At 50.8% G+C, this 57,671-nt stretch carries 48 protein-coding genes and 3 tRNA genes (1 of these 51 only partly in view); 30 read left to right on the top strand and 21 right to left on the bottom strand.

All coding sequences use genetic code 11. The features are described from left to right. From yqeJ to G434_RS14350, 4 genes are all read right to left on the bottom strand, one after another. Positions 1-201: the 5' end (the start) of a protein YqeJ gene (yqeJ, locus tag G434_RS14335; RefSeq protein ID WP_000568330.1), read on the bottom strand. 282 nt of this gene lie to the left of the window's left edge; the window shows 201 of its 483 coding nt (coding positions 1-201); it begins with the start codon at positions 199-201; its stop codon lies off the left edge, out of view. After that, the gene (locus G434_RS14340; RefSeq protein ID WP_001305806.1) at positions 194-1,003 is read right to left on the bottom strand and encodes a winged helix-turn-helix domain-containing protein; all 810 of its coding nucleotides are present in this window, start codon (positions 1,001-1,003) and stop codon (positions 194-196) included. The genes yqeJ and G434_RS14340 overlap by 8 nt, the downstream gene beginning before the upstream one ends. A 333-nt stretch (positions 1,004-1,336) precedes the next feature. Continuing rightward, entirely contained in the window at positions 1,337-1,969 is a 633-nt protein-coding gene (locus G434_RS14345; protein ID WP_001305805.1) for a helix-turn-helix transcriptional regulator, read from the bottom strand. A gap of 459 nt (positions 1,970-2,428) precedes the next feature. Continuing rightward, a complete protein-coding gene (locus G434_RS14350) occupies positions 2,429-3,658 on the bottom strand; it encodes an amino acid permease (RefSeq protein WP_000065942.1) in 1,230 nt (409 codons plus the stop codon). Between the two features lie 255 nt (positions 3,659-3,913). Here G434_RS14350 and G434_RS14355 point away from each other — a divergent pair, with 255 nt between their 5' ends. From G434_RS14355 to ygeA, 5 genes are all read left to right on the top strand, one after another. Next, complete coding sequence (locus G434_RS14355; protein ID WP_000656042.1) at positions 3,914-5,095, top strand: acetyl-CoA C-acetyltransferase; 1,182 nt, start codon at positions 3,914-3,916, stop codon at positions 5,093-5,095. A 287-nt stretch (positions 5,096-5,382) separates the two neighbouring features. After that, complete coding sequence (gene kduI / locus G434_RS14360; protein WP_000383248.1) at positions 5,383-6,219, top strand: 5-dehydro-4-deoxy-D-glucuronate isomerase; 837 nt, start codon at positions 5,383-5,385, stop codon at positions 6,217-6,219. A 29-nt stretch (positions 6,220-6,248) separates the two neighbouring features. Then, entirely contained in the window at positions 6,249-7,010 is a 762-nt protein-coding gene (gene kduD / locus G434_RS14365; protein WP_000603526.1) for a 2-dehydro-3-deoxy-D-gluconate 5-dehydrogenase KduD, read from the top strand. A 314-nt stretch (positions 7,011-7,324) separates the two neighbouring features. Then, entirely contained in the window at positions 7,325-8,743 is a 1,419-nt protein-coding gene (araE, locus tag G434_RS14370) for an arabinose-proton symporter AraE (protein WP_000256438.1), read from the top strand. A 128-nt stretch (positions 8,744-8,871) separates the two neighbouring features. Next, a complete protein-coding gene (ygeA, locus tag G434_RS14375) occupies positions 8,872-9,564 on the top strand; it encodes an amino acid racemase (protein WP_000848654.1) in 693 nt (230 codons plus the stop codon). Here the strand turns inward: ygeA and lysR are convergent. After that, a complete protein-coding gene (gene lysR, locus G434_RS14380) occupies positions 9,551-10,486 on the bottom strand; it encodes a DNA-binding transcriptional regulator LysR (protein WP_000741816.1) in 936 nt (311 codons plus the stop codon). The two genes, ygeA and lysR, sit on opposite strands and share 14 nt — an antisense overlap. 121 nt (positions 10,487-10,607) lie before the next feature. Here lysR and lysA point away from each other — a divergent pair, with 121 nt between their 5' ends. Next, positions 10,608-11,870 carry a diaminopimelate decarboxylase gene (lysA, locus tag G434_RS14385; protein ID WP_001120720.1) on the top strand — a complete coding sequence of 421 codons (1,263 nt, stop codon included), beginning with the start codon at positions 10,608-10,610 and terminating at the stop codon, positions 11,868-11,870. Between the two features lie 6 nt (positions 11,871-11,876). On the opposite strand, the gene galR is transcribed toward lysA, so the two are convergent. Next, on the bottom strand, positions 11,877-12,908 hold the full coding sequence (gene galR / locus G434_RS14390) for an HTH-type transcriptional regulator GalR (protein WP_000201063.1): 1,032 nt from the start codon (positions 12,906-12,908) through the stop codon (positions 11,877-11,879). 585 nt (positions 12,909-13,493) lie between these two features. Here galR and aas point away from each other — a divergent pair. After that, the gene (gene aas / locus G434_RS14395) at positions 13,494-15,653 is read left to right on the top strand and encodes a bifunctional acyl-ACP--phospholipid O-acyltransferase/long-chain-fatty-acid--ACP ligase (protein ID WP_000899035.1); all 2,160 of its coding nucleotides are present in this window, start codon (positions 13,494-13,496) and stop codon (positions 15,651-15,653) included. Next, positions 15,646-16,839, top strand: a complete 1,194-nt coding sequence (lplT, locus tag G434_RS14400; protein ID WP_000004609.1) for a lysophospholipid transporter LplT — start codon at positions 15,646-15,648, stop codon at positions 16,837-16,839. The genes aas and lplT overlap by 8 nt, the downstream gene beginning before the upstream one ends. A 31-nt stretch (positions 16,840-16,870) precedes the next feature. On the opposite strand, the gene G434_RS14405 is transcribed toward lplT, so the two are convergent. The 4 genes from G434_RS14405 to mutH form a co-directional block, all read right to left on the bottom strand. Next, positions 16,871-17,911 (bottom strand): NADP(H)-dependent aldo-keto reductase, encoded by a 1,041-nt coding sequence (locus tag G434_RS14405; protein WP_001199299.1) that lies wholly within the window; start codon positions 17,909-17,911, stop codon positions 16,871-16,873. 107 nt (positions 17,912-18,018) lie between these two features. Then, a complete protein-coding gene (gene ygdR / locus G434_RS14410) occupies positions 18,019-18,237 on the bottom strand; it encodes a lipoprotein YgdR (protein WP_000758655.1) in 219 nt (72 codons plus the stop codon). A 137-nt stretch (positions 18,238-18,374) separates the two neighbouring features. Beyond that, a complete protein-coding gene (locus tag G434_RS14415; RefSeq protein WP_000895624.1) occupies positions 18,375-19,088 on the bottom strand; it encodes a TerC family protein in 714 nt (237 codons plus the stop codon). 68 nt (positions 19,089-19,156) lie between these two features. Next, positions 19,157-19,846, bottom strand: a complete 690-nt coding sequence (mutH, locus tag G434_RS14420) for a DNA mismatch repair endonuclease MutH (protein ID WP_000082197.1) — start codon at positions 19,844-19,846, stop codon at positions 19,157-19,159. A gap of 185 nt (positions 19,847-20,031) precedes the next feature. Between mutH and ygdT the strand changes: the two genes are divergently transcribed. The 13 genes from ygdT to recD all read left to right on the top strand — a co-directional run bounded on the left by ygdT (position 20,032) and on the right by recD (position 38,874). Then, positions 20,032-20,178: a protein YgdT gene (gene ygdT, locus G434_RS30940; protein ID WP_001305801.1), complete on the top strand. Its 147-nt coding sequence runs from the start codon at positions 20,032-20,034 to the stop codon at positions 20,176-20,178. A gap of 352 nt (positions 20,179-20,530) precedes the next feature. Further along, positions 20,531-21,061, top strand: coding sequence for an RNA pyrophosphohydrolase (rppH, locus tag G434_RS14425; protein WP_000564489.1), 531 nt, complete (start codon positions 20,531-20,533; stop codon positions 21,059-21,061). 12 nt (positions 21,062-21,073) lie between these two features. Beyond that, entirely contained in the window at positions 21,074-23,320 is a 2,247-nt protein-coding gene (gene ptsP / locus G434_RS14430) for a phosphoenolpyruvate--protein phosphotransferase (protein ID WP_000957927.1), read from the top strand. A 150-nt stretch (positions 23,321-23,470) separates the two neighbouring features. Beyond that, positions 23,471-24,346 carry a prolipoprotein diacylglyceryl transferase gene (gene lgt / locus G434_RS14435; protein WP_000204658.1) on the top strand — a complete coding sequence of 292 codons (876 nt, stop codon included), beginning with the start codon at positions 23,471-23,473 and terminating at the stop codon, positions 24,344-24,346. A 6-nt stretch (positions 24,347-24,352) separates the two neighbouring features. Continuing rightward, positions 24,353-25,147 (top strand): thymidylate synthase, encoded by a 795-nt coding sequence (gene thyA, locus G434_RS14440; RefSeq protein WP_000816232.1) that lies wholly within the window; start codon positions 24,353-24,355, stop codon positions 25,145-25,147. A 184-nt stretch (positions 25,148-25,331) separates the two neighbouring features. Continuing rightward, entirely contained in the window at positions 25,332-25,802 is a 471-nt protein-coding gene (locus tag G434_RS14445) for a prepilin peptidase-dependent protein (RefSeq protein ID WP_000857045.1), read from the top strand. Beyond that, the gene (locus tag G434_RS14450) at positions 25,793-26,356 is read left to right on the top strand and encodes a prepilin peptidase-dependent protein (RefSeq protein WP_001144285.1); all 564 of its coding nucleotides are present in this window, start codon (positions 25,793-25,795) and stop codon (positions 26,354-26,356) included. The genes G434_RS14445 and G434_RS14450 overlap by 10 nt, the downstream gene beginning before the upstream one ends. Continuing rightward, on the top strand, positions 26,353-26,760 hold the full coding sequence (locus tag G434_RS14455; RefSeq protein WP_001078373.1) for a DUF2509 family protein: 408 nt from the start codon (positions 26,353-26,355) through the stop codon (positions 26,758-26,760). Before G434_RS14450 ends, G434_RS14455 begins: the two co-directional genes overlap by 4 nt. Continuing rightward, complete coding sequence (locus tag G434_RS14460) at positions 26,745-27,068, top strand: prepilin-type N-terminal cleavage/methylation domain-containing protein (protein WP_001276460.1); 324 nt, start codon at positions 26,745-26,747, stop codon at positions 27,066-27,068. The genes G434_RS14455 and G434_RS14460 overlap by 16 nt, the downstream gene beginning before the upstream one ends. Before the next feature lie 12 nt (positions 27,069-27,080). Then, positions 27,081-30,449 carry an exodeoxyribonuclease V subunit gamma gene (gene recC / locus G434_RS14465; protein ID WP_000946849.1) on the top strand — a complete coding sequence of 1,123 codons (3,369 nt, stop codon included), beginning with the start codon at positions 27,081-27,083 and terminating at the stop codon, positions 30,447-30,449. A gap of 175 nt (positions 30,450-30,624) precedes the next feature. Further along, complete coding sequence (gene ptrA, locus G434_RS14470; protein WP_001141227.1) at positions 30,625-33,513, top strand: pitrilysin; 2,889 nt, start codon at positions 30,625-30,627, stop codon at positions 33,511-33,513. Next, positions 33,506-37,048 carry an exodeoxyribonuclease V subunit beta gene (gene recB, locus G434_RS14475; RefSeq protein WP_001322794.1) on the top strand — a complete coding sequence of 1,181 codons (3,543 nt, stop codon included), beginning with the start codon at positions 33,506-33,508 and terminating at the stop codon, positions 37,046-37,048. Before ptrA ends, recB begins: the two co-directional genes overlap by 8 nt. Next, on the top strand, positions 37,048-38,874 hold the full coding sequence (gene recD / locus G434_RS14480) for an exodeoxyribonuclease V subunit alpha (RefSeq protein ID WP_000775991.1): 1,827 nt from the start codon (positions 37,048-37,050) through the stop codon (positions 38,872-38,874). The genes recB and recD overlap by 1 nt, the downstream gene beginning before the upstream one ends. Positions 38,875-38,935: 61 nt before the next feature. Here recD and argA read toward each other — a convergent pair whose 3' ends face one another. After that, positions 38,936-40,267 carry an amino-acid N-acetyltransferase gene (gene argA, locus G434_RS14485; RefSeq protein ID WP_000237947.1) on the bottom strand — a complete coding sequence of 444 codons (1,332 nt, stop codon included), beginning with the start codon at positions 40,265-40,267 and terminating at the stop codon, positions 38,936-38,938. A gap of 231 nt (positions 40,268-40,498) precedes the next feature. Between argA and amiC the strand changes: the two genes are divergently transcribed. After that, positions 40,499-41,752 carry an N-acetylmuramoyl-L-alanine amidase AmiC gene (gene amiC, locus G434_RS14490; RefSeq protein ID WP_000016907.1) on the top strand — a complete coding sequence of 418 codons (1,254 nt, stop codon included), beginning with the start codon at positions 40,499-40,501 and terminating at the stop codon, positions 41,750-41,752. A gap of 74 nt (positions 41,753-41,826) precedes the next feature. Here the strand turns inward: amiC and G434_RS14495 are convergent. The 3 genes from G434_RS14495 to G434_RS14505 all read right to left on the bottom strand — a co-directional run bounded on the left by G434_RS14495 (position 41,827) and on the right by G434_RS14505 (position 42,123). Further along, positions 41,827-41,903 (bottom strand) — tRNA-Met (locus tag G434_RS14495). 33 nt (positions 41,904-41,936) lie between these two features. Beyond that, positions 41,937-42,013 (bottom strand) — tRNA-Met (locus G434_RS14500). 33 nt (positions 42,014-42,046) lie between these two features. After that, positions 42,047-42,123: transfer RNA gene (locus G434_RS14505), tRNA-Met, on the bottom strand. 208 nt (positions 42,124-42,331) lie between these two features. Between G434_RS14505 and mltA the strand changes: the two genes are divergently transcribed. Together mltA and tcdA are read left to right on the top strand one after the other, a co-directional pair. Continuing rightward, on the top strand, positions 42,332-43,429 hold the full coding sequence (gene mltA / locus G434_RS14510; RefSeq protein ID WP_000678646.1) for a murein transglycosylase A: 1,098 nt from the start codon (positions 42,332-42,334) through the stop codon (positions 43,427-43,429). A gap of 238 nt (positions 43,430-43,667) precedes the next feature. Further along, positions 43,668-44,474, top strand: a complete 807-nt coding sequence (gene tcdA / locus G434_RS14515) for a tRNA cyclic N6-threonylcarbamoyladenosine(37) synthase TcdA (protein WP_000117726.1) — start codon at positions 43,668-43,670, stop codon at positions 44,472-44,474. A 50-nt stretch (positions 44,475-44,524) separates the two neighbouring features. Here the strand turns inward: tcdA and csdE are convergent, their stop codons facing one another. Together csdE and csdA are read right to left on the bottom strand one after the other, a co-directional pair. Beyond that, positions 44,525-44,968 carry a cysteine desulfurase sulfur acceptor subunit CsdE gene (csdE, locus tag G434_RS14520; RefSeq protein WP_000184262.1) on the bottom strand — a complete coding sequence of 148 codons (444 nt, stop codon included), beginning with the start codon at positions 44,966-44,968 and terminating at the stop codon, positions 44,525-44,527. Further along, entirely contained in the window at positions 44,968-46,173 is a 1,206-nt protein-coding gene (gene csdA, locus G434_RS14525; RefSeq protein WP_001309703.1) for a cysteine desulfurase CsdA, read from the bottom strand. Before csdA ends, csdE begins: the two co-directional genes overlap by 1 nt. 191 nt (positions 46,174-46,364) lie before the next feature. Between csdA and G434_RS14530 the strand changes: the two genes are divergently transcribed. The 4 genes from G434_RS14530 (at position 46,365) to rlmM (ending at position 49,368) form a co-directional block, all read left to right on the top strand. Then, positions 46,365-46,592: a YgdI/YgdR family lipoprotein gene (locus G434_RS14530; protein WP_000750398.1), complete on the top strand. Its 228-nt coding sequence runs from the start codon at positions 46,365-46,367 to the stop codon at positions 46,590-46,592. A 351-nt stretch (positions 46,593-46,943) separates the two neighbouring features. Beyond that, the gene (gene gcvA, locus G434_RS14535; protein ID WP_000044401.1) at positions 46,944-47,861 is read left to right on the top strand and encodes a glycine cleavage system transcriptional regulator GcvA; all 918 of its coding nucleotides are present in this window, start codon (positions 46,944-46,946) and stop codon (positions 47,859-47,861) included. An 18-nt stretch (positions 47,862-47,879) separates the two neighbouring features. Then, entirely contained in the window at positions 47,880-48,275 is a 396-nt protein-coding gene (locus G434_RS14540; RefSeq protein ID WP_000203905.1) for a DUF423 domain-containing protein, read from the top strand. Continuing rightward, a complete protein-coding gene (gene rlmM / locus G434_RS14545; RefSeq protein WP_001045520.1) occupies positions 48,268-49,368 on the top strand; it encodes a 23S rRNA (cytidine(2498)-2'-O)-methyltransferase RlmM in 1,101 nt (366 codons plus the stop codon). Before G434_RS14540 ends, rlmM begins: the two co-directional genes overlap by 8 nt. A gap of 43 nt (positions 49,369-49,411) precedes the next feature. Here the strand turns inward: rlmM and fucR are convergent, their stop codons facing one another. The 5 genes from fucR to fucP all read right to left on the bottom strand — a co-directional run bounded on the left by fucR (position 49,412) and on the right by fucP (position 55,276). Next, positions 49,412-50,143, bottom strand: a complete 732-nt coding sequence (gene fucR, locus G434_RS14550) for an L-fucose operon activator (protein ID WP_000642344.1) — start codon at positions 50,141-50,143, stop codon at positions 49,412-49,414. A 57-nt stretch (positions 50,144-50,200) separates the two neighbouring features. Beyond that, positions 50,201-50,623 (bottom strand): L-fucose mutarotase, encoded by a 423-nt coding sequence (fucU, locus tag G434_RS14555; RefSeq protein WP_000920840.1) that lies wholly within the window; start codon positions 50,621-50,623, stop codon positions 50,201-50,203. A 1-nt stretch (position 50,624) separates the two neighbouring features. After that, the gene (gene fucK, locus G434_RS14560; RefSeq protein ID WP_000808352.1) at positions 50,625-52,043 is read right to left on the bottom strand and encodes an L-fuculokinase; all 1,419 of its coding nucleotides are present in this window, start codon (positions 52,041-52,043) and stop codon (positions 50,625-50,627) included. Positions 52,044-52,151: 108 nt separating this feature from the next. Beyond that, on the bottom strand, positions 52,152-53,927 hold the full coding sequence (fucI, locus tag G434_RS14565) for an L-fucose isomerase (RefSeq protein WP_000724167.1): 1,776 nt from the start codon (positions 53,925-53,927) through the stop codon (positions 52,152-52,154). Positions 53,928-53,959: 32 nt separating this feature from the next. Further along, on the bottom strand, positions 53,960-55,276 hold the full coding sequence (gene fucP / locus G434_RS14570) for an L-fucose:H+ symporter permease (RefSeq protein ID WP_000528603.1): 1,317 nt from the start codon (positions 55,274-55,276) through the stop codon (positions 53,960-53,962). Positions 55,277-55,822: 546 nt separating this feature from the next. Between fucP and fucA the strand changes: the two genes are divergently transcribed. Next, complete coding sequence (gene fucA, locus G434_RS14575) at positions 55,823-56,470, top strand: L-fuculose-phosphate aldolase (protein ID WP_000440775.1); 648 nt, start codon at positions 55,823-55,825, stop codon at positions 56,468-56,470. 27 nt (positions 56,471-56,497) lie between these two features. Then, the gene (fucO, locus tag G434_RS14580) at positions 56,498-57,646 is read left to right on the top strand and encodes a lactaldehyde reductase (protein ID WP_000013588.1); all 1,149 of its coding nucleotides are present in this window, start codon (positions 56,498-56,500) and stop codon (positions 57,644-57,646) included. Positions 57,647-57,671: the final 25 nt, after the last annotated feature.

Below are 57,671 nucleotides of genomic sequence, written 5' to 3'. Positions count from 1 at the left end.
AACAGTTCCTGTTTTATTTTTTTTGTTATACATAAAGTCGATGGTAAGATTTGCTCGCCCCTTGTCATTAAAAATTACCCAATTTGCAGTGCATGTTTCATTATATATCATTTTTTCTGCAGTATAAGAGTAAACAATGAAGAGAATAAACCCACTGATAAAAACTAAAATAAATAATAAGTTTTTTTTATAATCAATCACGATTAACCTCACGGTAAGACAGGGTTAAACAGCCTGCCACTTCATGTTGGTTATAGTTTTTATTGCATGCCATAACAATCATCCCTGGTGAGGATTTTGCAAGAGGGAAGTATAACCACGGATATTTTTTACAGTTAATCCCCGAATCCAGTATCCGTGTCTTATATTTATCGAACTCTTTCAACCCATCAATTGTATCTTCTGTCACATTAAAATGGCAGCCATTAATTTCCGCAACAGTCTTGTAATCCTTGAAGAATGGCTTCGGTTGATTATTATTCCATAGCCAATGTGCAGAATATACGCCTATAGCAAATATGCTCAACATAATTAGATAACTTTTTATATGTTTGAGGATTTTGTTATTGAAATTGTTTGCGCCACTAATGCTCTCTTTGTACCCCGCATTACCTTTTACGGCAGGTGGGGCATTGTGTGTATGTGCGTCTGTTGAAGAGTTTATTGCATGATTTTGTATGTTAATGTCATTATGAATCTTGAATCCTCTTCTCGGCACGGTTGCAATAAGCGAGTGGGTGGTATCACCAACAGCGCGAAATCCGCGTCTGATAATGGATATGTTCTGATATAACGTGTTAGTTGGCACACGCATACCTTCTTCTTCCCAGACTCTGGTGAAAAAATCTTGTTGTGCAACCACATCAGGAAAAGCTTCAAGTAGAAGTGATAAACAACGACTGGCTGGCGTTGTCAGAACGACGTTAAGATCGGCGTTATGTACCGATATTAATTTTCGGTGCTCAGGCCAGAACTCGATATTATCGTTAATAATCCAGTACATACGTCAATAGACACTAAATCAATCGAAATGGAAATCACATAGTTTGCTAAGTATATTGGTATTTACGGCATAAATATATATTAATTTTATATTTATCATAATGATTGAAATGAGGCTTTAATGTCGCAACCTAAAACTTTACGTAAATTAACATGATTAACATTTATGCCACTATTGTTTGTAAATTCATATTTCGTAATGCTTCTGAATTTTTCGTGTGATGGTTTTAAATACCATGTTGTTTACTCTTGGGGTTACTGCTTATTTGTAAAATACGGGCATTTCAATAGATGCCCGTATAAGCAGAGTATGATTCTGGCAGATTATTGAGTATCAATGTTGGACCGAATGTGAACGAATAAATAACTCGTTTATTTTACCACCCATTCTCTTTTCGATTCGTTGCTTGTACGCGTAGATGCTACGGATATCCATATCCAGAACTTCAGCAATCTGATATGGATTATAACCAGAAACCATATACCCCATTATGGTGAATTCCATCTGAGTTAATGTGTTCCCTCTGGTAAATGATAAATAACGACCAATAAATAGTTGTCTGATCTTTTCGTTGGCAACATCAAGACCATCATCATTATATATGACAGCAGATATTGCAGAGTTGTGTTTTCGCCAGTAGTTAGCTAACGATTGCATATTTCGGTCGCTGACTAAAACAATCCCCATGTCAGTACTTGCAAGATAGTCAATCCAGTCTTTTTCAAGGAATAGACGTAAAAAACTTACTGAAAAATCGACAAAAATATATCCGCTTAATCTCGCATTGTGGTTTTTTGTTAAAATACCTTCCACCACACCACGATTAAAATATGAACTTTCTTCGGGCCACATACAAAAACACGAGTTTGCGCAATACTGCAAACGCGGTGACTCTTCTGGCATTATTTGGCAATGCATTGAGCAACTATTGCATGTAAGACTTTTATAACGACTACAAAGCCCCATGTTAAGAACCTCCCTATCCGTATATAATTGCATAATTTCATTGGTTATTGATGATGTCAATACACCATGATTTTGTAAATTTGCTGGGAAAAATTGCGATTAATCTGAATTTGCTATAATTCTGAGTAAAGCATTTAAAAATGCATTTCTCGTTATTAAATATGATTATGTTTCACTGATTTAATCTTACCTGGTTGATGGTGGTTCAGATAACTATCTCATGGTATGAGAATATCTATATCGCAAATTGTTTTTGAATGACCAGAAGATATCTTGCGAATCTAAGTTATGCATCTTAAATAGTCTTATTTAAGATGTTCAGATCTCTTTGTGTGTTTAACTAACTGATAATACTAGGATATGACGAGAGAAGTGATAGAGCGGAATTATAACAAATGAACATTATGAAAACTGGAATGGTTCAAAATTGTAGCAATTTTGAACCATTCACAATGGATATTAGCTAAAGAACATTACCGATACGCACAAGATACCCACGATCAGCGTAATCAGATTTCCGATGGAACGCCAGGGTTTAAGCGCCGGGATGAGATACGTTGACAGCGTAGGCATGATGAAAAGTATCATGGCAATGAGCGGGCCGCTGATCGCGTAAATCATCGAAATCGCGTTCGGGTTAATGCAACAAACAATGAAGGTAATCAGCGATACCAACATAATTGATAGTGCGCGGTTAAATGCCCGACTTTTCTTTACACCAACCTGCTGTAGTGTTGTTTTGACGACCTCTGTGGCACCTTCAATAACGCCAAAGTACGTACCCAGGAATGATTTCGACATCGCAACTACTGCGACAATAATCCCGGAAATTGACAACCATGCTGGGGCGTTCGGCAGCATAGAAAGCGCCGATAAAATGGTAACCCCTTCTTCTTTAGCCGCTTCAATATACGAAGGTGGAATAGAAAGCAGGCAGCTAAAGACAAAGAACAGTACACTTATGCAGATGATGAGATAAGCGACTTTCATAATTTTTTTGCATTTATCCATAGCATGTTCGCCATATTTTTCACGTCTGTCTATGGCAAACGTAGAAATAATGGGCGTATGGCTAAAGGCGAAAACCATCACGGGAATCGATATCCATATCTGGTGAAGGGTATTCTGATTGAACTCTATCTGGGTAGTTAATAGATCAGGTTGCCAACTACCGACCAGGTAAATAGAAAGAAATAAGAAATAGGCAATCAATGGGAATACCAAAAATCCCATTACCCGAATAGTGGCATGGCGTCCCATCAGAAAAATGAGATTCAGGATTAATACAACACCCAGACTCACCAACATACGGATGCGAAGATCAATAACCATATGCTTTGCCAGCTGTTCCGTAAGTGAGTTGGTAATTGCCACGGCATATATCAACACGACGACAAAAAAGGCGATGAAGTACAGCGTGGTAATCAGATTACCAATCTTCTTGCCATAGTAGTGTGTTACCGCGCCCGTTATCCCTTCACCTGCTGATGTTTTTGATGAGAGGATGAACTGGCATAAGGCTTTATGTGGCCAATATGTTAAAGGCCAGGCGACCAGAGCAGTAATAAACAGGACCACAGCCCCTGCCGAACCTAACTGAATAGGAAGGAAGAGCGTGCCTGCACCAACGGCTGTGCCGTAGAGCGCGAAACTCCACAGAGTTTCTTCTTTTGACCAAATATTAGACATTATCTGAACGTATCATCTACAAATTAAACAAATTGGAGGGCAATTTACCATAAACCAGGTTAAGTATGGGAGATTAACGCCCTTTCTACCTCTCTATTGGTGGGTTAGTGGTTGCAAACCTTACGTGCCAGTTATGTCTCTGACTGCTGGTCAGGCGTATTCCCTTTGTGATAAAAATCACTTTTTTTTAAACAATTAAGATAACTGTAATTAACAATCATTTACTATTGCACTGTTAATTGGTGCGAGGTTGTGATGAAAGACGTTGTGATTGTCGGGGCGTTACGGACACCTATCGGCTGCTTTCGTGGTGCGTTAGCGGGTCATTCCGCCGTGGAACTTGGCAGCCTGGTCGTGAAAGCATTAATAGAACGTACCGGTGTTTCTGAATATGCGGTGGATGAAGTGATTCTTGGTCAGGTGTTGACTGCAGGGGCAGGGCAGAATCCGGCAAGGCAATCGGCTATTAAAGGTGGTCTTCCTAACAGCGTTTCTGCAATCACGATTAATGACGTTTGCGGTTCCGGGCTTAAAGCACTGCATCTGGCTACTCAGGCGATACAGTGTGGCGAGGCTGATATTGTCATCGCCGGTGGTCAGGAAAACATGAGTCGCGCACCACATGTTCTGACTGATAGCCGCACCGGTGCACAGCTTGGCAATAGCCAGTTGGTTGATAGTCTTGTGCACGATGGGTTGTGGGATGCCTTCAATGATTATCATATTGGTGTCACCGCCGAAAATCTGGCTCGCGAATATGGCATCAGCCGTCAGTTGCAGGATGCTTACGCACTTAGCTCGCAACAAAAAGCGCGAGCGGCGATTGACGCCGGACGATTTAAAGATGAGATCGTCCCGGTAATGACCCAAAGTAACGGTCAGACGTTGGTTGTAGATACCGATGAACAGCCACGCACTGACGCCAGTGCAGAAGGCTTAGCCCGTTTAAATCCTTCATTTGATAGTCTCGGCTCTGTGACAGCGGGTAATGCATCATCCATAAACGATGGCGCAGCTGCAGTAATGATGATGAGCGAAGCCAAAGCACGAGCGTTGAATTTACCCGTGCTGGCCCGCATCCGCGCATTTGCCAGCGTTGGTGTAGATCCGGCATTGATGGGAATTGCGCCGGTGTATGCGACCCGCCGTTGCCTGGAGCGTGTTGGCTGGCAGTTGGCTGATGTCGATCTTATCGAGGCTAATGAAGCGTTTGCTGCACAGGCGCTTTCGGTTGGCAAGATGCTTGAATGGGATGAGCGTCGGGTCAATGTCAATGGTGGCGCGATCGCACTCGGTCACCCAATAGGCGCTTCCGGTTGCCGAATCCTCGTTTCTCTGGTTCATGAAATGGTGAAACGTAATGCCCGCAAAGGACTGGCTACGCTTTGTATCGGCGGGGGCCAGGGCGTGGCATTGACCATTGAACGTGACGAATAGCTCTGCATTTCCTCCTTACCGATAAATATCAGCCGTCATCAATCTGTTGAATAATGGTGGCTGGCGAGTCGACATACATTTTCAGGGCTCCCTGATTTTTCCATTTTCATGACATATTCGTGATCGACACTGCACTTTTTTCAGTCCTTAACTTAAAAAATGAAACATTGTTTTATTTTTAATTGAAAACCCTATCCCCTGGGCATATCATCCCCTTATAGAGAAAACGAAACAGCGTTTCACTATCGTTTTCTATTTTCACGCTTCACTGATTATCGGAGGTTGATGTGGACGTAAGACAGAGCATCCACAGTGCGCATGCAAAAACGCTGGATACCCAGGGGCTGCGCAATGAATTTTTGGTTGAAAAGGTATTTGTCGCCGATGAGTACACCATGGTTTACAGCCACATTGACCGTATAATTGTTGGCGGCATTATGCCGGTAACTAAAACGGTTTCCGTTGGCGGGGAAGTTGGTAAACAACTCGGCGTAAGCTATTTCCTGGAACGTCGCGAGTTAGGTGTTATCAATATTGGCGGTGCCGGTACGATTACCGTCGATGGTCAATGCTATGAAATCGGTCACCGCGACGCCCTGTATGTTGGTAAAGGCGCAAAAGAAGTTGTCTTTGCCAGTATTGATACCGCTACTCCGGCGAAGTTTTATTACAATTGCGCACCTGCGCATACGACGTATCCCACCAAAAAAGTCACACCGGACGAAGTATCTCCAGTCACGTTAGGCGATAACCTCACCAGTAACCGTCGCACGATTAACAAATATTTTGTCCCGGATGTACTGGAAACCTGCCAATTGAGTATGGGGCTGACGGAGCTGGCTCCGGGTAACTTGTGGAACACCATGCCGTGTCACACCCACGAGCGCCGGATGGAAGTTTATTTCTATTTCAATATGGATGATGACGCCTGCGTTTTCCACATGATGGGGCAGCCGCAAGAAACGCGTCATATTGTGATGCATAACGAGCAGGCGGTGATCTCCCCGAGCTGGTCGATCCATTCCGGTGTCGGAACCAAAGCTTATACCTTTATCTGGGGCATGGTCGGTGAAAACCAGGTCTTTGATGATATGGACCATGTGGCCGTTAAAGATTTGCGCTAGTTGTGGGCATAAACGAATAAGGTATTGTTATGATTTTAAGTGCATTTTCTCTCGAAGGTAAAGTTGCGGTCGTCACTGGTTGTGATACTGGACTGGGTCAGGGGATGGCGTTGGGGCTGGCGCAAGCGGGCTGTGACATTGTGGGCATTAACATCGTCGAACCGACTGAAACCATCAAGCAGGTCACGGCGCTGGGGCGTCGTTTTTTAAGCCTGACCGCCGATCTGCGAAAGATTGATGGCATTCCTGGACTGCTGGATCGCGCGGTAGCGGAGTTTGGTCATATTGATATCCTGGTGAATAACGCCGGATTGATTCGGCGCGAAGATGCTCTCGAGTTCAGCGAAAAAGACTGGGACGATGTCATGAACCTGAATATCAAGAGCGTATTCTTCATGTCTCAGGCTGCGGCGAAACACTTTATCGCGCAAGGCAATGGCGGCAAGATTATCAATATCGCGTCAATGCTCTCCTTCCAGGGCGGGATCCGTGTGCCTTCTTATACCGCATCAAAAAGCGGCGTGATGGGCGTGACGCGATTGATGGCGAATGAATGGGCTAAACACAACATTAATGTTAATGCGATAGCTCCGGGTTACATGGCGACCAACAATACTCAACAACTACGGGCAGATGAACAACGTAGCGCGGAAATTCTCGACCGTATTCCAGCTGGCCGTTGGGGACTGCCGAGTGACCTGATGGGGCCGGTAGTGTTTCTTGCCTCCAGTGCTTCAGATTATGTGAATGGTTATACCATTGCCGTGGATGGCGGTTGGCTGGCTCGTTAATCCATTCTTCTTACTTTTATGACCCTGCCGCATGGCAGGGTTTTTTATACCTGTAGATCATCATAATCCATATCATGGTTATGAAATAATCCATATCAATTATCAATTAATGAACTTTATGAATTTTATCTGCTTTAAAATTAGGTGGTTAATAATAATCTCAATAATTCAACTTAATTTGAAAATTGGAATATCCATCACATAACGACATGTCGCAGCAATTTAATCCATATTTATGCTATTTCCGACCTGACACCTGTGTGAATTGTTCACGTATTTTTTCACTATGTCTTACTCTCTGCTGGCAGGAAAAAATGGTTACTATCAATACGGAATCTGCTTTAACGCCACGTTCTTTGCGGGATACGCGGCGTATGAATATGTTTGTTTCGGTAGCTGCTGCGGTCGCAGGATTGTTATTTGGTCTTGATATCGGCGTAATCGCCGGAGCCTTGCCGTTCATTACCGATCACTTTGTGCTGACCAGCCGTTTGCAGGAATGGGTGGTCAGTAGCATGATGCTCGGCGCAGCAATTGGTGCGCTGTTTAATGGTTGGCTGTCGTTCCGCCTGGGGCGTAAATACAGCCTGATGGCGGGGGCCATCCTGTTTGTGCTCGGCTCGATAGGGTCCGCTTTTGCGACCAGCGTAGAGATGTTAATCGCCGCTCGTGTGGTGCTGGGCATTGCTGTCGGGATCGCGTCTTACACCGCTCCTCTGTATCTTTCTGAAATGGCAAGTGAAAACGTTCGCGGTAAGATGATCAGTATGTACCAGTTGATGGTCACACTCGGCATCGTGCTGGCGTTTTTATCCGATACAGCGTTCAGTTATAGCGGTAACTGGCGCGCAATGTTGGGGGTTCTTGCTTTACCAGCAGTCCTGCTGATTATTCTGGTGGTCTTCCTGCCAAATAGCCCGCGCTGGCTGGCGGAAAAGGGGCGTCATATTGAGGCGGAAGAAGTGTTGCGTATGCTGCGCGATACGTCGGAAAAAGCGCGAGAAGAACTCAACGAAATTCGTGAAAGCCTGAAGTTAAAACAGGGCGGTTGGGCACTGTTTAAGATCAACCGTAACGTCCGTCGTGCTGTGTTTCTCGGTATGTTGTTGCAGGCGATGCAGCAGTTTACCGGTATGAACATCATCATGTACTACGCGCCGCGTATCTTCAAAATGGCGGGCTTTACGACCACAGAACAACAGATGATTGCGACTCTGGTCGTGGGGCTGACCTTTATGTTCGCCACCTTCATTGCGGTTTTTACGGTAGATAAAGCAGGGCGTAAACCGGCTCTGAAAATTGGTTTCAGCGTGATGGCGTTAGGCACTCTGGTGCTGGGCTATTGCCTGATGCAGTTTGATAACGGTACGGCTTCCAGTGGCTTGTCCTGGCTCTCTGTTGGCATGACGATGATGTGTATTGCCGGTTATGCGATGAGCGCCGCGCCAGTGGTGTGGATCTTGTGCTCTGAAATTCAGCCGCTGAAATGCCGCGATTTCGGTATTACCTGTTCGACCACCACGAACTGGGTGTCGAATATGATTATCGGCGCGACCTTCCTGACGCTGCTCGACAGCATTGGCGCTGCCGGTACGTTCTGGCTCTACACTGCGCTGAACATTGCGTTTGTGGGCATCACTTTCTGGCTCATTCCGGAAACCAAAAATGTCACCCTGGAACATATCGAACGCAAACTGATGGCAGGCGAGAAGTTGAGAAATATCGGCGTCTGATTTCACGGGCCGGATGTGCTGTACATCCGGCCCTTTTTTCGTTAATAGAGATTGGGCACCTGGCCGTTGAGGCGTTTGTCTCGTTCCTTATTCAGCCTTGTTGCGGTAACACACATCAGGAGAGAGGAATGAAAACAATTGGTTTGCTGGGAGGAATGAGCTGGGAATCCACCATTCCTTACTATCGTCTGATAAATGAAGGCATTAAACAGCGGCTTGGTGGGCTTCACTCTGCGCAAGTGCTGCTACATAGCGTCGATTTTCATGAAATAGAAGAGTGCCAGCGTCGCGGTGAGTGGGACAAAACCGGGGATATTCTGGCTGAGGCGGCGCTTGGCTTACAGCGGGCGGGCGCAGAAGGTATTGTGTTATGTACCAATACGATGCACAAAGTGGCGGATGCCATTGAGTCTCGTTGCTCTCTGCCTTTCTTACACATAGCGGATGCCACTGGACGTGCAATTACCGGGGCAGGAATGACTCGTGTGGCGCTGCTGGGTACACGTTACACCATGGAACAGGATTTTTATCGCGGGCGGCTGACGGAACAATTTTCCATCAACTGTCTTATTCCTGAAGCGGATGAACGGGCGAAAATTAATCAGATTATTTTTGAAGAACTGTGTCTGGGGCAATTTACCGAAGCGTCACGCGCTTATTATGCGCAAGTGATTGCTCGCCTTGCAGAACAGGGCGCACAGGGCGTCATTTTTGGCTGCACAGAAATTGGTTTACTGGTGCCAGAAGAGCGCAGTGTTTTGCCTGTGTTTGATACCGCGGCGATCCATGCCGAGGATGCTGTCGCTTTTATGCTGTCGTAGCTGACGACAAAATCGCGTCAAGAGAAGTGACCAGTTTCGGTAAACCCGCTTGTAAATGCTCACTAAACGCCTGCACCAGCGCTGATGACGGGCGGTGCAGGGGGCGGATCAGGCTGACGGTGAATGGAACCGCAATGCTGAACCGCCGCACCACTAAACCGCTTGCCGCATAATCCAGTGCGGTGAGTGGGTTAACTACCGAAACGCCTACCCCCGCCCGTACCATTGCGCAGACTGACGCGGCGCTGTGGGTTTCTACGATCATGCGTCGTTTAACCTGATGTTCAGTAAACAATTGATCCAGCAACTGGCGATAGCTGTCAGTACGGGAAAGGCTGATGTAGTTCTCACTGTGAAAATCTTCTGGCGTTAATATCTCTTTTGCCGCCAGCGGATGACCCGGAGGTAACACACACACTTCATCTAAAGAGAGTAATTCGGTACGTTCTGTTCCCGCAGGCGTATGGAGCGTCTCAGTGAGTCCTAAATCATGACGCTGGGCCGAGAGCCACTCTTCAAGTAGCGGTGATTCCTGGGGCACGATATTTAAGCTGACATCGGGATAACGTGCCAGAAAGGGTTGCAGGAGCTGCGGTAAAAAAGATTGCGAAAAGACCGGCAGGCAGGCAATAGACAGTTCTCCCTGGCGAAACTCGCGCAGACTTTCTGCGGCGCTGACAATGCGATCCAGTCCGTACCAGGATCGTTGCACTTCTTCAAACAGACGCAGTCCTTGCACGGTAGGATGCAATCGTCCACGTACGCGCTCAAACAATTTCAGCCCGATCACCTTCTCAAAGCGCGCCAGTTCGCGGCTGACAGTTGGCTGTGAGGTGTGTAGCAGGTGTGCCGCCTCAGTCAGGCTTCCGGCGGTCATTACCGCATGAAAAATTTCAATATGACGTAAGTTAACGGCGGCCATTAGCGCTCTCTCGCAATCCGGTAATCCATATCATTTTTGCATAGACTCAACATAAATCGATATTTTTTATTCTTTTTATGATGTGGCGTAATCATAAAAAAGCACTTATCTGGAGTTTGTTATGCCACATTCACTGTTCAGCACTGATACCGATCTCACCGCCGAAAATCTGCTGCGTTTGCCCGCAGAATTTGGCTGCCCGGTGTGGGTCTACGATGCGCAAATTATTCGTCGGCAGATTGCAGCGCTGAAACAGTTTGATGTGGTGCGCTTCGCACAGAAAGCCTGTTCCAATATTCATATTTTGCGCTTAATGCGTGAGCAGGGCGTGAAAGTGGATTCCGTCTCGTTAGGCGAAATAGAGCGTGCGTTGGCGGCGGGTTACAATCCGCAAACGCACCCCGATGATATTGTTTTTACGGCAGATGTTATCGATCAGGCGACGCTTGAACGCGTCAGTGAATTGCAAATTCCGGTGAATGCGGGTTCTGTTGATATGCTCGACCAACTGGGTCAGGTTTCGCCAGGGCATCGGGTATGGCTGCGTGTTAATCCGGGGTTTGGTCACGGGCATAGCCAAAAAACCAATACTGGTGGCGAAAACAGCAAGCACGGTATCTGGTACACCGATCTGCCCGCCGCACTGGACGTGATACAACGTCATCATCTACAGCTGGTCGGCATTCACATGCACATTGGTTCTGGCGTTGATTATGCCCATCTGGAACAGGTATGTGGTGCTATGGTGCGTCAGGTCCTCGAATTCGGTCAGGATTTACAGGCTATTTCTGCAGGCGGTGGGCTTTCTATTCCTTATCAACAGGGTGAAGAGGCGGTTGATACCGAACATTATTATGGTCTGTGGAATGCCGCGCGTGAGCAAATCGCCCGCCATTTGGGCCATCCTGTGAAACTGGAAATTGAACCGGGTCGCTTTCTGGTAGCGCAGGCTGGCGTATTAATTACTCAAGTGCGGAGCGTCAAACAAATGGGTAGCCGCCACTTTGTGCTGGTTGATGCCGGGTTCAACGATCTGATGCGCCCGGCAATGTACGGTAGTTACCACCATATCAGTGCCCTGGCAGCTGATGGTCGTTCTCTGGAACACGCACCAACGGTGGAAACCGTCGTCGCCGGGCCATTATGTGAATCGGGCGATGTCTTTACCCAGCAGGAAGGGGGAAATGTTGAAACCCGCGCCTTGCCGGAAGTGAAGGCAGGGGATTATCTGGTACTGCATGATACGGGGGCATATGGCGCGTCAATGTCATCCAACTACAATAGCCGTCCGCTGTTACCAGAAGTTCTGTTTGATAATGGTCAGGCGCGGTTGATTCGCCGTCGCCAGACCATCGAAGAATTACTGGCGCTGGAATTGCTTTAACTGCGGTTAGTCGCTGGTTGCATGATGACTTGCCTCCAGCGACGGAGTTGACACTGAATGACGACGTACCAGCGTCGGACTAAAGACATTAGTGATTTCCGGGAGAGGGCGATTATCCGCCAGCGCCAAAGCCAGTTCGGCAGCCTGGGTCGCCATCGTCACGATTGGGTAACGCACGGTGGTCAGACGCGGGCGCACATAGCGTGACACCAGCACATCATCAAAGCCAATTAACGAAATCTCACCCGGTACATCAATACCATTATCATTGAGAACGCCCATCGCACCCGCCGCCATTGAATCGTTATAACAGGCTACCGCAGTGAAATTCCTTCCTCGTCCCAAAAGCTCGGTCATTGCCTGTTCGCCGCCGCTTTCGTCTGGTTCGCCAAATGTCACCAGCCGGTCATTGGCCGCAATACCACTTTCAGCAAGGGCATCGTAATACCCTTGCAGACGATCTTCGGCGTCAGAAATAGAGTGGTTAGAGCACAGATAACCAATGCGGGTATGACCTTGCTGAATTAAATGACGCGTTGCCAGCCAGGCACCGTAACGATCGTCCAGAGCAATACAACGGTTTTCAAAGCCAGGCAGGATACGGTTGATCAGCACCATACCGGGCATTTGTTTCATTAATGAGGCTAAATCGGCATCCGGGATCATTTTGGCATGGACAACCAGCGCAGCACAGCGATGGCGGATCAGTTGCTCAATGGCCTGACGCTCTTTTTGTTCGTTGTGGTAACCGTTGCCAATCAATAAAAAATTACCAGTGTGATAAGCCACCTGTTCGACCGCTTTCACCATTGCACCGAAAAACGGATCGGAAACATCACCAACGACCAGACCGACCGTTTCAGTGGTCTGCTGCGCCAGCGCACGGGCGTTGGCGTTCGGGTGATAGCTAAGAGACTCCATTGCGCTATGCACAGCCAGCCGGGAAGCTTCGCTGGCTTTGGGTGAATTATTAATGACGCGGGAAACGGTGGCGACTGAAACGCCTGCCAGTCGGGCTACATCCTTTATGGTCGCCATGAAAATACCTTAGTGGGTAAACGCTTACATTGTTTCAGTGTTACGGAAAACGCCCGTTGGTTCAAGGGGCGGCGTGTTTTCATCGTGGGAATGTGAGCCAAACGCAAATAAGTAAGACAAAAAAAGAGATTGCAAACCTTTGGTTACACTTTGCGAAACGCTGTTGCGATTGACCGCTGGTGGCGTTTGGCTTCAGGTTGCTAAAGTGGTGATCCCAGAGGTATTGATAGGTGAAGTCAACTTCGGGTTGAGCACATGAATTACACCAGCCTGCGCAGATGCGCAGGTTTTTTTTTGCCGGTCATCAATCTGTAACAGTAACCGACAATTTACACACCTCGTTGCATTTCCCTTCATTCCTTTGCGTTTTCTCACTGGCGAAGAGTCGTCGTGCAGACCACAATCAAGATCCCAGAGGTATTGATTGGTGAGATTATTCGGTACGCTCTTCGTACCCTGTCTCTTGCACCAACCTGCGCGGATGCGCAGGTTTTTTTTCGCACCTAATTTACTGTCGCTCGCGTTCTTTATCTCGTGTAATCTCCCTCCATTCGCTTTTACTGAATCAGAGCAAAGGGAGTTGGAATGCTTTTTAGCTTTTTTCGAAATTTGTGCCGTGTTTTGTATCGCGTTCGCGTTACGGGTGACACCCAGGCACTGAAGGGCGAGCGCGTTCTAATCACGCCTAATCACGTCTCTTTTATTGATGGCATACTGCTGGCATTGTTTTTACCCGTACGTCCGGTATTTGCCGTTTACACCTCAATAAGCCAACAGTGGTATATGCGTTGGCTGAAATCATTTATCGACTTTGTTCCTCTCGACCCGACGCAACCTATGGCGATTAAACATCTGGTACGTCTGGTGGAACAGGGCCGACCAGTGGTGATTTTCCCTGAAGGACGAATCACCACCACAGGCTCGCTGATGAAAATCTACGATGGTGCGGGTTTTGTCGCGGCGAAGTCTGGTGCAACGGTTATTCCTGTGCGTATTGAAGGGGCGGAACTTACGCACTTCAGCCGCCTGAAAGGTCTGGTTAAACGTCGCTTGTTCCCGCAAATTACTCTGCATATTTTGCCACCAACGCAGGTGGAGATGCCGGATGCGCCGCGTGCCCGTGACCGTCGCAAAATCGCTGGCGAAATGCTGCATCAAATAATGATGGAAGCGCGTATGGCGGTGCGCCCGCGTGAAACGCTGTACGAATCTTTACTGAGCGCAATGTACCGCTTCGGAGCCGGGAAGAAATGTGTTGAAGACGTCAACTTTACCCCAGACTCCTATCGCAAATTGCTTACTAAAACGCTGTTTGTTGGACGCATCCTTGAAAAATACAGTATTGAAGGCGAACGCATCGGCTTAATGCTGCCCAATGCAGGCATCAGTGCGGCAGTGATTTTTGGGGCCATCGCCCGTCGTCGCATTCCTGCAATGATGAACTACACCGCTGGGGTAAAAGGGCTGACCAGCGCCATTACGGCAGCTGAAATCAAAACCATCTTCACTTCCCGCCAGTTTCTCGATAAAGGCAAACTCTGGCATCTGCCGGAGCAACTTACTCAGGTGCGCTGGGTCTATCTGGAAGATTTAAAAGCAGATGTCACCACTGCCGACAAAGTGTGGATCTTCTCTCATTTGCTGATGCCGCGTCTGGCACAGGTAAAACAGCAGCCGGAAGAAGAGGCGCTGATCCTTTTTACCTCCGGTTCTGAAGGCCATCCGAAAGGCGTCGTCCATAGCCATAAAAGCATTCTGGCGAATGTCGAGCAGATTAAAACGATTGCCGACTTCACCACCAACGATCGCTTTATGTCGGCGTTACCGCTGTTTCACTCCTTTGGGCTGACGGTAGGCCTGTTTACGCCACTGCTCACAGGTGCAGAAGTGTTCCTTTATCCAAGCCCGCTGCATTACCGCATTGTGCCGGAGTTGGTGTATGACCGCAGTTGCACCGTGTTGTTCGGTACCTCGACTTTCCTCGGTCACTACGCGCGTTTCGCCAACCCGTATGACTTCTATCGTCTACGCTATGTGGTGGCAGGCGCAGAAAAACTACAAGAAAGTACCAAACAGCTTTGGCAGGATAAATTTGGCCTGCGCATCCTTGAAGGCTACGGTGTGACCGAGTGCGCGCCTGTCGTTTCTATCAACGTACCGATGGCGGCGAAACCCGGTACGGTAGGGCGTATTCTACCAGGTATGGACGCGCGCCTGTTGTCGGTTCCTGGTATCGAAGAGGGCGGACGCCTGCAACTGAAAGGGCCGAACATAATGAACGGCTATCTGCGGGTGGAGAAGCCAGGTGTACTGGAAGTGCCCACCGCCGAGAATGTTCGCGGCGAAATGGAGCGCGGCTGGTATGATACTGGCGATATTGTGCGTTTTGACGAGCAGGGCTTTGTGCAGATTCAGGGCCGCGCAAAACGCTTTGCCAAAATTGCAGGCGAAATGGTGTCGCTGGAAATGGTGGAACAACTGGCACTTGGTGTTTCGCCAGATAAAGTCCATGCCACTGCGATTAAGAGCGATGCCAGCAAAGGCGAGGCACTGGTGCTTTTCACCACAGATAACGAACTGACGCGCGATAAGTTACAACAGTATGCCCGCGAGCACGGCGTGCCGGAGCTTGCTGTACCGCGCGATATTCGCTATCTGAAACAGATGCCATTACTTGGAAGCGGCAAACCTGACTTTGTCACGTTGAAAAGCTGGGTAGACGAAGCGGAACAACACGATGAGTGAGTCAGTGCACACTAACACTTCGTTGTGGTCGAAGGGGATGAAAGCGGTTATCGTGGCGCAGTTTCTCTCTGCGTTTGGCGATAATGCGCTGCTGTTTGCCACTCTGGCGTTACTGAAAGCGCAGTTCTATCCGGAGTGGAGCCAGCCCATCCTGCAAATGGTGTTTGTAGGTGCTTACATTCTTTTTGCGCCGTTTGTCGGACAGGTGGCGGATAGCTTCGCCAAAGGCCGAGTGATGATGTTTGCCAACGGCCTGAAGCTGCTGGGCGCAGCCAGTATCTGCTTTGGTATCAATCCGTTTCTCGGCTATACGCTGGTGGGTGTTGGTGCTGCAGCCTATTCACCGGCGAAATACGGTATTCTCGGCGAATTAACCACGGGTAGTAAGTTAGTGAAAGCTAACGGTTTAATGGAAGCTTCTACCATAGCGGCGATTTTGCTCGGTTCCGTAGCCGGTGGTGTGCTGGCTGACTGGCATGTCCTGGTCGCCCTGGCCGCATGCGCACTGGCCTACGGTGGTGCGGTCGTTGCCAATATCTACATTCCCAAACTGGCGGCGGCGCGTCCGGGGCAGTCCTGGAATCTCATCAACATGACCCGCAGTTTCCTGAATGCCTGCACCTCGCTATGGCGCAATGGTGAAACGCGTTTTTCGCTGGTGGGCACCAGTTTATTCTGGGGAGCAGGTGTCACGCTGCGTTTCCTGTTGGTGCTGTGGGTACCGGTGGCGCTGGGCATTACCGATAACGCTACGCCGACCTATCTCAACGCGATGGTAGCGATTGGTATCGTGGTTGGCGCAGGTGCGGCAGCGAAGCTGGTTACGCTGGAAACCGTATCACGCTGTATGCCAGCCGGGATTTTGATTGGCGTGGTGGTACTGATTTTCTCCCTGCAACATGAGCTGCTGCCAGCCTATGCCTTGTTGATGCTGATTGGCGTGCTGGGGGGCTTTTTTGTCGTTCCGCTCAATGCGTTGCTACAGGAGCGGGGTAAAAAAAGCGTCGGGGCGGGGAATGCGATTGCAGTACAAAACCTTGGCGAAAACAGCGCTATGTTGTTGATGCTGGGCATTTACTCGCTGGCGGTAATGGTAGGCATCCCGGTCGTGCCCATTGGCATTGGCTTCGGTGCGCTGTTTGCGCTGGCAATAGCGGCGCTGTGGATCTGGCAGCGCCGTCATTAATATTTAACGCCGGTTTTAACCGGCGTTAATCTTATGGTGCCGGATAAGTATAAACCTGATGTACCGCTTCAATTTCAGCTAATACGTCTTCGCTTAACTCCAGATGCAAACTTTCGACGTTAGTTTTCAGCTGCTCCATCGTGGTTGCGCCCAGCAGAGTGCTGGCAACAAACGGTTGACGGCGTACAAAAGCGAGCGCCATCTGAGCAGGATCCAGGCCATGACGTCTGGCGATATCAACATACGCCGCGACGGCTTTTTGCGTTTGCTCACCGCTATAGCGGGTGAAGCGACTAAAGAGCGTATTACGTGCGCCAGCGGGTTTTGCACCATTGAGATATTTCCCGGTCAGTGTGCCGAAACCCAGGCACGAATAGGCCAGCAGTTCGACCCCTTCATACTGGCTGACTTCTGCCAGACCTACTTCAAAACTGCGGTTTAACAGGCTGTAGGGGTTCTGAATGGTGACAATACGCGGCAGATCGTGTTTGTCCGCCAGATGCAGGTAGCGCATTACGCCAAATGCAGTTTCGTTCGACACGCCGATATAACGAATTTTTCCCGCGCGTTGGTACTCTGCCAGTGCGTCCAGCGTATCCAGCAGCGAAACCGCAGGCGCAGAATCCGTCCAGCTATAACCGAGTTTGCCGAAGCAGTTGGTTGGGCGCTGCGGCCAGTGCACCTGATAGAGATCGAGGTAATCAGTCTGCAGACGCTTGAGGCTGTCATGCAGCGCTTCGCGGATATTCTTCCGATCCAGCGCCTGATCCGGGCGGATGCCCTTGTCATTATTGCGCGACGGTCCGCTCACTTTGGAGGCGATAATTAACTTTTCGCGGCTGCCATGTTTCGCCAGCCAGTTGCCGACGTAGGTTTCAGTCAACCCTTGCGTTTCGGGGCGCGGAGGTACTGGGTACATTTCGGCAACGTCGATAAGGTTAATGCCCTGAGCGACGGCATAGTCGAGTTGTGCGTGGGCGTCGGCTTCGCTGTTCTGTTCACCAAACGTCATCGTGCCAAGCCCCAGCGTGCTGACTTCCAGCGAACTGTGGGGTATACGGTGATATTGCATAGCCGTTTCCTTTTTATAATCACGACATAAGGAATATAAAAATGGCAGAGGGAAGGGAAAAGGGAAAGAGAAAAATCTTAAGGCCAGCCGGATGCTGACCTTATTAGTTAACGTTCAATAATTTGCGAAACATCATCACGGTTAATTTGCATCGCGTTACCTTGCTGATCGTGATAACTCACCAGCCCGGTATCATCATCAATTTCAGGTTTTCCATCGGTCAAAATCATACGGCCATCTTTGGTCGCCATGACGTAATCACTGGAACACCCGGAAACAGCAAACGCCAGTCCGACTGCAGAAATTATTACTGCCCATTTTTTCATCCGGTTATCCTCATTTGGCCCACCTATGATAATAGTCTGTTTATAAACCGACGTTATATATCTTGAAAGCAGGAAAATCTTAAACTGTGAGGGGAACAGGAGTGAGTACGCCCTCCCGCAGGAGAGCGTACGGAGTATCAGAGCGGGTTCTTTTTGTTGCGAATAAGGTTGAGGCTTTCAACCGCAATAGAGAAGAACATCGCGAAGTAGATGTAACCTTTCGGTACGTGGATGTCGAAACTTTCCAGAATCAGGGTAAAGCCCACCAGAATCAGGAAAGAGAGCGCCAGCATTTTTACCGAAGGATGGCGCTCGACAAAATCACCAATCGAACGCGCAGCGAACATCATCACGCCTACGGCAATTACCACGGCTGCCATCATAATAAACAGGTGATCTGACAGACCCACAGCGGTAATCACTGAATCGAGGCTGAAGATAATATCCAGCAGCATAATCTGTACGATAGCGCCGAGGAATGATGAAACGCGTGTTTTCAGCCCTTCTTCTTCACCTTCGATGGATTCGTGGATTTCCTTGCTGGCTTTCCAGATAAGGAACAAGCCACCCAGAAGCAGAATCAAATCACGGGCGGAAATTTCCTGACTGAATATTGTAAAAAGCGGATTCGTCAGGCGCGTAACCCAGGCGATGGATGCCAGCAGCGCCAGACGCATAACCATGGCTCCCGCCAACCCCAGACGGCGCGCATGAGCACGTTGTGCTGTGGGAAGCTTTGCCACCACCAGAGAAAGGAAAATAATATTGTCGATCCCAAGAACGATCTCCAGCAGCGTCAGCGTACCGAGCGCAAGCCAGGCGTTAGGATCGGTTATCCATGCAAATAACATCTAAAAAGCCCTGCCAAAAAAATGAAGCGGTAATTATATGCCCGGAAAGCGGCAGGTCAAAGCGATGGCTACTGGATCAGAAAATGACGGGCCAGTAGTGCACTGGTGAAATTCTTCTTCAAATAAAAGCCGCGTGGCAGCGTCAGAATCCGTTCGCCCCGGGCACCAATGGCTTCGGTAAGTGCTTTCGCATTCGCTGCTTTCGGTCGTATCTGTAAATATTCCCCGTGACGAGCGGTAATCCGCTCAACCTGACCGAGAACAATCATATCCATTAATTCTTCCCAGTCTTCGCGTAGCTGTCGGTCTTCCTCTTCATTCGGGCTCCACAGTAACGGTGATCCTACGCGACGCTGCGCCAGCGGGATGCTGCGCTCGCCTTCAACCGGTATCCACAGTACGCGTTTGAGCTTGTGGCGTACGTGGCTGGTTTCCCAGGTCACCCCGCTATTACCCGTTAACGGGGCAACACAAACGAATGTTGTTTCCAGCGGACGACCAAGACTATCCACAGGGATAGTTTTAAGTTCCACGCCCAGGCCAGCAAAATCTTGCTCAGGTTTACTTCCTGCGCTGGCACCTAGCCAGATCTCCAGTAACACGCCAATCCAGCCCTTATCGCGTTTTAAATTCTCTGGTGTAACCAGCCCGGCAAGTGCCGCCAGTTCTCCCAATGTATAACCAGAAAGTTGCTGTGCTTGCGCTAACAACTGTTCTTCAGTTTCGGGAGGAGAGAGCAGTGGGCGAGGTTGGGACATGTCACGATACCTTGGTTAAAAAACAAACAGCAATTATGTGCCGAATATTCGCAGTGTAACTTTTTCCACATGCGTTGTTCAATTCTCTGATTTATATTGCTTTTTAGGCTTCCTGTAATCGAGTTGCGCAACACTGCAATGGGTTTTCCAAATCTGGTCACTGAAAATAAACAGGATCTTACACCATGTTATCCACAGAAAGCTGGGATAACTGTGAAAAACCTCCACTACTGTTTCCATTTACAGCCTTGACGTGCGACGAAACTCCAGTTTTTAGTGGTTCAGTGCTTAACTTAGTGGCACATTCTGTGGATAAATACCGCATTGGTTGATCTTTCGCCAACCCGTAAGTGAGAGGTGTGACCTGGGTCACGAATTACTCTTTTTTATTACTAAAATTACATGTAATGCATTGACTGATAATGAATATTTTAAAATGTCTATATCGGGCTTATTCAGAATGCTCCGGGTTTTCCCGTAGTAATTCCGTAGTTCTTCACAACTCTATCCACAGAAAAGGTGAATAAAAACGGCTATCCACCCCTTCCTCTGTTTATAACTCTGCACATAACTGTGAGTTATTCAATTGTTATTAGTGTGTAATGCCCTGCAGAGAGTGGTTTACCGTCTTCCTGGAGTATGAAACAATCATTCGTATATAAAGCTTTATTTTGAGGTAGTCCGGTGATTGATGACGATGGCTACCGCCCAAACGTAGGTATCGTGATTTGTAATCGCCAGGGGCAGGTAATGTGGGCCCGGCGATTTGGTCAGCACTCCTGGCAATTTCCGCAAGGCGGAATCAACCCCGGAGAATCCGCAGAGCAGGCGATGTACCGTGAATTGTTTGAAGAAGTAGGATTAAGCCGCAAAGACGTTCGAATCCTTGCTTCAACGCGTAACTGGTTGCGCTACAAATTACCGAAACGTTTGGTGCGTTGGGACACGAAGCCGGTTTGTATCGGCCAAAAACAAAAATGGTTTCTCTTGCAGCTGGTGAGCGGCGATGCAGAAATCAATATGCAAACCAGCAGTACACCAGAGTTTGACGGCTGGCGATGGGTAAGTTACTGGTATCCGGTCAGACAGGTGGTGTCATTTAAACGTGATGTCTACCGTAGGGTAATGAAAGAGTTCGCGAGTGTGGTGATGTCACTGCAGGAAAATACGCCAAAACCACAAAACGCATCTGCTTATCGACGTAAAAGAGGTTAAGTCACGCCAATTATGCTCACTCGCCTGCGCGAAATAGTCGAAAAGGTAGCCAGCGCACCACGCCTGAATGAGGCGTTAAATATTCTGGTTACCGACATCTGTCTTGCGATGGATACCGAGGTCTGTTCGGTTTACCTTGCCGATCATGATCGACGTTGTTACTACCTGATGGCGACCCGGGGGCTGAAAAAACCACGCGGTCGCACTGTAACGCTCGCGTTTGATGAAGGGATCGTCGGCCTGGTTGGCAGGCTGGCGGAACCGATAAACCTTGCAGATGCGCAAAAGCACCCCAGCTTCAAATACATCCCCTCCGTAAAAGAAGAACGTTTCCGCGCGTTTTTAGGCGTACCAATTATTCAACGTCGCCAGTTGCTTGGTGTACTGGTGGTACAGCAACGAGAGTTGCGCCAGTATGACGAAAGTGAAGAATCCTTCCTGGTGACGCTTGCCACCCAGATGGCAGCTATTCTTTCTCAGTCGCAGTTGACTGCCTTGTTTGGGCAATATCGCCAGACGCGAATCCGTGCATTACCGGCAGCACCTGGTGTGGCGATTGCCGAAGGTTGGCAGGATGCCACGTTACCTTTAATGGAACAGGTGTATCAGGCATCAACGCTGGATCCGGCTCTGGAACGCGAACGACTGACCGGGGCGCTGGAAGGAGCGGCAAACGAGTTTCGCCGCTACAGCAAACGCTTTGCCGCCGGTGCACAAAAAGAAACGGCGGCTATTTTCGATCTTTACTCGCACCTGCTTTCGGACACCCGGCTGCGTCGCGAATTGTTTGCCGAGGTTGATAAAGGCTCGGTGGCAGAGTGGGCGGTAAAAACGGTCATTGAAAAATTTGCCGAACAGTTTGCCGCGCTAAGCGATAACTATCTCAAAGAGCGGGCTGGCGATTTACGTGCGCTGGGTCAGCGATTGCTGTTTCATCTTGATGACGCTAATCAAGGGCCGAATGCCTGGCCGGAACGTTTCATTCTGGTGGCAGATGAACTGTCAGCGACAACGCTTGCTGAGCTGCCCCAGGATCGCTTAGTCGGTGTTGTCGTGCGAGATGGCGCAGCCAACTCCCATGCTGCGATCATGGTACGTGCGCTGGGGATCCCTACCGTGATGGGCGCGGATATTCAGCCTTCGGTGCTGCATCGTAGGACGCTGATCGTTGATGGCTATCGCGGTGAATTGCTGGTCGATCCGGAGCCGGTACTGCTGCAAGAATATCAGCGGCTAATTAGTGAAGAGATTGAGCTTAGCCGTCTGGCGGAAGATGACGTCAATTTACCCGCCCAGTTAAAAAGCGGTGAGCGTATAAAAGTCATGCTCAATGCTGGTTTAAGCCCGGAACATGAAGAAAAACTGGGCAGCCGTATTGATGGCATCGGTCTTTATCGCACTGAAATCCCATTCATGCTGCAAAGTGGTTTTCCGTCGGAAGAAGAACAGGTGGCGCAGTATCAGGGGATGCTGCAAATGTTCAATGATAAACCCGTCACCTTGCGTACGCTGGATGTCGGAGCAGATAAGCAGCTGCCTTACATGCCGATCAGCGAAGAGAATCCATGCCTGGGTTGGCGTGGGATTCGCATTACGCTCGATCAGCCGGAGATCTTCTTGATCCAGGTGCGGGCGATGCTGCGTGCTAATGCCGCTACGGGCAACCTGAATATTCTGTTGCCGATGGTCACCAGCCTCGATGAAGTTGACGAAGCACGCCGCCTGATTGAACGTGCCGGACGTGAAGTCGAGGAGATGATCGGTTACGAAATTCCCAAACCACGTATCGGCATCATGCTTGAAGTGCCGTCAATGGTATTTATGCTGCCGCATCTGGCAAAGCGGGTCGATTTTATCTCTGTTGGCACCAACGATCTGACTCAATACATCCTGGCCGTTGATCGCAACAATACCCGGGTGGCGAACATTTATGACAGTCTTCATCCTGCAATGTTACGAGCTCTGGCGATGATCGCTCGGGAAGCGGAAATACATGGTATCGATCTCCGTTTGTGCGGTGAAATGGCGGGCGATCCCATGTGCGTGGCAATCCTCATTGGGCTTGGGTATCGTCATCTGTCTATGAACGGACGTTCTGTAGCGCGCGTAAAATACCTGCTGCGGCGCATTGATTATGCCGAAGCAGAAAATCTTGCGCAGCGTAGTCTGGAAGCGCAACTGGCGACCGAAGTTCGCCATCAGGTTGCAGCCTTTATGGAGCGTCGCGGCATGGGCGGGTTGATTCGCGGAGGGTTATAGCGCGGATCATATACATATCTTTTAACGGTATCCGGCAACCAGCCAGGTCCCCTTGTGCTATTATTCGCACCTTTGGAGCGCCTGAAACCTGCGGCGCGCATTTCAATCGCTGTTCTCTTTCAGCGAAATAACAAGAACTTGTGGTGACAGATGACCAGTAGCTATCTGCATTTTCCGGAGTTTGATCCGGTCATTTTCTCAATAGGACCCGTAGCGCTTCACTGGTACGGCCTGATGTATCTGGTGGGTTTCATTTTTGCAATGTGGCTGGCAACACGTCGGGCGAATCGTCCGGGCAGCGGCTGGACCAAAAATGAAGTTGAAAACTTACTCTATGCGGGCTTCCTCGGCGTCTTCCTCGGTGGACGTATTGGTTATGTTCTGTTCTACAACTTCCCGCAGTTTATGGCCGATCCGCTGTATCTGTTCCGTGTCTGGGACGGCGGCATGTCCTTCCACGGCGGCCTGATTGGCGTTATCGTGGTGATGATTATCTTCGCCCGCCGTACTAAACGTTCCTTCTTCCAGGTCTCTGATTTTATCGCACCACTCATTCCGTTTGGTCTTGGTGCCGGGCGTCTGGGCAACTTTATTAACGGTGAATTGTGGGGCCGCGTTGACCCGAACTTCCCGTTTGCCATGCTGTTCCCTGGCTCCCGTACAGAAGATATTTTGCTGCTGCAAACCAACCCGCAGTGGCAATCCATTTTCGATACTTACGGTGTGCTGCCGCGCCACCCATCACAGCTTTACGAGCTGTTGCTGGAAGGTGTAGTGCTGTTTATTATCCTCAACCTGTATATTCGTAAACCGCGCCCAATGGGAGCTGTCTCAGGTTTGTTCCTGATTGGTTACGGCGCGTTTCGCATCATTGTTGAGTTTTTCCGCCAGCCCGACGCGCAGTTTACTGGTGCCTGGGTGCAGTACATCAGCATGGGACAAATTCTTTCCATCCCGATGATTGTCGCGGGTGTGATCATGATGGTCTGGGCATATCGTCGCAGCCCACAGCAACACGTTTCCTGAGGAACCATGAAACAGTATTTAGAACTGATGCAAAAAGTGCTCGACGAAGGCACACAGAAAAACGACCGTACCGGAACCGGAACGCTTTCCATTTTTGGTCATCAGATGCGTTTTAACCTGCAGGATGGATTCCCGCTGGTGACAACCAAACGTTGCCACCTGCGTTCCATCATCCACGAACTGCTGTGGTTCCTGCAGGGCGATACTAACATTGCTTATCTACACGAAAACAATGTCACCATCTGGGACGAATGGGCCGATGAAAATGGCGACCTCGGGCCAGTGTATGGTAAACAGTGGCGCGCCTGGCCAACGCCAGATGGTCGTCATATTGACCAGATTACTACGGTATTGAACCAGCTGAAAAACGACCCGGATTCCCGCCGCATTATTGTTTCAGCGTGGAACGTAGGCGAACTGGATAAAATGGCGCTGGCACCGTGCCATGCATTCTTCCAGTTCTATGTGGCAGACGGCAAACTCTCTTGCCAGCTTTATCAGCGCTCCTGTGACGTTTTCCTCGGGCTGCCGTTCAACATTGCCAGCTACGCGTTACTGGTGCATATGATGGCGCAGCAGTGCGATCTGGAAGTGGGTGATTTTGTCTGGACCGGTGGCGACACGCACCTGTACAGCAACCATATGGATCAAACTCATCTGCAATTAAGCCGCGAACCGCGTCCGCTGCCGAAGTTGATTATCAAACGTAAACCCGAATCCATCTTCGACTACCGTTTCGAAGACTTTGAGATTGAAGGATACGATCCACATCCGGGCATTAAAGCGCCGGTGGCTATCTAATTACGAAACATCCTGCCAGAGCCGACGCCAGTGTGCGTCGGTTTTTTTTACCCTCCGTTAAATTCTTCGAGACGCCTTCCCGAAATTTTGCAACGTCCTGCAACGGCGTAAATAGTCCGGAAGATGCGCCGAAGAAATAGAAACTGGCCCTCGTCTTTTTTTCTCCTCGCCCCATACTGCCGGCATGAAAACACAACGTGGTTATACGCTGATTGAAACGCTGGTCGCGATGCTGATTTTGGTCATGCTAAGCGCAAGTGGACTCTATGGCTGGCAATACTGGCAGCAGTCGCAACGGCTATGGCAAACCGCCAGCCAGGCGCGGGACTATTTGCTCTATTTACGTGAAGATGCCAACTGGCATAACCGCGACCACAGTATCAGCGTTATCAGGGAGGGGGCGTTATGGTGCCTTGTGAGTTCCGCTGCTGGGGCCAATACCTGTCATGGCAGTTCACCATTGGTCTTTGTGCCACGCTGGCCCGAAGTCGAAATGAGCGACCTGACACCTTCGCTTGCTTTCTTTGGCCTGCGCAATACCGCATGGGCCGGGCATATTCGCTTCAAAAACTCAACGGGCGAGTGGTGGCTGGTGGTTTCGCCGTGGGGAAGACTCCGGCTTTGTCAGCAAGGAGAAACAGAAGGATGCCTGTAAAAGAGCTAGGTTTTTCTCTGCTGGAAGTGTTGATTGCTATGGCGATCAGTAGCGTATTGTTGCTGGGGGCAGCACGCTTTCTGCCTGCGTTACAGCGTGACAGTTTAACGAGCACCCGTAAGCTGGCGCTGGAAGATGAAATCTGGCTGCGGGTATTTACCGTTGCGAAGCATCTCCAGAGGGCGGGTTATTGTCATGGCAGCTGTACCGGCGAAGGGCTGGAAATTGTCGGACAGGGTGACTGTGTCATTGTGCAGTGGGATGCGAACAGTAACGGTATCTGGGATCGCGAACCGGTAAAAGAGTCCGACCAGATTGGATTTCGTCTGAAGGAGCATGTGCTGGAAACGCTACGCGGTGCGACATCCTGTGAAGGTAAGGGCTGGGATAAAGTCACTAATCCGGATGCCATCATTATCGACACTTTTCAGGTTACCCGACAGGATGTCAGCGGTTTCTCGCCGGTGTTGACGGTTAATATGCACGCTGCCAGCAAGGCTGATCCGCAAACCGTGGTGGATGCCAGCTATAGCGTGACAGGATCCAACCTGTGAACCGCGAAAAGGGTGTTTCGTCACTGGCTCTGGTCCTGATGCTGCTGATTTTGGGTAGCTTGCTATTACAAGGAATGAGCCAACAGGATCGCAGTTTTGCCTCTCGCGTGAGCATGGAAAGTCAGTCATTGCGCCGCCAGGCCATCGTTCAGTCGGCGCTGGAGTGGGGAAAAATGCACTCCTGGCAGACGCAGCCCGCAGTTCAGTGCTTACTGTATGCTGCCACCGGTGCCCGGGTTTGTCTGCGTTTATTGGCAGATAATGAGGCCTTATTGATTGCCGGTTATGAAGGCGTTTCGTTGTGGCGAACAGGTGAAGTCATCGATGGAAACATTGTTTTTTCGCCACGCGGCTGGAGCGATTTTTGTCCGCTGAAAGAGAGGGCGTTATGTCAGCTTCCCTGAAGAATCAACAAGGCTTTAGCCTGCCGGAGGTAATGTTGGCGATGGTGTTGATGGTGATGATTGTCACTGCGTTATCGGGTTTCCAGCGAACATTAATGAACAGTCTTGCCAGCAGAAACCAGTACCAACAGCTCTGGCGGCATGGCTGGCAGCAAACGCAACTGCGTGCGATTTCGCCACCTGCCAACTGGCAGGTCAACCGAATGCAGACATCGCAGGCGGGATGTGTCAGCATCAGCGTTACGCTAGTTTCACCCGGGGGCAGAGAAGGCGAGATGACCCGCCTGCATTGCCCGAATCGTCAGTAGTCAGGAGCCGCTATGTTAAGGGTCTACCATTCCAATCGTCTGGACGTGCTGGAAGCGTTGATGGAGTTTATTGTCGAACGCGAACGGCTGGACGATCCTTTCGAACCAGAGATGATTCTGGTGCAAAGTACCGGTATGGCGCAGTGGCTGCAAATGACCCTGTCGCAAAAGTTTGGTATTGCGGCAAACATTGATTTTCCGCTGCCTGCGAGCTTTATCTGGGATATGTTCGTCCGGGTGTTACCGGAAATCCCCAAAGAGAGCGCCTTTAACAAACAGAGCATGAGCTGGAAACTGATGACTCTGTTGCCGCAATTGCTGGATCGCGAAGACTTTACCCTGTTGCGGCATTATCTGACTGACGATAGCGACAAGCGAAAACTGTTCCAGCTTTCCTCAAAAGCGGCGGACCTGTTTGACCAGTATCTGGTCTATCGCCCGGACTGGCTGGCACAGTGGGAAGCCGGGAATCTGGTAGAAGGACTTGGAGAGGCGCAGGCCTGGCAAGCGCCGTTGTGGAAGGCGTTGGTGGAATATACCGACGAACTCGGGCAACCGCGCTGGCACCGCGCCAATCTTTATCAGCGCTTTATCGAAACGCTGGAGTCCGCGACGACCTGCCCGCCGGGGTTACCTTCGCGCGTCTTTATATGCGGTATTTCCGCGTTACCGCCTGTTTATCTCCAGGCGCTACAGGCGCTGGGTAAACATATTGAAATCCATCTCCTGTTTACCAACCCCTGCCGTTATTACTGGGGCGACATTAAAGATCCTGCTTATCTGGCGAAACTGCTGACTCGCCAGCGCCGACACAGTTTTGAAGATCGCGAATTACCGCTATTTCGCGACAGCGAAAATGCCGGACAGCTCTTTAACAGCGATGGTGAACAGGATGTCGGCAACCCGCTGCTGGCCTCATGGGGCAAGCTTGGGCGCGACTACATTTATCTCCTTTCTGATCTGGAGGGCAGCCAGGAGCTGGACGCCTTTGTCGATGTCACGCCAGATAACCTGCTGCATAACATTCAGTCTGACATTCTGGAACTTGAAAACTGCGCTGTTGCGGGTGTGAATATCGAAGAGTTTTCCCGTAGCGATAACAAACGCCTGCTTGATCCACTGGATAACAGTATCACCTTCCACGTTTGCCATAGCCCGCAGCGCGAAGTTGAAGTTTTACACGATCGCCTGCTGGCGATGCTGGAGGAAGACCCGACACTCACTCCGCGCGACATCATCGTGATGGTGGCCGACATCGACAGCTACAGTCCGTTTATTCAGGCTGTGTTTGGTAGCGCACCTGCGGATCGTTACCTACCTTACGCCATTTCCGACCGTCGGGCGCGGCAGTCGCATCCTGTACTTGAAGCGTTTATCAGCCTGTTATCACTGCCTGACAGTCGCTTTGTGTCGGAGGACGTTCTGGCATTACTGGATGTGCCGGTGCTGGCGGCGCGGTTTGACATCACCGAAGAAGGGCTGCGTTATTTACGCCAGTGGGTCAACGAGTCTGGCATTCGTTGGGGGATAGATGACGACAACGTTCGCGAGCTGGAACTCCCCGCCACCGGACAACACACCTGGCGATTTGGCCTGACGCGTATGTTGCTGGGCTACGCGATGGAGAGCGCGCAGGGCGAGTGGCAATCGGTTCTACCTTATGATGAATCGAGCGGCTTAATTGCAGAACTAGTGGGGCATCTGGCTTCACTGCTAATGCAGCTAAACATCTGGCGTCGCGGGCTGGCGCAGGAGCGTCCGCTGGAAGAGTGGTTGCCGGTTTGTCGCGATATGCTCAACGCCTTCTTCCTGCCGGATGCGGAAACCGAAGCGGCGATGACGCTGATCGAACAACAATGGCAGGCGATTATCGCCGAAGGTTTAGGTGCGCAGTATGGCGACGCGGTGCCGCTGTCACTATTGCGTGATGAACTGGCACAGCGCCTGGATCAGGAACGTATCAGCCAGCGTTTTCTCGCCGGACCGGTTAACATTTGTACTCTGATGCCAATGCGTTCCATCCCATTCAAAGTGGTTTGCCTGCTGGGAATGAACGACGGCGTTTATCCACGCCAGCTTGCGCCATTGGGCTTTGACCTGATGAGCCAGAAACCGAAGCGTGGCGACCGTAGCCGTCGCGATGACGACCGCTATCTGTTCCTGGAAGCGTTAATTTCCGCGCAGCAAAAACTCTATATCAGCTATATCGGGCGTTCTATTCAGGATAACAGTGAACGTTTCCCGTCGGTACTGGTGCAGGAACTGATCGACTACATCGGGCAAAGCCATTATCTACCGGGCGATGAAGCGCTCAACTGTGATGAAAGCGAGGCAAGGGTAAAAGCGCATCTTACTTGCCTCCATACCCGGATGCCGTTTGATCCGCAAAACTACCAGCCAGGCGAACGACAAAGCTATGCTCGTGAATGGCTACCTGCGGCCAGCCAGGCTGGTAAAGCACATTCTGAATTTGTTCAGCCGCTGCCGTTTACCTTACCGGAAACCGTGCCGCTGGAAACGCTACAACGATTCTGGGCACATCCGGTACGGGCGTTCTTCCAGATGCGTTTGCAGGTGAACTTCCGTACTGAAGACAGCGAAATCCCCGACACCGAGCCATTTATTCTGGAAGGGCTTAGCCGTTATCAAATCAATCAGCAGTTATTGAATGCACTGGTTGAGCAGGATGATGCCGAACGCTTGTTCCGCCGCTTCCGGGCGGCAGGGGATTTACCGCATGGCGCTTTTGGTGAAATTTTCTGGGAAACACAGTGCCAGGAGATGCAGCAGCTTGCCGACAGAGTTATTGCCTGTCGCCAGCCGGGGCAGAGTATGGAAATTGATCTCGCCTGCAACGGTGTGCAGATAACTGGCTGGTTGCCGCAGGTGCAGCCGGATGGCCTGTTGCGCTGGCGTCCCTCTTTATTAAGTGTGGCGCAGGGAATGCAACTTTGGCTGGAACACCTTGTCTACTGTGCCAGCGGTGGTAATGGTGAAAGTCGCCTTTTTCTACGCAAAGACGGCGAGTGGCGTTTTCCGCCGCTTGCAGCCGAACAGGCTTTGCATTACCTCTCACAACTGATTGAGGGGTATCGTGAAGGAATGTCCGCGCCATTGCTGGTGTTACCTGAAAGTGGCGGCGCGTGGCTAAAAACCTGTTATGACGCGCAAAACGATGCCATGCTGGATGACGATTCCACGTTACAAAAAGCCCGTACGAAATTCCTTCAGGCTTACGAAGGCAACATGATGGTGCGTGGCGAAGGTGATGATATCTGGTATCAACGGCTCTGGCGGCAATTAACACCAGAGACAATGGAGGCCATCGTTGAACAGTCGCAACGTTTCCTGTTACCGCTGTTTCGCTTTAATCAGTCATGAGTGCTGTATAAAAATTGCGCAATATATCTGCTTGCTTTATGATGCGCACCAGTCACGGACTGATGGATATATAGACATAGGCTGACTCGTGCAGCACAAGATTAAATTCTGGCAGATGATTTGCGTTAACCTGTTGAATCTGGCCAGAAAATAAAGTTGATTATGAGGTCCGTGAATGCCCAGCAGCACCTGGTTCAAAGCATTATTGTTGTTTGTTGCCCTTTGGGCACCCTTAAGTCAGGCAGAAACGGGATGGCAGCCGATTCAGGAAACCATCCGTAAAAGTGATAAAGATAACCGCCAGTATCAGGCTATACGTCTGGATAACGGTATGGTGGTCTTGCTGGTTTCTGATCCGCAGGCGGTTAAATCGCTCTCGGCGCTGGTAGTGCCCGTTGGGTCGCTGGAAGATCCCGAGGCGTACCAGGGGCTGGCACATTACCTTGAACATATGAGTCTGATGGGGTCGAAAAAGTACCCGCAGGCTGACAGTCTGGCCGAATATCTCAAAATGCACGGCGGCAGTCACAATGCCAGCACGGCACCGTATCGCACGGCTTTCTATCTGGAAGTTGAGAACGACGCCTTGCCCGGTGCGGTAGACCGCCTGGCGGACGCTATTGCAGAACCCTTGCTCGACAAGAAATACGCCGAACGTGAACGTAATGCAGTGAATGCCGAATTAACCATGGCGCGTACGCGTGACGGGATGCGCATGGCACAGGTCAGCGCAGAAACCATTAACCCGGCACACCCCGGTTCAAAGTTTTCTGGTGGTAACCTCGAAACTTTAAGCGACAAACCCGGAAATCCGGTACAGCAGGCGCTGAAAGATTTCCACGAGAAGTACTATTCCGCCAATCTGATGAAGGCGGTTATTTACAGCAATAAACCGCTGCCGGAGTTGGCAAAAATGGCGGCGGACACCTTTGGTCGCGTGCTGAACAAAGAGAGCAAAAAACCGGAAATCACCGTGCCGGTAGTCACCGACGCGCAAAAGGGCATTATCATTCATTACGTCCCGGCGCTGCCGCGTAAAGTTCTGCGCGTTGAGTTTCGCATCGATAACAATTCAGCGAAGTTCCGTAGTAAAACGGATGAATTGATTACCTATCTGATCGGTAATCGCAGCCCAGGTACACTTTCTGACTGGCTGCAAAAGCAGGGATTAGTTGAGGGCATTAGCGCCAATTCCGATCCTATCGTCAACGGCAACAGCGGCGTATTAGCGATCTCTGCGTCTTTAACCGATAAAGGTCTGGCGAATCGCGATCAGGTTGTGGCGGCCATTTTTAGCTACCTCAATCTGTTACGCGAAAAAGGGATTGATAAACAATACTTCGATGAACTGGCGAATGTGCTGGATATCGACTTCCGTTATCCGTCAATCACCCGTGATATGGATTACGTCGAATGGCTGGCAGATACCATGATTCGCGTTCCTGTTGAGCATACGCTGGATGCAGTCAATATTGCCGATCGGTACGACGCTAAAGCAGTAAAAGAACGCCTGGCGATGATGACGCCGCAGAATGCGCGTATCTGGTATATCAGCCCGAAAGAGCCGCACAACAAAACGGCTTACTTTGTCGATGCGCCGTATCAGGTCGATAAAATTAGCGCACAAACTTTCGCTGACTGGCAGAAAAAAGCAGCCGACATTGCGCTCTCTTTGCCAGAGCTTAACCCCTATATTCCTGACGATTTCTCGCTGATTAAGTCAGAGAAGAAATATGACCATCCAGAGCTGATTGTTGATGAGTCGAATCTGCGTGTGGTGTATGCGCCAAGCCGTTATTTTTCCAGCGAACCCAAAGCTGATGTCAGCCTGATTTTGCGTAACCCGAAAGCCATGGACAGCGCCCGCAATCAGGTGATGTTTGCGCTCAATGATTATCTTGCCGGACTGGCGCTTGATCAGTTAAGCAACCAGGCGTCGGTTGGTGGCATAAGTTTTTCCACCAACGCTAACAACGGCCTTATGGTTAATGCCAATGGTTACACCCAGCGCCTGCCGCAGCTGTTCCAGGCTCTGCTGGAGGGCTACTTTAGCTATACCGCTACGGAAGATCAGCTTGAGCAGGCGAAGTCCTGGTATAACCAGATGATGGATTCTGCAGAAAAGGGCAAAGCGTTCGAGCAGGCGATTATGCCCGCGCAGATGCTCTCGCAAGTGCCGTACTTCTCGCGAGATGAACGGCGCAAAATTTTGCCTTCAATCACTTTGAAAGAGGTGCTGGCCTATCGCGACGCCTTAAAATCAGGGGCTCGACCAGAGTTTATGGTTATTGGCAACATGACCGAAGCCCAGGCAACAACGCTGGCACGCGATGTGCAAAAACAGTTGGGCGCTGATGGTTCGGAGTGGTGTCGTAACAAAGATGTCGTGGTCGATAAAAAACAATCCGTCATCTTTGAAAAAGCCGGTAACAGCACCGACTCCGCACTGGCAGCGGTATTTGTACCGACTGGCTACGATGAATACACCAGCTCAGCCTATAGCTCTCTGTTGGGGCAGATCGTACAGCCGTGGTTCTACAATCAGTTGCGTACCGAAGAACAGTTGGGCTATGCCGTGTTTGCGTTTCCAATGAGCGTGGGGCGTCAGTGGGGCATGGGCTTCCTGTTGCAAAGCAATGATAAACAGCCTTCATTCTTGTGGGAGCGTTACAAGGCGTTTTTCCCAACCGCAGAGGCAAAATTGCGGACGATGAAGCCAGAAGAGTTTGCGCAAATCCAGCAGGCGGTAATTACCCAGATGCTGCAGGCACCGCAAACGCTCGGCGAAGAAGCATCGAAGTTAAGTAAAGATTTCGATCGCGGCAATATGCGCTTCGATTCGCGTGATAAAATCGTGGCCCAGATAAAACTGCTGACGCCGCAAAAACTGGCCGATTTCTTCCATCAGGCGGTGGTCGAGCCGCAAGGCATGGCTATTCTGTCGCAGATTTCCGGTAGCCAGAACGGGAAAGCCGAATATGTGCATCCTGAAGGCTGGAAAGTGTGGGAGAACGTCAGCGCGTTGCAGCAAACAATGCCCCTGATGAGTGAAAAGAATGAGTGATGTCGCCGAGACACTAGATCCTTTGCGCTTGCCCTTACAGGGCGAGCGCCTGATTGAAGCCTCTGCCGGCACAGGCAAAACCTTTACGATTGCGGCGCTCTATTTGCGCCTGTTACTTGGACTAGGCGGTTCTGCCGCCTTTCCCCGCCCGCTGACCGTTGAAGAACTGCTGGTGGTCACCTTTACCGAGGCTGCCACGGCAGAATTGCGCGGTCGTATCCGTAGCAATATCCACGAGTTGCGCATCGCCTGTTTGCGTGAAACCACCGACAATCCACTGTACGAACGCCTGCTGGAAGAGATCGACGATAAAGCGCAAGCCGCGCAGTGGTTGTTGTTAGCCGAACGGCAGATGGATGAAGCGGCAGTCTTTACTATTCACGGTTTTTGCCAGCGCATGCTCAACCTGAATGCCTTTGAATCCGGCATGCTGTTTGAGCAGCAGCTGATTGAAGATGAGTCTCTGCTACGCTACCAGGCCTGCGCCGATTTCTGGCGTCGCCACTGCTACCCGCTGCCGCGTGAAATTGCCCAGGTCGTCTTTGAAACCTGGAAAGGACCGCAGGCGTTGCTGCGCGATATTAATCGTTATCTGCAAGGCGAAGCGCCGGTTATCAAAGCGCCGCCGCCCGATGATGAAACGCTGGCTTCCCGCCACGCGCAAATTGTGGCGCGTATTGATACGGTAAAACAGCAGTGGCGCGACGCGGTGGGTGAACTGGATGCGCTGATCGAATCTTCTGGTATTGATCGACGCAAGTTTAACCGTAGCAATCAGGCTAAATGGATCGACAAGATCAGCGCCTGGGCAGAAGAAGAGACCAACAGTTATCAGTTACCGGAGTCGCTGGAAAAATTCTCTCAGCGTTTCTTAGAAGATCGCACGAAAGCCGGGGGGGAAACCCCGCGACATCCACTGTTTGAGGCGATCGATCAACTGCTTGCAGAACCATTGTCGATCCGCGATCTGGTGATCACCCGCGCATTGGCTGAGATCCGCGAAACAGTAGCGCGTGAAAAACGCCGCCGTGGCGAATTGGGTTTTGATGACATGTTAAGTCGGCTCGATTCCGCGCTGCGTAGCGAAAGCGGAGAGGTGTTGGCAGCGGCGATCCGTACGCGATTCCCGGTGGCAATGATCGATGAATTTCAGGATACCGACCCCCAGCAGTACCGAATTTTTCGCCGTATCTGGCACCATCAGCCGGAAACCGCATTGTTGCTGATTGGCGACCCGAAACAGGCCATATATGCATTCCGGGGTGCGGATATCTTCACTTATATGAAGGCGCGTAGCGAAGTTCACGCCCACTACACTTTAGATACCAACTGGCGCTCCGCACCAGGAATGGTGAACAGCGTGAATAAGCTTTTCAGTCAGACTGATGACGCGTTCATGTTTCGCGAAATTCCTTTTATTCCAGTGAAATCAGCCGGGAAAAATCAGGCGTTACGTTTTGTGTTTAAAGGTGAAACGCAGCCTGCGATGAAAATGTGGCTGATGGAAGGCGAAAGCTGCGGCGTTGGCGACTATCAAAGTACCATGGCGCAGGTATGTGCTGCGCAAATCCGCGACTGGCTACAAGCCGGACAGCGGGGCGAAGCGTTGCTGATGAACGGCGACGACGCGCGTCCGGTGCGTGCTTCGGACATCAGTGTGCTGGTGCGCAGCCGCCAGGAGGCCGCTCAGGTGCGCGATGCCTTAACGCTGCTGGAAATCCCTTCCGTTTACCTTTCGAACCGCGACAGTGTTTTTGAAACTCTGGAAGCGCAGGAGATGCTTTGGCTGTTGCAGGCGGTGATGACTCCCGAACGTGAGAACACCCTGCGCAGTGCGCTGGCAACGTCAATGATGGGGCTGAATGCGCTGGATATTGAAACGCTGAATAATGACGAACATGCGTGGGATGCGGTAGTCGAAGAGTTCGATGGTTATCGGCAAATCTGGCGCAAACGTGGCGTTATGCCGATGCTGCGGGCGCTGATGTCGGCGCGTAACATTGCTGAAAACTTGCTGGCAACGGCAGGCGGTGAGCGGCGTCTTACCGATATCTTGCATATCAGCGAACTGCTACAAGAAGCCGGAACGCAGCTGGAAAGTGAACATGCGCTGGTACGCTGGTTATCGCAACATATCCTCGAGCCAGACAGTAATGCCTCCAGCCAACAAATGCGCCTCGAAAGTGATAAACATCTGGTGCAGATTGTCACGATCCATAAATCAAAAGGGCTGGAATATCCGCTGGTCTGGTTGCCATTTATTACCAATTTCCGCGTCCAGGATCAGGCGTTCTATCACGATCGCCACTCGTTTGAGGCTGTTCTGGATCTTAACGCTGCGCCAGAAAGTGTCGATCTCGCGGAGGCCGAACGTCTGGCGGAAGATCTGCGTTTGCTTTACGTGGCGCTGACGCGTTCGGTTTGGCATTGCAGTCTCGGCGTTGCACCGCTGGTGCGCCGTCGTGGCGATAAAAAAGGTGACACCGACGTCCACCAAAGTGCGCTCGGGCGTTTGCTGCAAAAAGGGGAACCGCAAGATGCGGCAGGACTTCGCACCTGTATTGAAGCGTTATGCGATGATGATATTGCCTGGCAAACGGCACAAACGGGTGATAACCAGCCCTGGCAGGTTAATGATGCTATAACTGCAGAACTGAATGCGAGGACACTACAACGATTGCCCGGCGATAACTGGCGTGTCACCAGCTACTCCGGTTTGCAGCAGCGTGGTCACGGTATCGCTCAGGATCTGATGCCACGGCTGGATGTTGATGCCGCAGGCGTGGTCAGCGTCGTTGAAGAACCGACGTTAACACCGCATCAGTTCCCGCGCGGTGCGTCACCGGGGACATTCTTGCACAGTTTGTTTGAAGACCTCGATTTTACCCAGCCGGTTGACCCGAACTGGGTACAGGAAAAACTGGAACTCGGCGGCTTTGAATCGCAGTGGGAACCGGTGTTGACCGAGTGGATCACGGCTGTCCTCCAGGCACCTCTCAATGAAACGGGTGTTAGCCTGAGTCAGCTTTCCGACCGCGATAAACAGGTGGAGATGGAGTTTTACCTGCCGATTAGTGAACCGCTCATCGCCAGCCAGCTTGATGCACTAATTCGCCAGTTTGATCCGCTATCCGCTGGCTGCCCGCCGCTGGAGTTCATGCAGGTACGCGGCATGTTAAAAGGCTTTATCGACCTGGTATTCCGCCACGAAGGGCGTTATTACCTGCTCGACTATAAATCCAACTGGCTGGGTGAAGACAGTTCGGCTTACACCCAACAGGCTATGGCAGCGGCGATGCAGGCACACCGCTATGATCTGCAATATCAGCTTTATACCCTGGCGCTGCACCGTTATCTGCGCCATCGCATTGCTGATTACGACTATGATCGTCACTTTGGCGGCGTTATCTATCTGTTCCTGCGTGGCGTTGATAAAGAACATCCGCAACAAGGGATTTACACAACCCGACCCAACGCCGGGTTGATTGACCTGATGGATGAGATGTTTGCCGGTATGACCCTGGAGGAGGCGTAATGAAATTGCAAAAGCAATTACTGGAAGCTGTGGAGCACAAACAGCTACGCCCGCTGGATGTGCAATTTGCCCTGACCGTGGCGGGAGATGAACATCCTGCCGTCACCCTCGCGGCAGCCCTGTTAAGCCACGACGCCGGGGAAGGGCATGTCTGTTTACCGCTCTCACGACTGGAAAATAACGAGGAGTCACATCCGCTGTTAGCAACCTGTGTCAGTGAAATCGGTGAGTTACAAAATTGGGAAGAATGCTTGCTGGCTTCACAAGCGGTCAGCCGGGGAGATGAACCAACGCCGATGATCCTCTGTGGTGATCGTCTTTATTTGAATCGCATGTGGTGTAACGAGCGCACAGTGGCACGCTTTTTCAACGAAGTGAATCATGCCATTGAGGTTGATGAAGCTCTACTGGCGCAAACCCTGGACAAACTTTTTCCAGTAAGCGATGAAATTAACTGGCAAAAAGTTGCGGCGGCAGTGGCGCTGACGCGGCGGATCTCGGTGATTTCCGGCGGCCCTGGCACCGGTAAAACGACCACCGTAGCGAAGTTGCTGGCAGCGTTAATTCAAATGGCAGACGGCGAACGCTGCCGTATCCGTCTGGCTGCACCAACGGGTAAAGCTGCCGCGCGCTTAACCGAATCTCTCGGCAAGGCTTTGCGCCAGTTACCGCTGACCGATGAACAAAAGAAACGCATTCCGGAAGATGCCAGCACTTTGCACCGATTGCTGGGTGCGCAGCCGGGTAGCCAGCGTTTACGTCATCATGCCGGTAACCCGCTGCATCTTGATGTGCTGGTGGTAGATGAAGCGTCAATGATCGATCTGCCTATGATGTCGAGACTGATCGACGCCTTGCCCGATCATGCGCGAGTGATCTTTCTCGGCGATCGTGATCAACTGGCTTCGGTTGAGGCTGGGGCAGTGCTGGGCGATATCTGCGCTTATGCCAATGCCGGCTTTACCGCCGAGCGTGCCGGGCAGTTGAGCCGCCTGACGGGAACTCACGTTCCGGCAGGAACTGGCACAGAAGCGGCATCTTTGCGCGACAGTCTCTGCCTGCTGCAAAAAAGCTATCGTTTCGGCAGCGATTCTGGCATTGGTCAGTTAGCTGCGGCGATCAACCGTGGTGATAAAACGGCAGTGAAAACCGTTTTTCAGCAGGATTTTTCTGATATCGAAAAACGGCTTTTACAGAGCGGCGAAGATTATATTGCGATGCTTGAGGAAGCTCTTGCGGGTTACGGACGTTATCTGGATCTGCTGCAAGCGCGTGCCGAGCCGGATTTAATCATTCAGGCGTTCAATGAGTACCAGCTTTTGTGCGCCCTGCGGGAAGGGCCGTTTGGCGTGGCTGGACTGAATGAGCGAATTGAGCAGTTTATGCAACAGAAGCGCAAAATTCATCGTAATCCGCACTCTCGTTGGTACGAAGGCCGACCGGTGATGATTGCCCGTAATGACAGCGCGCTTGGGTTGTTTAATGGCGATATCGGTATCGCTCTGGATCGTGGGCAGGGGACGCGCGTCTGGTTTGCGATGCCGGACGGCAATATTAAGTCTGTGCAACCGAGTCGCTTGCCAGAGCACGAAACTACGTGGGCGATGACGGTACATAAATCGCAGGGATCGGAGTTCGACCATGCGGCGTTGATTTTACCGAGCCAACGCACGCCGGTAGTAACACGAGAGCTGGTTTACACCGCGGTGACCCGCGCGCGTCGCCGTCTGTCGCTGTATGCCGATGAGCGCATTTTAAGTGCGGCAATTGCCACGCGCACCGAGCGGCGCAGCGGTCTGGCGGCGTTGTTTAGTTCACGGGGATAAACGTAATTGCCGGATGCGACGCACGAGTGTTACGCATGTCGCATCCGGCGATTTTCATCGCTTACCCCAAATCCGCCATCAACACTTTGGATTTACGCTGGTAGTTGTACAACTGCTTTTTGCTCTCGGGCAGTAAATCAATATCCACTGGGGTAAATCCACGTTCCTGGAACCAGTGAATACTGCGCGTGGTCAGCACAAATAATTTGCTTAAGCCGCTCTGCTTCGCCTGAGCGGCAATGCGTTCCAGCAGAACCTCGCCCCGTGATGAACTGCGGTAATCCGGGTGAACTGCCACACAGGCCATTTCCCCAATCTTCTCTTCCGGGAAAGGATAGAGCGCGGCGCAGGCAATAGTCGTGTTATCGCGCTGAATAATGGTGAATTTGTCGATTTCCATCTCCAGCTGCTCGCGAGAACGGCGTACCAGAATACCTTGCTGCTCCAGCGGGCGAATCAACTCCAGAATACCGCCAATATCATTGATTGTTGCGCGACGAATCTGCTCGGCGCTTTCCATCACAATCTGCGTACCGATACCGTCGCGTGAGAACAACTCTTGCAATAGCGCGCCATCTTCCTGATAACTGATTAAATGACAGCGACGCACGCCGCTGCGGCAGGCTTTCACTGCGCCACGCAAAAAGCGCACCGTACCGGAGTTGTAATCGCCTTTCTCTTCCTGGGCTTCTACCCGCGCTTGCGCTTCGTTAGGGAAAAGTTCGGAGACAATATCACCGTCGTCATTAGTGACGCCCTGGGAAGAGCAAAAACCAATCATCTTTTCAGCTTTCAGTTTGATGGCCAGTTGAGTGGCAATCTCTTCCGAGGTCAGATTAAAGCTCTCGCCAGTGACTGAAACAGCGACCGGCCCCATTAGCACTATTGCACCGCTGTCCAGTTGACGATGGATCGCGTCTTCATCAATCCGCCGGATACGCCCGCTATGGCAGTAATCCACGCCGTCATCGACGCCCAGCGGCTGGGCGATAATAAAATTGCCACTGACGACGTTGATATGCGCGCCCTGTAGCGGCGTGTTATTGAGACTCATCGACAGGCGAGCAGTAATATCCAGTTGCAATGTTCCCGCAGCCTGCTTCACCAGTTCCAGTGTTTTGGCGTCGGTCACACGTATATTCTTGTGATACAGCGGTTCGTGGTGATGCGCAGCCAGATTTGCGTCGATCTGCGGACGTGCGCCATAGACCACCACCAGACGGATGCCGAGGCTGTGCAGCAACCCGATATCATTAACGATACTGGAGAAATTCTCATGCTCAATGGCTTCACCGCCGAGCATGATGACAAACGTTTTTCCCCGGTGGGTATTGATATAGGGAACCGAATGGCGGAATCCCTCGACCAACTCGGTTTTACGTTCCTTTACCACGGCACACCTCTTTGCATGATTATTCGAAATTATTGTATTTTTATTCTGTTTTTTCGCAGGGTGCAAGTGTAAATTTTATGCGAGAGCGACTTTTTTATCAGTAATGCCGTGAATATAAAAAGAATGTTTACCGTTTATTAGATGACAGATTATGCGTCTTTCGCTAAAGTTTCCGGTCAAATTAGTCGTTTACTTGTTACACAGCTTAGATTTCTTTTGCTCGGGAGAGGCATGTCAGGATCCAACACTGCAATCAGCCGTCGTCGTTTACTGCAAGGCGCGGGTGCCATGTGGCTATTGAGCGTAAGTCAGGTCAGTCTGGCTGCGGTCAGCCAGGTCGTGGCGGTGCGCGTCTGGCCTGCGTCCAGCTACACCCGCGTGACGGTAGAATCAAATCGTCAGCTGAAATATAAGCAGTTCGCGTTGAGTAACCCGGAACGCGTGGTGGTGGATATCGAAGATGTAAACCTGAACTCGGTACTCAAGGGGATGGCGGCACAAATTCGTGCAGACGACCCGTTCATCAAGTCGGCGCGCGTCGGGCAATTTGACCCGCAAACCGTACGCATGGTTTTTGAATTAAAGCAAAACGTAAAACCGCAGCTGTTTGCCCTTGCGCCGGTCGCCGGGTTTAAAGAGCGTCTGGTGATGGACCTCTATCCGGCTAATGCACAGGATATGCAGGACCCGCTGCTGGCGCTGCTGGAGGATTACAACAAAGGCGACCTCGAAAAGCAGGTGCCGCCAGCACAAAGTGGTCCACAACCGGGTAAAGCAGGGCGCGATCGTCCGATTGTTATTATGCTTGACCCTGGCCACGGCGGCGAAGACTCCGGTGCGGTGGGGAAATACAAAACGCGCGAAAAAGACGTGGTATTGCAAATAGCTCGCCGTTTGCGCTCTCTGATCGAGAAAGAGGGCAATATGAAGGTGTACATGACGCGCAATGAAGACATCTTCATTCCGTTGCAAGTGCGCGTAGCAAAAGCCCAGAAACAGCGTGCCGACCTGTTTGTCTCTATCCATGCCGACGCCTTTACCAGTCGCCAGCCGAGCGGTTCCTCTGTGTTTGCGCTCTCAACCAAAGGTGCAACCAGTACTGCGGCAAAATATCTGGCACAAACCCAGAACGCCTCGGACTTGATTGGTGGCGTGAGCAAAAGCGGTGACCGCTATGTCGACCACACCATGTTCGATATGGTGCAGTCGCTGACCATTGCCGACAGCCTTAAGTTTGGTAAAGCGGTGCTGAATAAGCTCGGTAAAATCAACAAGCTGCATAAAAATCAGGTTGAACAGGCCGGGTTTGCCGTGCTGAAAGCGCCTGATATTCCCTCCATTCTGGTCGAAACGGCGTTTATCAGTAACGTTGAGGAAGAGCGTAAACTGAAAACGGCGACCTTCCAGCAGGAAGTTGCGGAGTCTATTCTTGCGGGGATTAAAGCGTATTTTGCCGATGGGGCGACGCTGGCGAGAAGGGGATGATAAAAAGGCGCTGAATGGCGCTTTTTTTATGGGAGAGCAGAAACAAAAAAACACCCGTTAGGGTGTTCAATAATTGGTTGCGGGGGCCGGATTTGAACCGACGACCTTCGGGTTATGAGCCCGACGAGCTACCAGGCTGCTCCACCCCGCGTCACCGTACTGCTTTACTTCATCAAATTTTAATTGGTTGCGGGGGCCGGATTTGAACCGACGACCTTCGGGTTATGAGCCCGACGAGCTACCAGGCTGCTCCACCCCGCGTCACCGTACTGCTTTACTTCATCAAATTTTAATTGGTTGCGGGGGCCGGATTTGAACCGACGACCTTCGGGTTATGAGCCCGACGAGCTACCAGGCTGCTCCACCCCGCGTCCGTGGATGCGCACTATACTCCGCTCGCGTTTTCATGCAACCTTTTTTTTACCCCGATCACGGATTCGGCATGATTTTGAACAAAAACAAATCACTAAAGCCTATTTTTTGTGCAAAATTTGCGTCAGGGAGAGGCTGCTCATTTCATTAAACGCGGCGGTTTGTTATCTTCGTTGCGCCTTATTTTTTAACCTGAAGAAGAGAACAATGAAAGGACGTTGGGTAAAGTACCTTCTTATGGGCACGGTTGTGGCAATGCTTGCCGCCTGCTCTTCCAAACCAACCGATCGCGGACAGCAATATAAAGACGGGAAATTTACCCAGCCTTTCTCTCTGGTGAACCAGCCAGATGCCGTTGGCGCGCCGATTAACGCCGGTGATTTTGCCGAGCAAATTAACCATATCCGTAATTCGTCACCGCGTCTGTATGGCAACCAGAGTAATGTTTATAACGCGGTGCAAGAGTGGCTGCGCGCAGGCGGTGATACCCGCAATATGCGCCAGTTCGGCATTGATGCCTGGCAGATGGAAGGTGCCGACAACTATGGTAACGTGCAGTTTACAGGCTATTACACGCCGGTAATTCAGGCGCGCCATACCCGCCAGGGCGAGTTCCAGTATCCGATTTACCGTATGCCGCCAAAACGTGGTCGTCTGCCGTCTCGTGCGGAGATCTACGCGGGGGCATTGAGTGATAAATATATTCTCGCTTACAGTAACTCCCTGATGGATAACTTCATTATGGATGTGCAGGGTAGTGGGTATATCGACTTTGGTGATGGCAGTCCGCTTAACTTTTTCAGCTATGCAGGGAAAAACGGTCATGCCTATCGCAGCATTGGTAAGGTGCTGATCGACCGTGGCGAAGTGAAAAAAGAAGATATGTCGATGCAGGCGATTCGTCACTGGGGCGAAACACACAGTGAAGCCGAGGTTCGCGAGCTGCTGGAACAGAACCCGTCTTTCGTCTTCTTTAAACCGCAATCTTTTGCACCGGTGAAAGGGGCAAGTGCGGTGCCGCTGGTTGGCCGTGCTTCTGTTGCCTCCGATCGTTCAATTATTCCGCCAGGTACTACCTTGCTGGCAGAAGTGCCGCTGCTGGATAATAACGGCAAATTTAACGGTCAGTACGAATTGCGTCTGATGGTGGCGCTGGATGTCGGTGGCGCAATCAAAGGCCAACACTTCGATATCTATCAAGGGATCGGGCCGGAAGCCGGGCACCGCGCAGGTTGGTACAACCACTATGGACGTGTCTGGGTGCTGAAAACGGCTCCGGGCGCAGGTAACGTCTTTAGCGGCTGATGTGATATTCTGTATGCCGTTTTTACGGATATGACAGGGTGAGGGGTAACCTCACATCCTGATTATTGACTAAGTGCGCGTTGTTCATGCCGGATGCGGCGTGAACGCCTTATCCGGCCTACAAATCATGCAAATCCAAAATATTGCAGGAGTTATGTAGGCCTGATAAGCGTAGCGCATCAGGCATTTATGCGTTTAGGGTGAGGGATAACCTCGCCCTTTTTAATTCTGAGGTGCTATGTCTGTGGTAATTAGTGATGCATGGCGTCAGCGTTTTGGCGGCACTGCGCGTCTGTATGGTGAAAAAGCGCTGCAACTGTTTGCCGATGCACATATTTGTGTGGTGGGTATTGGCGGTGTCGGTTCCTGGGCGGCGGAAGCGCTGGCGCGCACAGGGATTGGCGCAATCACGCTTATCGATATGGATGATGTGTGCGTCACCAATACCAATCGGCAAATTCATGCCCTGCGCGATAACGTTGGGCTGGCAAAAGCGGAAGTTATGGCGGAGCGTATTCGCCAGATTAACCCGGAGTGCCGTGTAACGGTGGTGGATGATTTCGTGACGCCGGATAACGTAGCGCAGTATATGAGCGTGGGTTATTCGTACGTGATTGATGCCATTGATAGTGTACGGCCCAAAGCGGCGCTGATTGCTTATTGTCGGCGCAATAAAATCCCGCTGGTCACGACTGGTGGCGCGGGTGGGCAGATTGACCCGACGCAGATTCAGGTTACCGATCTGGCGAAAACGATTCAGGACCCGCTGGCGGCGAAGTTGCGTGAGCGCCTGAAAAGCGATTTTGGCATAGTGAAAAACAGTAAAGGTAAGCTCGGCGTGGATTGCGTGTTCTCTACCGAAGCATTGGTGTACCCGCAGTCAGACGGTACGGTGTGTGCTATGAAAGCCACGGCGGAAGGGCCGAAGCGGATGGATTGTGCATCTGGATTTGGCGCGGCGACGATGGTGACCGCCACCTTTGGTTTTGTTGCGGTTTCTCATGCGCTGAAGAAGATGATGGCGAAAGCGGCCCGTCAGGGGTAAACAATCAGGTCGGATGCGACGCGAACGTCTTATCCGACCTGGTTCTGTGCTTAAACCTGCTTCGCCACAGCGATAATCGCCTCGCTTAACGCATTCAACCCTTGGCTGCGTGAGGCGCTAAGCTGCGCACGCAATCCCAGCTCATCAAACAATGCCAGCGGCGACTGTGCCTGCAATTCGGCGGCGGTTTTCCCCTCAACGGCAGTCAACAACACCGCCAGCAGGCCGCGCACAATGCGCCCTTCGCTGTCGCCAAAGAAGTGCATTTTACCGTTTTCAGCCACGGTATATCCCAGCCAGACGCGGTTTTCGCATCCGGCAATCTCTTTAGCCTGCGCTTTTAACTCGTCTGGCAAAGCCGGAAGCTGTTTCCCCAGCATGATCAACTGGCGATATTTATCTTCCCATTGCGTCAACGGTGCGAAGGTATTGCGTAACGTTTCTGCGGTTACGGTTGTGCCGAACGGATGTCCGGCGAATTGCGGGTTCGTCATTAATCCACCAATAATTCCAGCGCGCGGTCAACGGCATTCACCAGCGCATCCACATCACTCTTTGTATTATATGGCGCAAAAGAGGCGCGCAGTGTGCCGGTTACGCCTAATTCTGCCAGTAGCGGCTGAGCGCAATGTTGCCCGGCGCGCAGGGCAATACCGTACTCCGCCAGCAGCGTCACCATATCGCTGTGATGAACGCCAGCAAAATCAAAGGCCAGCAGGCTGGAATCCTGGCAGCGAAATGAGCGGAAGCCAGGACGTTTTGCCAGCGCATCTTCCGCCAGCGTTGCTAAGCTACGGCTCCAGCTTTCGGCCTGGTTGATATCGTAATCTGCCAGCCATTCCAGCGCCGCGCTTAATCCTATGACACCAGCGACATTTGGCGTTCCAGCTTCCAGTTTCCACGGCGCAGATTGAGTCGTGAAGCCGTCAAAACTCACTTCGTGAACCATTTTGCCGCCGCCCAGCCAGGGCGACATCGCTTCCAGCAGTTCTGATTTGCCATACAGCACGCCGATACCTGTCGGGCCATACAGTTTGTGACCTGAAAAAGCATAGAAATCAATATCCAGTTGCTGAACATCCGCGGGGAAATGCACTGCCCCCTGAGCACCATCAACCATCACCACCATCCCGGCTGAATGAGCAAAGGTAATCGCTCGCGCCAGATCCGGGCAACCGCCAGTGACGTTCGACATTTGTCCCAGAGCAAGAATTCGACTACGAGGTGTGATCAGTTCTGGCAACAAATCGACATCCGGCAGTCGCTGCGCATTAAGCGGCAATTTCACCACTTTGGCTCCAGTTTGTTGGGCGACCATCAGCCAGGGGACGAGGTTGGCGTGGTGTTCTGCCACGCTGGCAATAATCTCATCGCCCGGTTGCAGACGCGGACGCGCATAGCATTGTGCCACCATGTTGATGGATTCAGTGGTGCCGCGCGTCCAGACGATAGTTTTATCATCCGGTGCATTCAGTAATTGCGCCACTTTCTCTCGTGCAGCTTCATAACGCGCGGTCAGGCATTGGGCTTCGGCAAACTGGCTGCGATGGACGTTTCCGGCGCTCAGGCTGTAAAACTGTCGAGTGGCTTCAACCACGGCTTCAGGTTTAAGCGCGGTCGCGGCGCTGTCGAGATAGACGCCCGCATCCTGTAGTGCGGGAAACTGGGCGCGAAACTGCGCGGGATTAAAAACGTTCATGGTACTCCTCGGCTTGATGCACCGATCGTGACGCAAAATTCACTTTGATACAAGGAGAGTGCTAACCATCAGAATTATCTGGATATCCTGGCGAAGCCGCGTCAGTAACATATGCTGAATAGTGTTAGGCGTTAATTTTAGCCTGTTAATCAATACTATTAAGATTTATTAATCGCTTTAAGGAGAAGATGATGAAAAAGACTGCCGCAATTATTTCTGCCTGTATGCTGACTTTTGCCCTGAGCGCCTGTTCCGGTTCGAACTATGTGATGCACACCAATGACGGACGTACCATCGTCTCTGACGGCAAGCCACAGACTGATAACGATACCGGTATGATTTCGTATAAAGACGCTAATGGCAACAAACAGCAGATCAACCGTACCGACGTGAAAGAGATGGTCGAACTGGATCAGTAATTCGCGATCGCAAGGTAAAAAAAAAGCACCGCAATTAGGCGGTGCTACATTAATCACTATGGACAGACAGGGTAAATGTACAGGAAGTGAAAAAAGGTAGCTTTGCTACCATGGTCTGAATCGCAGACCAATTGCAAACACAACAACACAACATCACAACCGTAAGCCAAAAGTTCACCAGAACACGCATTCCGATAAAACTTTTCGTTCCGGCTCAGGAAGTGCCGCCACTATAGGTATTTGCTGGTAGAAGCTCAACGGACAATTTATAATGGCTCAGATTAAAAAAACTAATAGGTTACACAGCGTGATCTAATTGTTAAATTCATTTAACATCAAAGTTTAAAAGCCATGTCTAAACGATTACCACCGCTAAATGCCTTACGAGTTTTTGATGCCGCAGCACGCCATTTAAGTTTCACTCGCGCAGCAGAAGAGCTTTTTGTGACCCAGGCCGCAGTAAGTCATCAAATCAAGTCTCTTGAGGATTTTTTGGGGCTAAAACTGTTCCGCCGCCGTAATCGTTCACTCCTGCTGACCGAGGAAGGGCAAAGCTATTTCCTCGATATCAAAGAGATATTTTCGCAATTAACCGAAGCGACGCGTAAACTCCAGGCCCGTAGCGCCAAGGGGGCGTTGACGGTCAGTTTACTCCCCAGTTTCGCCATTCATTGGTTGGTTCCGCGACTTTCCAGCTTTAATTCAGCTTATCCGGGAATTGACGTTCGAATCCAGGCGGTTGATCGTCAGGAAGATAAGCTGGCGGATGATGTTGATGTGGCGATATTTTATGGTCGGGGCAACTGGCCGGGGCTACGGGTGGAAAAACTTTACGCCGAATATTTATTGCCGGTGTGTTCGCCGCTACTGCTGACTGGCGAAAAACCCTTGAAGACCCCGGAAGATCTGGCTAAACATACGTTATTACATGATGCGTCACGCCGTGACTGGCAGACATATACCCGACAGTTGGGGTTAAATCATATCAACGTTCAGCAAGGGCCAATTTTTAGCCATAGCGCCATGGTGCTGCAAGCGGCTATCCACGGGCAGGGAGTGGCGCTGGCAAATAACGTGATGGCGCAATCTGAAATTGAGGCCGGACGTCTTGTTTGCCCGTTTAATGATGTTCTGGTCAGTAAAAACGCTTTTTATCTGGTTTGTCATGACAGCCAGGCAGAACTGGGTAAAATAGCCGCCTTTCGCCAATGGATCCTGGCGAAAGCCGCTGCTGAACAAGAAAAATTCCGCTTTCGTTATGAACAATAATTTACGTAGGGTACGACCATGACCAGCCGTTTTATGCTGATTTTTGCCGCCATTAGCGGCTTCATTTTTGTGGCTCTGGGCGCTTTTGGCGCGCATGTGTTAAGTAAAACCATGGGGGCCGTTGAGATGGGCTGGATCCAGACCGGTCTCGAATACCAGGCGTTCCACACGCTGGCGATCTTAGGTCTGGCGGTGGCAATGCAGCGTCGCATCAGTATCTGGTTTTACTGGAGTAGCGTTTTCCTCGCGTTAGGCACGGTGCTGTTCAGCGGCAGCCTTTATTGCCTGGCGCTGTCCCATCTGCGTTTGTGGGCATTTGTCACACCGGTTGGCGGCGTGAGCTTCCTCGCGGGCTGGGCGTTAATGTTAGTTGGTGCTATCCGTTTAAAGCGCAAGGGCGTAAGTCATGAATAAGGTTGTATTGCTGTGCCGTCCGGGCTTTGAAAAAGAGTGCGCCGCAGAAATTACCGATAAAGCCGGCCAGCGGGAAATTTTCGGTTTTGCCCGCGTGAAAGAGAATGCGGGTTATGTCATTTATGAATGTTATCAACCTGATGATGGCGATAAGTTAATCCGTGAGCTGCCGTTCAGTTCATTAATTTTTGCCCGCCAGTGGTTTGTGGTGGGGGAACTCCTGCAGCATTTGCCGCCAGAAGATCGTATTACCCCCATTGTCGGCATGTTACAGGGTGTAGTAGAGAAGGGCGGTGAACTGCGTGTTGAAGTTGCCGATACCAACGAAAGCAAAGAGTTGCTGAAATTCTGCCGTAAATTCACCGTGCCGCTACGCGCTGCCTTGCGCGATGCGGGTGTGCTGGCGAACTATGAAACGCCGAAGCGTCCGGTTGTGCATGTATTCTTTATTGCACCAGGCTGCTGCTATACCGGTTACTCATACAGCAACAATAATTCTCCGTTCTATATGGGCATTCCGCGCCTGAAATTTCCGGCAGATGCGCCGAGTCGTTCCACGCTCAAACTGGAAGAGGCATTTCATGTGTTTATTCCTGCGGATGAGTGGGATGAACGCCTGGCGAACGGGATGTGGGCGGTGGATTTAGGCGCTTGCCCAGGCGGCTGGACCTACCAACTGGTGAAGCGCAACATGTGGGTTTATTCCGTCGACAACGGCCCGATGGCGCAAAGTCTGATGGATACCGGACAGGTGACGTGGCTGCGGGAAGACGGTTTCAAATTCCGTCCGACACGCAGCAATATCTCCTGGATGGTATGCGATATGGTTGAAAAACCGGCGAAAGTTGCGGCATTGATGGCGCAGTGGCTGGTTAATGGCTGGTGCCGTGAAACCATTTTCAACCTCAAACTGCCGATGAAAAAACGCTACGAAGAAGTGTCACACAATCTGGCGTATATTCAGGCACAGCTTGATGAACATGGCATAAATGCTCAGATTCAGGCGCGGCAGTTGTATCACGATCGCGAAGAAGTGACGGTGCACGTCCGCCGCATCTGGGCTGCGGTGGGTGGTCGTCGCGACGAGCGATAACAGGCAAGGCCGGGGCGTCGTCTCCGGCCTGCTACCCTTTCCGTCAGGCTGTTACCAAAGAAGTTGCAACCTGGCGCTCATCAGAAATAATGTGCGTTACCTCATCCAGATGCCCGATGCGGGCTTCCCCTGAACGATTAAATTTACTTTTATCAATCAATAACAACGATTGCGCGGCACGTTTTAATAGCATCGATTTGTAATCAGCGTTGATGGCATTGGAGTCCCACAGTGCGCCGCTGCTATCGATCCCTTCACAAGAAAAAATAAACAGATCGATTTCCAGCGATTTAAGTTGGGAAATCAGCGAGGGATTGACGTAACAGCCATATTTGCGCTCAAGTGTGCCACCGGAACTGATCAGTTGAATGCGTTCGCGTTTACCGAGTTCATGGCAAATCGGATGGCTATTGGTGAAGACCTGAATGTTGATGTCAGGCAACTGGCGTGCCAGATACCAGCAAGTTGAACTGGCGTCTAAGGCTATCACCATCCCTTCTTCAATCCACGCGAGCGCCTCGCGCGCGATATCTGCTTTATGCGCATAATGGCTTTTCAGCCGGATGTGAAAGGGATCGCCACTGTCTTGATTTTGACGGTGGATATATTTAGCGCGCCCATGATTGCGCAGAATTTTACCCTGCGTCTGTAATTCATTGAGATCGCGACGAATGGTTTCTTTACTGACCTTTAGCTGTTCAGAGAGAGCTTCCGTGGTCAGGCTGGTATGGTTCAGCAGCAGGTCGACTATCGCTTGCTGGCGTGCCGCTTTCATAATTTTCACCCCATCATTCGATAACCGCCCGCGTCATGCGGGCGTACCGGTATGAGATTACGGTGTTACCCCTTTTTTTAAAAGAATATTCCCGTACTTCGCTCGTTCGCCTGTGATAACGATCGCAAAGGCTTTTTGCGCCCGTTCATAAAACGCAAAACGATTGATGCGGATGATGTCAGGACAGGGGGCTTGTAGTGAAAGCGCATTACGATAACGTCGTTCTACTTCAGGATCGAGAGTGTCACCTTCTACCGCCGCCATCATCACCAGCGGCGGGGCATAACTGTCCAGTTCAAATAACGGGATAATCGCCTGGAGCAAGTCGCTCACCAACAGGCCATCAGCGCGGATCACCTGCGGTCCCATCGAATGGGCGGGAAAGTGAGCATCGGAAAAAATAATTTCATCTCCATGTCCCATCTCTGCCAGCACTTTCAATAGTTCGGGAGAAATTAACGGCGAAATTGTTTTCAGCATTTCACACTTCCTCTATAAATTCAGGTTCAGTTTGCGGGTAGAAATAACGGTACTGATAATGAATCTGTGCGCGGGCTTCTTCCGGGCTGTTAAATTCCCCTACGCCATACCAACCGAACAGCGCAGCTCCTGCGACGGTCGTTTCTGCGTCGTCGAGAACTTTTACCGGAATATCAAGCATATTGGCTTTAATCTGATTCCACAATGTGTTGCGACTTCCTCCGCCGACTAACAATAATTCAGAGGCTTTAAAGTGCCCGATTTTTTCCAGCATCTGTAGATTGCGCTGTAATTGCGCGGTTAACCCTTCCAGCGCCGCGCGGTAGAAATGCCCCCGCGTGGTATTAAGCGTCACTCCTTGCCAGCCAGCGTTCTGACACGACAATAAATCACACTGCATTTTCACGCCATCCGCGCCAGGTGCGATCAGACGAGCCTCTTCAATCAACATTTGCCAGGGAGTTTCAGCCGTCCAGAACAGTTTTCTCACCCATTCCAGCACGCCGGATGCCAGCCATTGCATACCTGGGTTATACAACCCTGCCTGACTATCCAGTTCGCAGGTGGAACCGGCATACTGACTTAACAGCGAAGTATCAACCTGGGCGCTACGGACCATTAAAATTTCCCATGTACCGGAAGAGAGCACGGGTTCATTTTGGTCGGCACCAGCGCCAAAAAGGGCGAACTGGGTATCGTGACCTGCGGAAATCACCGGTATGCCAACGGGTAAGCCGAGCATTGCTGCGGCGCTGTTCTGTAACGTACCAATCTGTTCACCCGCTTCCACCAGACGAGGGAAGAGTCGGCGTGGAATACCGGTGGCTTGTAAAATTTGCGGACTGAAATCGCGTTGCTGGATATCCAGCATCTGGCTGGTTCCGGCCATCGTGATATCAGTAGTGAATTCGCCGGTTAAACGGTGGTTAATCAGCGACGAAATAAAGAGCCAGGCGTGCGCGCGTTCCAGCAGTTGTGGATGATTTTCTTTCAACCACACCAACTTATATAACGTATTGAAACTAAAGGCTCCGACGCCAGAAATAGCCTGCAACTGCTGTGCGGAGATCAACCGTTCAATATTGTCCATTACCGCTGCTGTTCGCGGACATTTCCAGCTAATGATCGGATAGAGCAGATTGCCTTGCTTATCTACCAGAGCGCCATCCACACCAAAGGTGGTGACGGCGATACCGCGGATGTGGCAATCAGTCAGTTCACTATTGATTTGCCGACAGCAATCAGCAAAGCGTTGCAAAATGGCGTCTAAAGACCACTGGTGCCAGGTGTTGTTTTCCATCGCGATATCGCTGGCATTAGGCGTTGAGGCGCGGGCAACAATTTTTCCCTGCCGATTAACCGCGATGGCCCTGACATTGGTCGCGCCACAGTCGAGTACCAGGATAACTTCTTGTTTCATAATCGCTCCTGCAATATAGCCGGATAACATTGTTTATCCGGCTAACCACTCTTGCTTGTTCAGGCCCGGTAGCCGGAGCGACCGGGCATCACATCAGGGAGTAATGTATTAACGCTTGTACAACGGGCCGTAGTTCTGGCAAGCGCGGTAATCCTGGCCTTCAATATCCATGCCGTGCGCGGCCCAGGCAGAAGGACGATACACTTTGGTCTCTTCAACGTTGTGCATACATACCGGGATACGCAGCATGGAGGCAAGAGTGATAAAGTCTGCGCCAACGTGGCCGATGGTCAGAACCCCGTGGTTAGCACCCCAGTTCGCCATTACCGAGTACACATCCGTAAACGGCCCTTTACCGGTGAGGCGCGGTGCAAACCAGGTGGTTGGCCAGGTTGAGTTGGTGCGTTTGTTGAGGATGTCATGCACATCCTTCGGCAATTCCACGCTCCAGCCTTCCGCGATTTGCAGTACCGGTCCCAGGCCTTTGATGATGTTGACTCGAGTCATAGTGAACGGGACGCCGCCTTCGGTAAGGAAGCGAGAAGAGTAACCGCCGCCACGGAAGTATTCGTGGATCGCCGGGCACCATTCGGTAGCGGCGAGGCAAGCGTCAGCCTCTTGCTGAGAGATTTCCCAGTGCGGCTTCATCGTCGGGTTACCTTCGCTGTCGCGTTGTTTACAGGAACCGTCCAGCGCAGCAGAACCGGAGTTGATCAAATGGATGATGCCGTGTTCTGCCAGTCCGTCCAGTTTATGCCCCGTTACACGCTCAATTGCTTCTGGTGACCAGTAGGTACGCACATCGGCAAATACCTGAGCGGTACCAGTGAGCTGGTGGCCCATTAGCATTGCCACGCCGTTAAGACTGTCGTTTTCGGTCGCCACGACAAAGGGTTCGCGCACGCCATTCCAGTCAAATGAACTGTTAAGGATCGCTTCGGCGGTGTCGCCATTGGGATATTGATCGGTCCAGTGACGTTGTCCCTGGAAGCCCGCAGCGATGGCGTTGTAGCCAAGTGATTCTTCCACGCGACCAATATCGGTCAGTTTGCTGTTGCCTTGCATCATGTCGCGGATACACATCGCCATCAGTAAACTTTCGCGCAGAACTGCGCGGCTTTGCTCGGCATTGCGTTGATACTGTTTGTTATTTTCATCTTCGCCATAGCGGAAGTTTTTATCAGCCCAGGCCAGCGCCATTTCCAGTTCGGCTTCGTCGTAAATCTTCTGATCGATACGGCGACGCAGTTCGGTCATATCCACCGCCTGGACTTTCATTCCCAGCCAGGATTCAAAGAAGTTGTGATCAACAATGGAACCGGCGATACCCATCGAAACGCCGCCCAGCGACAGATAGCTTTTACCTTTCATGCTGGCGACGGCCAAACCGGCGCGGGCAAAGCGCAGCAGTTTTTCTTCAACATCAGCAGGAATCGATGTGTCATCGGCATCCTGAACGTCATGACCGTAAATGGAGAATGCCGGGATGCCTTTCTGGCTGTGAGCTGCCAGAGCCGCTGCCAGGTAAACAGCGCCGGGACGTTCAGTGCCGTTAAAGCCCCAAATGGCTTTCGGGCGGGTTGGATCCATGTCGATGGTTTCACTGCCATAGCACCAGCAAGGCGTTACCGTAATGGTGAGGCCTACATTCTGACTGCTGAATTTTTCTTCGCAAGCAGCGGCTTCAGCCATACCCGCGATACAGGTATCGGAAATGACACACTCGACGGCAGCTCCGCAGGCATGGCGCAGTTTCTCGGTCAGCAGTGCGGCCGTGGCTTTCGCCATATTCATTGTTTGTTCTTCAAGCGACTCACGAACACCCATGCGACGACCGTCAATAACCGGGCGGATACCAATTTTCGGTAAGCTGATTTTTTTCATTACTGATTCCTCACTTTATTCGGAAAATATGTTCAGTTAGTTGCCGTTTGAGAACGGAAACGGGCAAAGATAAAGATGACTGCGAAGCAGAGTGCCGGGATCAGTTCGGCAGTGGGGATGTTGCCCGCTGCGTCACTGACAAACCCCATGACCGGAGTGACAATACCGCCGCCAATAATGGTCATAACGATGAAGGACGAACCGTATTTGGTGTCCTGGCCGAGATTTTTAATGCCCAGCGAGAAGATTGTTGGGTACTGAATCGACATAAAGGCACTGCATAAAGTCAGGGCTATTAAGCCCACATGACCGCCAGCGAAGGCTGAGATCAGGCACAGTGCCATAGCGATTAATGCGTAGGCGGCCAGGACTTTGTGTGGTGCGAAGCGACTGATGAGCCAGGTACCGGTGAAACGACCAATAAAGAAGCACACCATGGTTCCGGTTAAATAGTTAGCGGCAAAGCCTGCAGTCATACCTGGAATTTCTTCTACAGCGTAGCGAATCAAATAGCTCCAGCAGGCCGTTTGTGCGCCGACATAGCAGAATTGCGCTAATACCGCCCAGCGCCAGTGACGAATACGCGCCAGACGAGAAAGCGATGCGGAGAACGATCCTTGTTTGGCGTCACTGTGATTATCACTCTGCAATGCCGGGAATTTCGTCAGCATGATCAGCAGGGCGACCAGTAACACGATAGCCACGATGATCATATAAGGTGTCTGTACCGATAATACCAGGCTGTGTTTATACGCACTCAATTGCTCTGGAGACATTTTATCGAGAACGTCTTGCGATTGATGTGGCACGTTAGACAAAATAAGACTTTGCCCAAAGACAACCGCGATAATTGCGCCAAATGAGTTAAATGTTTGCGCAAGATTTAAGCGGAAGTGACCACTGCTTTCCGGCCCTAATACCGTAACAAAAGGGTTTGCGGCAGTTTCCAGACAACCTAATCCGGCTGCAATAATAAATAGGCCAACTAAAAATAAGGTGTAGTTCATTATTTCTGCAGCGGGCCAGAATAATGCAGCGCCCAAGGCATATAAAAATAATCCGGTAATAATCCCTGCTTTATAACTGAGTTTTTTCATCAATATCCCAGCAGGGATTGGGATAATGAAATAACCAAAGTAAAAGGCCGATTGGATCAGGCCAGCCTGGAAATTTGTCAGCGTAAAAGCCTGCTGGAATTGAGGTAATAAAATGTCGTTAAGGTTATTGGCTACCGCCCAAAGAAAAAACAGTGAGCACAGCAGCGCGAATGGAATAATGTAACTTCTGCTTTGCCCTGCATCTTTATCTACCGCACGGTAACTCTGCGTTTGTATTGATGTGTTTCCCATAGCATCCTCTTAGGTTCAGAAGCTTAAGCACGTAATCGGTTATGTTTTCAAAAGTGCAAAACCAGCGAGTTCGGGCTTCATATCAGTGAATATTTGCCTGTCAGAAATGAACTCATGGATTCATTTTCAAATAAAAAACGCTCTGTAATATGACGGCGGTCACACTTATTAGCTGGGAGGTGACTTTATGTGACTACCATCACTTTAATAATCGAAATTTCATGCCCGTTTCAGAAAATAAATCATAAAAAACACAAACCCGATGACCGTATTAATTGTTTGTGCCGAAAACGGGCATTTCTGGCGAGGGGGAATGGAAAAATGACCGTTTTGATAAATATTTTTAAGAGCGGTCATTTTTAATAGGGTTATAAAAAGAGAACTTGCAGTTATTTACTATGATTAGTTGAACCAGGTCACAAAATATAAGCTTGTGAATTTCTTTCTGGTTAATCAGGAAGAAGATGGTGGGTAATTAAACGGCTAATTCAATAGTGTGAAAGGAACAACATTATTGCCCTGTTTTGAATCAGAGAGAGGTAGCTAATGGAACGAAATAAACTTGCTCGTCAGATTATTGACACTTGCCTGGAAATGACCCGCCTGGGACTGAACCAGGGGACAGCGGGTAACGTCAGTGTACGTTATCAGGATGGGATGCTGATTACGCCTACAGGTATTCCATATGAAAAACTGACGGAGTCGCATATTGTCTTTATTGATGGCAACGGTAAACATGAGGAAGGAAAGCTCCCCTCAAGCGAATGGCGTTTCCATATGGCGGCCTATCAAAGCAGACCGGATGCCAACGCGGTTGTTCACAATCATGCCGTTCATTGCACAGCAGTTTCCATTCTTAACCGACCGATCCCCGCTATTCACTACATGATTGCGGCGGCTGGCGGTAATTCTATTCCTTGCGCGCCTTATGCGACCTTTGGAACACGCGAACTTTCTGAACATGTTGCGCTGGCTCTCAAAAATCGTAAGGCAACTTTGTTACAACATCATGGGCTTATCGCTTGTGAGGTGAATCTGGAAAAAGCGTTATGGCTGGCGCATGAAGTTGAAGTGCTGGCGCAACTTTACCTGACGACCCTGGCGATTACGGACCCGGTGCCAGTGCTGAGCGATGAAGAGATTGCCGTAGTGCTGGAGAAATTCAAAACCTATGGGTTACGGATTGAAGAGTAATTTCGTAAAGCAACAAGGAGAAGGATGATGGCTAACAGAATGATTCTGAACGAAACGGCATGGTTTGGTCGGGGTGCTGTTGGGGCTTTAACCGATGAGGTGAAACGCCGTGGTTATCAGAAGGCGCTGATCGTCACCGATAAAACGCTGGTGCAATGCGGCGTGGTGGCGAAAGTGACCGATAAGATGGATGCTGCAGGGCTGGCATGGGCGATTTACGACGGCGTAGTGCCCAACCCAACAATTACTGTCGTCAAAGAAGGGCTCGGTGTATTCCAGAATAGCGGCGCGGATTACCTGATCGCTATTGGTGGTGGTTCTCCACAGGATACTTGTAAAGCGATTGGCATTATCAGCAACAACCCGGAGTTTGCCGATGTGCGTAGCCTGGAAGGACTTTCCCCGACCAATAAACCTAGTGTACCGATTCTGGCAATCCCCACCACAGCAGGCACTGCGGCAGAAGTGACCATTAACTACGTGATCACTGACGAAGAAAAACGGCGCAAGTTTGTTTGCGTTGATCCGCATGATATCCCGCAGGTGGCGTTTATTGACGCTGACATGATGGATGGTATGCCTCCAGCGCTGAAAGCTGCGACGGGTGTCGATGCGCTCACTCATGCTATTGAGGGGTATATTACCCGTGGCGCGTGGGCGCTAACCGATGCACTGCACATTAAAGCGATTGAAATCATTGCTGGGGCGCTGCGAGGATCGGTTGCTGGTGATAAGGATGCCGGAGAAGAAATGGCGCTCGGGCAGTATGTTGCGGGTATGGGCTTCTCGAATGTTGGGTTAGGGTTGGTGCATGGTATGGCGCATCCACTGGGCGCGTTTTATAACACTCCACACGGTGTTGCGAACGCCATCCTGTTACCGCATGTCATGCGCTATAACGCTGACTTTACCGGTGAGAAGTACCGCGATATCGCGCGCGTTATGGGCGTGAAAGTGGAAGGTATGAGCCTGGAAGAGGCGCGTAATGCCGCTGTTGAAGCGGTGTTTGCTCTCAACCGTGATGTCGGTATTCCGCCACATTTGCGTGACGTTGGTGTACGCAAGGAAGACATTCCGGCACTGGCGCAGGCGGCGCTTGATGACGTTTGTACCGGTGGCAACCCGCGCGAAGCAACGCTTGAGGATATTGTAGAGCTTTACCATACCGCCTGGTAAATGCGCTGATGTGATAATGCCGGAT

It is taken from the genome of Escherichia sp. KTE172, from assembly GCF_000408845.1.
Lineage (GTDB): Bacteria > Pseudomonadota > Gammaproteobacteria > Enterobacterales > Enterobacteriaceae > Escherichia > Escherichia coli.
This window is presented reverse-complemented; position numbering and strand designations above follow the sequence as displayed.

Bases quoted from the DNA above. Each gene is read 5' to 3' on its own strand.
- G434_RS14340 (WP_001305806.1), bottom strand. From the start codon at position 1,003: ATGTACTGGATTATTAACGATAATATCGAGTTCTGGCCTGAGCACCGA.
- G434_RS14345 (WP_001305805.1), bottom strand. From the start codon at position 1,969: ATGGGGCTTTGTAGTCGTTATAAAAGTCTTACATGCAATAGTTGCTCA.
- G434_RS14350 (WP_000065942.1), bottom strand. From the start codon at position 3,658: ATGTCTAATATTTGGTCAAAAGAAGAAACTCTGTGGAGTTTCGCGCTC.
- G434_RS14355 (WP_000656042.1), top strand. From the start codon at position 3,914: ATGAAAGACGTTGTGATTGTCGGGGCGTTACGGACACCTATCGGCTGC.
- kduD (WP_000603526.1), top strand. From the start codon at position 6,249: ATGATTTTAAGTGCATTTTCTCTCGAAGGTAAAGTTGCGGTCGTCACT.
- araE (WP_000256438.1), top strand. From the start codon at position 7,325: ATGGTTACTATCAATACGGAATCTGCTTTAACGCCACGTTCTTTGCGG.
- ygeA (WP_000848654.1), top strand. From the start codon at position 8,872: ATGAAAACAATTGGTTTGCTGGGAGGAATGAGCTGGGAATCCACCATT.
- lysR (WP_000741816.1), bottom strand. From the start codon at position 10,486: ATGGCCGCCGTTAACTTACGTCATATTGAAATTTTTCATGCGGTAATG.
- lysA (WP_001120720.1), top strand. From the start codon at position 10,608: ATGCCACATTCACTGTTCAGCACTGATACCGATCTCACCGCCGAAAAT.
- galR (WP_000201063.1), bottom strand. From the start codon at position 12,908: ATGGCGACCATAAAGGATGTAGCCCGACTGGCAGGCGTTTCAGTCGCC.
- aas (WP_000899035.1), top strand. From the start codon at position 13,494: ATGCTTTTTAGCTTTTTTCGAAATTTGTGCCGTGTTTTGTATCGCGTT.
- lplT (WP_000004609.1), top strand. From the start codon at position 15,646: ATGAGTGAGTCAGTGCACACTAACACTTCGTTGTGGTCGAAGGGGATG.
- G434_RS14405 (WP_001199299.1), bottom strand. From the start codon at position 17,911: ATGCAATATCACCGTATACCCCACAGTTCGCTGGAAGTCAGCACGCTG.
- ygdR (WP_000758655.1), bottom strand. From the start codon at position 18,237: ATGAAAAAATGGGCAGTAATAATTTCTGCAGTCGGACTGGCGTTTGCT.
- G434_RS14415 (WP_000895624.1), bottom strand. From the start codon at position 19,088: ATGTTATTTGCATGGATAACCGATCCTAACGCCTGGCTTGCGCTCGGT.
- mutH (WP_000082197.1), bottom strand. From the start codon at position 19,846: ATGTCCCAACCTCGCCCACTGCTCTCTCCTCCCGAAACTGAAGAACAG.
- ygdT (WP_001305801.1), top strand. From the start codon at position 20,032: ATGTTATCCACAGAAAGCTGGGATAACTGTGAAAAACCTCCACTACTG.
- ptsP (WP_000957927.1), top strand. From the start codon at position 21,074: ATGCTCACTCGCCTGCGCGAAATAGTCGAAAAGGTAGCCAGCGCACCA.
- lgt (WP_000204658.1), top strand. From the start codon at position 23,471: ATGACCAGTAGCTATCTGCATTTTCCGGAGTTTGATCCGGTCATTTTC.
- thyA (WP_000816232.1), top strand. From the start codon at position 24,353: ATGAAACAGTATTTAGAACTGATGCAAAAAGTGCTCGACGAAGGCACA.
- G434_RS14445 (WP_000857045.1), top strand. From the start codon at position 25,332: ATGAAAACACAACGTGGTTATACGCTGATTGAAACGCTGGTCGCGATG.
- G434_RS14450 (WP_001144285.1), top strand. From the start codon at position 25,793: ATGCCTGTAAAAGAGCTAGGTTTTTCTCTGCTGGAAGTGTTGATTGCT.
- G434_RS14460 (WP_001276460.1), top strand. From the start codon at position 26,745: ATGTCAGCTTCCCTGAAGAATCAACAAGGCTTTAGCCTGCCGGAGGTA.
- recC (WP_000946849.1), top strand. From the start codon at position 27,081: ATGTTAAGGGTCTACCATTCCAATCGTCTGGACGTGCTGGAAGCGTTG.
- ptrA (WP_001141227.1), top strand. From the start codon at position 30,625: ATGCCCAGCAGCACCTGGTTCAAAGCATTATTGTTGTTTGTTGCCCTT.
- recB (WP_001322794.1), top strand. From the start codon at position 33,506: ATGAGTGATGTCGCCGAGACACTAGATCCTTTGCGCTTGCCCTTACAG.
- recD (WP_000775991.1), top strand. From the start codon at position 37,048: ATGAAATTGCAAAAGCAATTACTGGAAGCTGTGGAGCACAAACAGCTA.
- amiC (WP_000016907.1), top strand. From the start codon at position 40,499: ATGTCAGGATCCAACACTGCAATCAGCCGTCGTCGTTTACTGCAAGGC.
- mltA (WP_000678646.1), top strand. From the start codon at position 42,332: ATGAAAGGACGTTGGGTAAAGTACCTTCTTATGGGCACGGTTGTGGCA.
- tcdA (WP_000117726.1), top strand. From the start codon at position 43,668: ATGTCTGTGGTAATTAGTGATGCATGGCGTCAGCGTTTTGGCGGCACT.
- csdE (WP_000184262.1), bottom strand. From the start codon at position 44,968: ATGACGAACCCGCAATTCGCCGGACATCCGTTCGGCACAACCGTAACC.
- csdA (WP_001309703.1), bottom strand. From the start codon at position 46,173: ATGAACGTTTTTAATCCCGCGCAGTTTCGCGCCCAGTTTCCCGCACTA.
- G434_RS14530 (WP_000750398.1), top strand. From the start codon at position 46,365: ATGAAAAAGACTGCCGCAATTATTTCTGCCTGTATGCTGACTTTTGCC.
- gcvA (WP_000044401.1), top strand. From the start codon at position 46,944: ATGTCTAAACGATTACCACCGCTAAATGCCTTACGAGTTTTTGATGCC.
- G434_RS14540 (WP_000203905.1), top strand. From the start codon at position 47,880: ATGACCAGCCGTTTTATGCTGATTTTTGCCGCCATTAGCGGCTTCATT.
- rlmM (WP_001045520.1), top strand. From the start codon at position 48,268: ATGAATAAGGTTGTATTGCTGTGCCGTCCGGGCTTTGAAAAAGAGTGC.
- fucR (WP_000642344.1), bottom strand. From the start codon at position 50,143: ATGAAAGCGGCACGCCAGCAAGCGATAGTCGACCTGCTGCTGAACCAT.
- fucU (WP_000920840.1), bottom strand. From the start codon at position 50,623: ATGCTGAAAACAATTTCGCCGTTAATTTCTCCCGAACTATTGAAAGTG.
- fucK (WP_000808352.1), bottom strand. From the start codon at position 52,043: ATGAAACAAGAAGTTATCCTGGTACTCGACTGTGGCGCGACCAATGTC.
- fucI (WP_000724167.1), bottom strand. From the start codon at position 53,927: ATGAAAAAAATCAGCTTACCGAAAATTGGTATCCGCCCGGTTATTGAC.
- fucP (WP_000528603.1), bottom strand. From the start codon at position 55,276: ATGGGAAACACATCAATACAAACGCAGAGTTACCGTGCGGTAGATAAA.
- fucA (WP_000440775.1), top strand. From the start codon at position 55,823: ATGGAACGAAATAAACTTGCTCGTCAGATTATTGACACTTGCCTGGAA.
- fucO (WP_000013588.1), top strand. From the start codon at position 56,498: ATGGCTAACAGAATGATTCTGAACGAAACGGCATGGTTTGGTCGGGGT.